This is a genomic window from Nocardioides sp., from assembly GCF_035547795.1.
Classification (GTDB): Bacteria; Actinomycetota; Actinomycetes; order Propionibacteriales; family Nocardioidaceae; genus Nocardioides.
The window spans coordinates 1-45,747 of the sequence record NZ_DASZUF010000121.1 but is presented as its reverse complement, the minus strand read 5'-3'; the positions used below and the strand labels follow the sequence as shown (position 1 = coordinate 45,747).

General features: G+C 70.0%; 42 protein-coding genes. 5 read left to right on the top strand and 37 right to left on the bottom strand.

Annotation, left to right across the window (positions count from 1 at the left end):
- From alaS to VHA72_RS08355, 4 genes are all read right to left on the bottom strand, one after another.
- Positions 1–2,684 (bottom strand): alanine--tRNA ligase (alaS, locus tag VHA72_RS08370; RefSeq protein ID WP_325574149.1); only part of this gene is annotated, 2,684 nt, incomplete at its 3' end.
- Entirely contained in the window at positions 2,681–2,986 is a 306-nt protein-coding gene (locus VHA72_RS08365; protein ID WP_325574147.1) for a DUF6167 family protein, read from the bottom strand. The genes VHA72_RS08365 and alaS, both read right to left, overlap by 4 nt.
- A gap of 43 nt (positions 2,987–3,029) precedes the next feature.
- Positions 3,030–3,542 carry a hypothetical protein gene (locus VHA72_RS08360; protein ID WP_325574145.1) on the bottom strand — a complete coding sequence of 171 codons (513 nt, stop codon included), beginning with the start codon at positions 3,540–3,542 and terminating at the stop codon, positions 3,030–3,032.
- Positions 3,543–3,553: 11 nt separating this feature from the next.
- On the bottom strand, positions 3,554–4,960 hold the full coding sequence (locus VHA72_RS08355; RefSeq protein WP_414689775.1) for a replication-associated recombination protein A: 1,407 nt from the start codon (positions 4,958–4,960) through the stop codon (positions 3,554–3,556).
- 171 nt (positions 4,961–5,131) lie between these two features.
- On the opposite strand from VHA72_RS08355, the gene VHA72_RS08350 reads away from it, so the two are divergent.
- Positions 5,132–6,370, top strand: a complete 1,239-nt coding sequence (locus VHA72_RS08350; protein ID WP_325574143.1) for an MFS transporter — start codon at positions 5,132–5,134, stop codon at positions 6,368–6,370.
- On the opposite strand, the gene VHA72_RS08345 is transcribed toward VHA72_RS08350, so the two are convergent.
- From VHA72_RS08345 to VHA72_RS08305, 9 genes are all read right to left on the bottom strand, one after another.
- Positions 6,324–7,208: an alpha/beta fold hydrolase gene (locus VHA72_RS08345; RefSeq protein WP_325574141.1), complete on the bottom strand. Its 885-nt coding sequence runs from the start codon at positions 7,206–7,208 to the stop codon at positions 6,324–6,326. The two genes, VHA72_RS08350 and VHA72_RS08345, sit on opposite strands and share 47 nt — an antisense overlap.
- The gene (locus VHA72_RS08340; RefSeq protein WP_325574156.1) at positions 7,205–8,380 is read right to left on the bottom strand and encodes an ABC transporter ATP-binding protein; all 1,176 of its coding nucleotides are present in this window, start codon (positions 8,378–8,380) and stop codon (positions 7,205–7,207) included. Before VHA72_RS08340 ends, VHA72_RS08345 begins: the two co-directional genes overlap by 4 nt.
- A 14-nt stretch (positions 8,381–8,394) precedes the next feature.
- Positions 8,395–9,486, bottom strand: coding sequence for an ABC transporter ATP-binding protein (locus tag VHA72_RS08335; RefSeq protein ID WP_325574139.1), 1,092 nt, complete (start codon positions 9,484–9,486; stop codon positions 8,395–8,397).
- A 14-nt stretch (positions 9,487–9,500) separates the two neighbouring features.
- Positions 9,501–10,517: an ABC transporter permease gene (locus VHA72_RS08330; protein WP_325574137.1), complete on the bottom strand. Its 1,017-nt coding sequence runs from the start codon at positions 10,515–10,517 to the stop codon at positions 9,501–9,503.
- 141 nt (positions 10,518–10,658) lie between these two features.
- Positions 10,659–12,425 carry an ABC transporter substrate-binding protein gene (locus tag VHA72_RS08325; protein ID WP_325574135.1) on the bottom strand — a complete coding sequence of 589 codons (1,767 nt, stop codon included), beginning with the start codon at positions 12,423–12,425 and terminating at the stop codon, positions 10,659–10,661.
- A gap of 103 nt (positions 12,426–12,528) precedes the next feature.
- Positions 12,529–13,509, bottom strand: a complete 981-nt coding sequence (locus VHA72_RS08320; protein ID WP_325574133.1) for an ABC transporter permease — start codon at positions 13,507–13,509, stop codon at positions 12,529–12,531.
- A 203-nt stretch (positions 13,510–13,712) separates the two neighbouring features.
- Positions 13,713–15,515, bottom strand: a complete 1,803-nt coding sequence (aspS, locus tag VHA72_RS08315; protein WP_325574131.1) for an aspartate--tRNA ligase — start codon at positions 15,513–15,515, stop codon at positions 13,713–13,715.
- 66 nt (positions 15,516–15,581) lie between these two features.
- Positions 15,582–16,844 carry a histidine--tRNA ligase gene (hisS, locus tag VHA72_RS08310; RefSeq protein WP_325574129.1) on the bottom strand — a complete coding sequence of 421 codons (1,263 nt, stop codon included), beginning with the start codon at positions 16,842–16,844 and terminating at the stop codon, positions 15,582–15,584.
- A 7-nt stretch (positions 16,845–16,851) separates the two neighbouring features.
- A complete protein-coding gene (locus VHA72_RS08305; RefSeq protein ID WP_325574127.1) occupies positions 16,852–17,535 on the bottom strand; it encodes an MBL fold metallo-hydrolase in 684 nt (227 codons plus the stop codon).
- 93 nt (positions 17,536–17,628) lie between these two features.
- Here VHA72_RS08305 and VHA72_RS08300 point away from each other — a divergent pair, with 93 nt between their 5' ends.
- Complete coding sequence (locus VHA72_RS08300) at positions 17,629–18,855, top strand: DUF349 domain-containing protein (RefSeq protein ID WP_325574126.1); 1,227 nt, start codon at positions 17,629–17,631, stop codon at positions 18,853–18,855.
- Between the two features lie 182 nt (positions 18,856–19,037).
- Positions 19,038–19,958: an endonuclease domain-containing protein gene (locus tag VHA72_RS08295; RefSeq protein WP_325574124.1), complete on the top strand. Its 921-nt coding sequence runs from the start codon at positions 19,038–19,040 to the stop codon at positions 19,956–19,958.
- A 60-nt stretch (positions 19,959–20,018) separates the two neighbouring features.
- On the opposite strand, the gene VHA72_RS08290 is transcribed toward VHA72_RS08295, so the two are convergent.
- From VHA72_RS08290 to thrS, 21 genes are all read right to left on the bottom strand, one after another.
- Positions 20,019–22,349, bottom strand: a complete 2,331-nt coding sequence (locus VHA72_RS08290) for a RelA/SpoT family protein (RefSeq protein ID WP_414689774.1) — start codon at positions 22,347–22,349, stop codon at positions 20,019–20,021.
- Positions 22,350–22,362: 13 nt separating this feature from the next.
- Complete coding sequence (locus tag VHA72_RS08285) at positions 22,363–22,902, bottom strand: adenine phosphoribosyltransferase (protein WP_325574153.1); 540 nt, start codon at positions 22,900–22,902, stop codon at positions 22,363–22,365.
- Positions 22,903–22,904: 2 nt separating this feature from the next.
- A complete protein-coding gene (gene secF, locus VHA72_RS08280) occupies positions 22,905–24,128 on the bottom strand; it encodes a protein translocase subunit SecF (protein WP_325574122.1) in 1,224 nt (407 codons plus the stop codon).
- Positions 24,128–25,867, bottom strand: a complete 1,740-nt coding sequence (gene secD / locus VHA72_RS08275; RefSeq protein ID WP_325574120.1) for a protein translocase subunit SecD — start codon at positions 25,865–25,867, stop codon at positions 24,128–24,130. The genes secF and secD overlap by 1 nt, the downstream gene beginning before the upstream one ends.
- 2 nt (positions 25,868–25,869) lie before the next feature.
- Positions 25,870–26,190, bottom strand: a complete 321-nt coding sequence (gene yajC, locus VHA72_RS08270; RefSeq protein WP_325574118.1) for a preprotein translocase subunit YajC — start codon at positions 26,188–26,190, stop codon at positions 25,870–25,872.
- Between the two features lie 119 nt (positions 26,191–26,309).
- Positions 26,310–27,398, bottom strand: a complete 1,089-nt coding sequence (gene ruvB / locus VHA72_RS08265) for a Holliday junction branch migration DNA helicase RuvB (RefSeq protein ID WP_325574117.1) — start codon at positions 27,396–27,398, stop codon at positions 26,310–26,312.
- 2 nt (positions 27,399–27,400) lie between these two features.
- The gene (ruvA, locus tag VHA72_RS08260) at positions 27,401–28,012 is read right to left on the bottom strand and encodes a Holliday junction branch migration protein RuvA (RefSeq protein ID WP_325574116.1); all 612 of its coding nucleotides are present in this window, start codon (positions 28,010–28,012) and stop codon (positions 27,401–27,403) included.
- Positions 28,009–28,566, bottom strand: a complete 558-nt coding sequence (gene ruvC, locus VHA72_RS08255; protein WP_325574114.1) for a crossover junction endodeoxyribonuclease RuvC — start codon at positions 28,564–28,566, stop codon at positions 28,009–28,011. The genes ruvA and ruvC overlap by 4 nt, the downstream gene beginning before the upstream one ends.
- A 99-nt stretch (positions 28,567–28,665) precedes the next feature.
- Positions 28,666–29,436 (bottom strand): YebC/PmpR family DNA-binding transcriptional regulator, encoded by a 771-nt coding sequence (locus VHA72_RS08250; protein WP_325574112.1) that lies wholly within the window; start codon positions 29,434–29,436, stop codon positions 28,666–28,668.
- Between the two features lie 42 nt (positions 29,437–29,478).
- Entirely contained in the window at positions 29,479–30,072 is a 594-nt protein-coding gene (pdxT, locus tag VHA72_RS08245) for a pyridoxal 5'-phosphate synthase glutaminase subunit PdxT (RefSeq protein ID WP_325574110.1), read from the bottom strand.
- Complete coding sequence (pdxS, locus tag VHA72_RS08240) at positions 30,069–30,962, bottom strand: pyridoxal 5'-phosphate synthase lyase subunit PdxS (protein ID WP_325574108.1); 894 nt, start codon at positions 30,960–30,962, stop codon at positions 30,069–30,071. Before pdxS ends, pdxT begins: the two co-directional genes overlap by 4 nt.
- Before the next feature lie 15 nt (positions 30,963–30,977).
- The gene (pgsA, locus tag VHA72_RS08235) at positions 30,978–31,598 is read right to left on the bottom strand and encodes a phosphatidylinositol phosphate synthase (RefSeq protein ID WP_325574106.1); all 621 of its coding nucleotides are present in this window, start codon (positions 31,596–31,598) and stop codon (positions 30,978–30,980) included.
- A gap of 12 nt (positions 31,599–31,610) precedes the next feature.
- On the bottom strand, positions 31,611–32,825 hold the full coding sequence (locus tag VHA72_RS08230; RefSeq protein ID WP_325574104.1) for an ROK family protein: 1,215 nt from the start codon (positions 32,823–32,825) through the stop codon (positions 31,611–31,613).
- 7 nt (positions 32,826–32,832) lie between these two features.
- A complete protein-coding gene (locus VHA72_RS08225; protein WP_325574102.1) occupies positions 32,833–34,104 on the bottom strand; it encodes a sugar ABC transporter permease in 1,272 nt (423 codons plus the stop codon).
- The gene (locus VHA72_RS08220) at positions 34,101–34,898 is read right to left on the bottom strand and encodes an ATP-binding cassette domain-containing protein (RefSeq protein WP_325574100.1); all 798 of its coding nucleotides are present in this window, start codon (positions 34,896–34,898) and stop codon (positions 34,101–34,103) included. The genes VHA72_RS08225 and VHA72_RS08220 overlap by 4 nt, the downstream gene beginning before the upstream one ends.
- A gap of 92 nt (positions 34,899–34,990) precedes the next feature.
- The gene (locus VHA72_RS08215) at positions 34,991–36,127 is read right to left on the bottom strand and encodes a sugar ABC transporter substrate-binding protein (protein ID WP_325574098.1); all 1,137 of its coding nucleotides are present in this window, start codon (positions 36,125–36,127) and stop codon (positions 34,991–34,993) included.
- A 157-nt stretch (positions 36,128–36,284) separates the two neighbouring features.
- Positions 36,285–36,851 carry an HIT family protein gene (locus VHA72_RS08210; protein WP_325574096.1) on the bottom strand — a complete coding sequence of 189 codons (567 nt, stop codon included), beginning with the start codon at positions 36,849–36,851 and terminating at the stop codon, positions 36,285–36,287.
- Positions 36,848–37,561, bottom strand: a complete 714-nt coding sequence (locus tag VHA72_RS08205) for a TetR/AcrR family transcriptional regulator (RefSeq protein WP_325574094.1) — start codon at positions 37,559–37,561, stop codon at positions 36,848–36,850. Before VHA72_RS08205 ends, VHA72_RS08210 begins: the two co-directional genes overlap by 4 nt.
- A gap of 4 nt (positions 37,562–37,565) precedes the next feature.
- Positions 37,566–39,224: an FAD-dependent oxidoreductase gene (locus VHA72_RS08200; protein WP_325574092.1), complete on the bottom strand. Its 1,659-nt coding sequence runs from the start codon at positions 39,222–39,224 to the stop codon at positions 37,566–37,568.
- Between the two features lie 42 nt (positions 39,225–39,266).
- A complete protein-coding gene (locus VHA72_RS08195; protein ID WP_325574090.1) occupies positions 39,267–40,283 on the bottom strand; it encodes an AurF N-oxygenase family protein in 1,017 nt (338 codons plus the stop codon).
- A gap of 174 nt (positions 40,284–40,457) precedes the next feature.
- Positions 40,458–42,440: a threonine--tRNA ligase gene (gene thrS / locus VHA72_RS08190; protein WP_414689773.1), complete on the bottom strand. Its 1,983-nt coding sequence runs from the start codon at positions 42,438–42,440 to the stop codon at positions 40,458–40,460.
- 97 nt (positions 42,441–42,537) lie between these two features.
- On the opposite strand from thrS, the gene VHA72_RS08185 reads away from it, so the two are divergent.
- Together VHA72_RS08185 and VHA72_RS08180 are read left to right on the top strand one after the other, a co-directional pair.
- Positions 42,538–43,056, top strand: coding sequence for a hypothetical protein (locus tag VHA72_RS08185; protein ID WP_325574088.1), 519 nt, complete (start codon positions 42,538–42,540; stop codon positions 43,054–43,056).
- A gap of 26 nt (positions 43,057–43,082) precedes the next feature.
- Complete coding sequence (locus VHA72_RS08180) at positions 43,083–43,562, top strand: DUF421 domain-containing protein (RefSeq protein ID WP_325574086.1); 480 nt, start codon at positions 43,083–43,085, stop codon at positions 43,560–43,562.
- A 159-nt stretch (positions 43,563–43,721) separates the two neighbouring features.
- On the opposite strand, the gene VHA72_RS08175 is transcribed toward VHA72_RS08180, so the two are convergent.
- The 3 genes from VHA72_RS08175 to VHA72_RS08165 all read right to left on the bottom strand — a co-directional run.
- Positions 43,722–44,708, bottom strand: a complete 987-nt coding sequence (locus VHA72_RS08175) for a formylglycine-generating enzyme family protein (protein WP_325574084.1) — start codon at positions 44,706–44,708, stop codon at positions 43,722–43,724.
- A 26-nt stretch (positions 44,709–44,734) separates the two neighbouring features.
- Entirely contained in the window at positions 44,735–45,412 is a 678-nt protein-coding gene (locus VHA72_RS08170; RefSeq protein ID WP_325574082.1) for a GntR family transcriptional regulator, read from the bottom strand.
- A gap of 38 nt (positions 45,413–45,450) precedes the next feature.
- The coding region (locus VHA72_RS08165; protein WP_325574080.1) for a twin-arginine translocase subunit TatC at positions 45,451–45,747 on the bottom strand (297 nt) is incomplete at its 5' end.

Sequence of the window (45,747 nt, the reverse complement as noted above, 5' to 3'; positions counted from 1 at the left end):
CCCGGCACCAGCGCCAGGGCGTCGTCGATCTTGGCCACGTCGCTGCCGCCGCCCTGGGCCAGGTCGTCCTTGCCGCCGCCACGACCACCGAGCACCGGGGCGAGTGCCTGCACGAACGCACCGGCCTTGAGGCCGCGCGCCCGCCCGGCCTCGTTGACGGTCGCCACGATCGAGACCCTGCCGTCGGCGTCGCCGAGCAGCACGACCACCGTGGGGCGGTCCGCCGGGAACCGGCCGCGGACATCCATCGCCAGGGTGCGTACGTCGTTGCCGCCGGCGCCGGCGGCCCGCGCGGCCACCACCGCGACCCCGTCCACGTCGACGGCGTCCTCGGCGAACCTGCCCGCGCGGGCCAGCAGCCGCGCGACGCGGGCCTTCTCGATCTCCTTCTCCGCGGCACGGAGCCGCTCGACCAGGTCGCCAACCCGACCCACCAGGTCGTCGGGCTGGGTCTTGAGCAGCTCGGTGAGCTGGTCCACCACGTCGCGCTCGCGGGCGAGGTAGCGGAAGCCCTCCAGGCCGGTGAACGCCTCGATACGGCGGTTGCCCGACCCGACGCTGGACTCCCCGGTCACCACGATGGTGCCGATCTGCGAGGAGTGGTCCACGTGGGTGCCACCGCACAGCTCGCGCGACCAGGGGCCGCCGATCTCGACGACACGCACGTTGGTGTCGTCGTACGTCTCACCGAAGAGCGCCACGGCGCCCCAGTCCTTGGCCTGCTGCAGCGTCATGTACTGCCACGACACCGGCAGGTCGGCGCGCAGCGCGTTGTTGGAGACCTCCTCGATCTCCCGGACCTGGCCCGGGGTCAGGCCCTGGGTCCAGCCGAAGTCGAGACGCAGGTAGCCGGGTCGGTTGTAGGAGCCGGACTGCAGCGCCGTGGGGCCGAGCACCTCGCGCAGCGCCGCGTGCACCACGTGCGTGCCCGAGTGCGCCTGTCGGGCGCCGAGGCGCCACTCGGGGTCGACCCGGGCGTGGAAGTGCCGCGCGGCCGGCGTCAGCTCGCCGTCGACGACGCGCACCTGGTGCACGACCAGGCCCTTGACCGGGCGCTGGACGTCGACCACCTCGAGCCGGCCGCCGTCGAACTCGATGATGCCGGCGTCGGCGATCTGGCCGCCGGACTCGGCGTAGAACGGGGTGCGGTCGAGGACGAGCTCGCCGATCTCGCCGCTGCCCAGCACCTCGGTCGGCCTGCCGCCAGAGAGCAGCGCCACCCGACCGGACTCGGTCTCCAGGGTGGTGTACGCCTGCCAGTCGGTGGGCCCGTTGGCGTCGAGGATCTCGCGGTAGACCGACAGGTCCGCGTGCTGGCCCTTCTTCGCCCGGGCATCGGCCTTGGCGCGCTCGCGCTGCTCGGCCATCAGGCTCCGGAAGCCCTGCTCGTCGACGCTCAGACCGGCCTCGGCGGCCATCTCCAGGGTCAGGTCGATCGGGAAGCCGTAGGTGTCGTGCAGCTGGAACGCCTTCGCGCCCTGCAGCACCGTCTCGCCGGCCTCCTTCACCTCCGTGGCGGCCAGGTCGAAGATCTGGGTGCCGGACTGGAGGGTCTTGCGGAACGCCTCCTCCTCGGCGTTCGCGACCCGGATGATCCGGTCCCATTCGCTGTGCAGCTCGGTGTAGGTCTCCCCCATCTTGTCCCGGGAGACCGGCATCAGCTCGGGCAGCGCCGGGTCCTCGTAGCCGAGCAGGCGCACGTTGCGGATCGCGCGGCGCAGCAGCCGGCGCAGCACGTAGCCACGGCCCTCGTTGCCCGGCGTGACACCGTCGCTGATCAGCATCATCGAGGACCGGACGTGGTCGGCGACCACGCGGAAGCGGACGTCGTCCTCGTACGCCGCGCCGTACTTCTTGCCGGTGAGCTCCTCGGCCTTCTCGATCACCGGGAAGACCACGTCGGTCTCGTACATGTTGCTCTTGCCCTGCAGCAGGTAGGCGACCCGCTCCAGGCCCATCCCGGTGTCGATGTTCTTCTTGGGCAGCTGCCCGGCGATGTCGAAGTCGGACTTGGAGCGTACGGCGGAGAGCTCGTCCTGCATGAAGACGAGATTCCAGAACTCCAGGTAGCGGTCGCCGGCGTCCCAGTCTCGGTCGGCACCGAACGCGGGACCGCGGTCGATCAGGATCTCCGAGCACGGGCCGCCGGGGCCCGGGATGCCCATCGACCAGTAGTTCTCCTTGGGCGGCAGCCGCACGATCCGGTCGTCGGGCAGGCCGGTCACCTCGCGCCAGATCGCGACCGCCTCGTCGTCGCCGTCGAGCACGCTCGGGTACAGGACGCCCTCGTCGAAGCCGAAGCCGCCGTCGGCGATCGGCTTGGTGACCAGATCCCAGGCCAGCGAGATCGCACCCTGCTTGAAGTAGTCGCCGAAGGAGAAGTTGCCGCACATCTCGAAGAACGTGCCGTGCCGGGTGGTCTTGCCGACCTCCTCGATGTCGGGCGTGCGGATGCACTTCTGCACCGAGGTGGCGCGCGGGAACGGCGGCGTGGCCTGACCCAGGAAGTAGGGCTTGAACGGCACCATGCCGGCATTGACGAACAGCAGGTTCGGGTCGTCGAGGAGCAGCGACGCCGACTTCACCGCGGTGTGCGGCAGGGTCGGGTTGTCCGCGAAGTGGCTGACGAAGCGGCGACGGATCTCCGCCGTGCTGAGCCACGTGTCGGGGCGGTTGTCGGTCACTGCTGGCCTTCCTGGGTGTCGTTGGTCGAGTAGCCGTCGCGAGGAACGAGCGACGGCGTATCGAGACCGCCGGTGAGTTGTGGTGTGGAGTCGTAGCTCGGTGCGAAGCGCTCGCGCAATCGGGCCTCGGCCTCGGCCTTCCCGGTGGCGACCTCCTCGCGGAACATCCGGGCGCCGAGCGCGAGCGCCTGCAGCCGGTCCCGAGCGCCCGCGGCGGTGAAGGCCTCGGCAGCCCGGCGCCCGCGGATCATGGCATAGATGCCGGCGCCGGCGCCCGCCGCGAACCAGAATCCGCGCCTCATCGGCGTCCCCGTTCGCCGGGCCCGATTCCGGGAGTGGGACCACTCATGCCACGCCCTCGTCGGGCACCTGGGCGCGCCTGCGGGCACGGTACTCCCGCAGCGCCTCCTTGAGCTCGACCTTGCGGGCCTTGCGGGAGCGCTTGAGCTCGCGCTTCATCTCGAACCGGATCCGGTGCCGCACCTCGGGCGCGAGCGCGCGCCGCACGCCCTGCACCAGCGAGGCCGTCCGCACCACCGACTCCCGCACCACGGCGTCGGCGAATGCCGGGCCGCTCAGGCTCACCTTCACCGGCGTCGCACCGGGAGACCCGGCGGCGGGCTCCGGCTCGCCGAGGTGGGTGATCACGAACTCCTGCTCGGCCGCCCGGGCCGCCGGTGTCGCGGTCCGGGCCTCGAGCGCGTCCAGCCGCGCGCGCAGCGCCTCGGTCTCGCGATCGGCGGCCTCCTGGCGACGTACTGCCCGGGCGAGCGAGCGTCGCCAGGCCACCAGCAGCACCACCGCGAGCGCAGCCGCGACCACCGCCACCAGGGCGAGGGTGATCGTGAGCGCGGTCATGGCCCCCGACCCTATCGCGCACCACCACGGATGATCGCGCGGATCCTCTCCCACCGCTCCTTGACCGCGGCCTCGGCGCCGTGCGTGGTGGGCTGGTAGTAGGTGGCGTCGGCGACCACGTCGGGCGCGTACTGTTGCTCGGCGATCCCGAACGGCTCGTCGTGGGCGTACTTGTAGCCCTTGCCGTGGCCGAGCTTCTTGGCGCCGCCGTAGTGCGCGTCGCGCAGGTGAGACGGCACCTGCCCGATCCGGCCCGACCTCACGTCGGCGATGGCGGCCCCGATCGCGGTCGTCACGGCGTTGGACTTCGGTGCGACCGCCAGCGCGATGGTGGCGTGCGCCAGGGTGAGCTGCGCCTCGGGCAGTCCGATCAGCTGCACGGTCTGCGCCGCCGCGACGGCCGTGGGCAGCGCCGTCGGGTCGGCCAGGCCGATGTCCTCGCTGGCCAGGATCATCAGCCGGCGGGCGATGAAGCGCGGGTCCTCCCCCGCCTCCAGCATCCGGGCCAGGTAGTGCAGCGCCGCGTCGGCGTCCGAGCCGCGCACCGACTTGATGAACGCGCTGATCACGTCGTAGTGCTGGTCGCCCTGCCGGTCGTAGCGGACCGCCGCCTGGTCGACGGCCGTCTCGGCGGTCTCCAGGTCGATCTCGGTGGCGCCCCGGCTGCGCGCCGCACCGGCCGCCGCCTCCAGGTAGGTCAGCGACCGGCGCGCGTCTCCCCCGGCCAGCCGGACCAGGTGGTCGAGAGCCTCCTCGGTCGCGGTGACCTCGCCTCGCAGGCCGCGCTCGTCGGCCAGTGCCCGCTCGAGTACGCCGCGGATGTCCTCGTCGGTCAGCGACTCCAACCGCAGCAGCAGGCTGCGGGAGAGCAGCGGGCTGATCACCGAGAAGAACGGGTTCTCCGTGGTGGCCGCTACCAGGGTCACCCAACGGTTCTCCACCCCCGGCAGCAGCGCGTCCTGCTGGGCCTTGCTGAACCGGTGCACCTCGTCGACGAAGAGCACCGTCTCCCGGCCCGTGCGGACCAGGTCGGCGCGAGCGGCGTCGATCGCGGCCCGCACCTCCTTCACCCCGGCGCTGACCGCCGAGACCTCCACGAAGCGACGGTCGGTCTGCCGCGAGACGATCGCGGCGATGGTGGTCTTGCCGGTCCCGGGCGGGCCCCACAGCAGCAGCGAGAGCGACTGATCGCCCTCGATCAGCTGGCGCAGCGGCGAACCCGGAGCGCGCAGCTGCTCCTGGCCGACCAGCTCGTCCAGCGTGCGGGGCCGCATCCGGACCGCCAGCGGAGCGGCAGCATGGTCCGCATCGGACAGCGAGCCGCGTCGAGACGGCTCGTCGCTCGCCTCCTCGCGACGAGCGAGCTCCGGCGTACGCGCCGGGTCCTCGGCGATCTCGAAGAGTCCGTCGGCATCCACGCTCAGAGACTAGTTGGCGGCACCGACAGGCCCGCCCGCCGCGGCGTTCACGTAGGGTGTCCCCATGAGCACGCGGGACTAGGGAACACCTGCCGGCGCCCCGACGAGGTCGCCGGCGCCTTCGGTGTCCCTTCCGCGCGGCCTGCGGCCGCACCGTCCCGAAAGATCCTCATGCCCGGCACCTCCGTCGCCGGGAGCTACGCCGCCCTGATGCGGCGGCACGGCGTGGCGCGCACCTTCGGGCTCGCCCTCGCCGGCCGCCTCACCTACGGCCTGCTCCCGCTCACCCTCCTGTTCACCGTCCAACAGGCCACCGGCTCCTTCGCCACCGCCGCCACGGCCGGCGCGCTCAACGGCTTCGCCGCGCTCTCGATGCCGGTCAAGTCCCGCGCGATCGACCGGCACGGCCAGCGGGTGGTCCTCCCGCTGATCGCCGTGACCGCCGCGGTCGTCCTCGGCTCCGGGGTCGTGCTGGCCCGCTCCGGGGTCACCGCGGCACCCGCCTGGTGGGCGCTGGGGCTCGCCGTCGGCCTGGCGAGCCCGCCGCTGGGCCCCTGCATGCGCGCGCAGTGGCGGGCGCTGGTCCCCGACCACCGCGTGCCTGCGGCGTACGCGCTCGACGCGGTCGGCGAGGAGACGCTCTATCTCCTGGGGCCCGTCCTGGCCGCCGGCCTGCTGGCGGTCGCCCCGGCGTATGCCGGTCTTCCGGTCGCCGCCGTGTTGCTCGTCGTCGGCGCCGCCGGCCTGGCGGCCTCCCCGGTCGCCGCGGGCATCCACGTTCCCGTGCCGAGGCACGCCGGCGCGGGGCCGCTGCGGCACCGCCGGTTCCGGGGGCTGCTCGGTGTGATGGCCGCCGTGGGTGCGGTGAGCGCCACGATCTACGCCGGCATCGCGGCACGGGCCCTCGCCGCCGGGCATCCCTCCTACGCCGGGCTGTCGGAGGCCGGGGTGGCCTGCGGCTCCGTCATCGGCGGACTCGTCTGGGGACGCCTGCGCCCGTCCTGGACCTGGCGGCAGAGCCTGACGTGCCTGCTCGCGTTCCTGGGCGCGACCCTGCTGGCGGCGAGCCTGGTCGACCCCTACGGACCATTCACCGCCAGCCTCGCCTTCGCCGGCCTGGCCCTGTCGCCGACCTACGTCGTCGCCTACCGGGCCAGCGACCTGCTGGTGGACCGGGCCGAGGTCGTCGAGGCCGGCACCTGGGTCAACACCGCCACCAACCTCGGCATCTCGCTCGGTGGCGCGGCGTCCGGACTCCTGGTCGGTCGCGCCGGCGCCCACGCCCCCACCTGGGCCGGCGCCGTGATCGCGCTGGCGGGGGTGGCGATGATCGTCGGCCGCCGGGGACCGGCGGCCGACGCCGTCACAGGCGCGCGGCCGCCTCGTCGAGCATCCGACCGAAGTGGTTGATCTGCAGCGACAGGTGGCCCTCGCCGGGCTCGAGGTGCATCGTCGCGCCCGGGACCCGCTGGGCCTGCCAGGGCATGTGCGACTGCGGCACCATCAGGTCCTCCGAGCCCTGCCAGAACGACACCGGCACGCGGAGATCCTCCAGCTCGAAGCCCCAGTGCCGGGTGAAGGCCAGGTCGTCGTCGAGCCAGCCGTAGATCGACTCGACGCCGCCGGCCAGGTTGGCCAGCAGGTCCGCGCCCACCTCGCCGGTCAGCGCCGCCCGGTCCGGAGGCGGCAGCAGCGTGGCCATCGTCGCCACCACCGTGTCGGGGTCGGCGGTGAGCAGGCCCTCACGCTGCTCCAGGAGGTACGGCGTCAACGCGTCCTCGCCCTGCAGTGCCAGGCCGAACTCGTCCAGGTTGTCCTGACCCATGCCGTCCAGGAAGCCCGGCCCGTAGGGCCGCACGCCGCAGACCACGATCACCGCTGCCACCCGGTCGGGCAGCAGCGCGCCGGTGGCCAGCGCGTGCGGGCCGCCGCCGGACTGGCCGCCGGTGATGCACCGCCGTGCGCCGAGGTGGTCGAGCACCGCCGCCATGTCCGCGGCCACGTCCGCCACCGACCGGCCCGGGTTCCGGGTCGAGGACTTGGCACCGGCGCGGGCGTAGGTCACCAGCCGCAGGCCACGTTCCACCGCGGCGGCCCGGCGACCGGCGGCCTGGAAGTCGCAGCCCGGCGTGCCGTGATGCCACAGCAGCGGTACGCCGTCGGCCGGCCCGCTGATCGTCACCTCGAGGACGCGGCCGTCCGGCAGGTCGACCAACTCGGTGCTCGGCGTATCGATCGCGTCGCTCATGAGGCCGGGGTGTGGATGGTGCGGTTGTTCAGGTCGAACCAGGTGTTGCCGAACCCGGGGCCGGTCGGCAGCTCCACTGGTGAGGCGCCCGGGTCCGCGACGCCGTAGTCGTCGACGCCGAGCAGCCGCGAGGTCACCGGCGTGTCGGGTGCCTTACCGATCTCGCCCGGGAAGTGGCACGCCACCTTGTGGGTCGGACCGATCTGCAGCAGCGGCGGCTCGACCTTGGCGCAGATGTCCTGCGCCAGCCGGCAGCGGGTGCGGAAGGAGCAGCCCGAGGGCGGGTTGATCGGGCTCGGCACGTCGCCGGTGAGCCGGATCCGCTCGCGCCGACCGCCCACCTGTGCCTGCTTCACGTCCGGCACCGCCGAGAGCAGCGCCTGGGTGTAGGGGTGGTGCGGGCGACCGTAGAGCGTCTCGCGGTCGGCGATCTCGACGATCTTGCCCAGGTACATCACCGCGATCTCGGGGCAGAAGTGCCGCACGATCGCCAGGTCGTGGGCGATGAAGAGGAACGCGATGCCGAACTCACGCTGGAGGTCCTGCAGCAGGTTGATCACCTGCGCCTGGATCGACACGTCCAGCGCCGAGACCGGCTCGTCGGCGACCAGGAGCTTCGGTTGCAGGGTCAGGGCCCGGGCGATGCCGATGCGCTGCCGCTGACCGCCGGAGAACTCGTGCGGGTAGCGGTTGTAGTGCTCCGGGTTGAGGCCGACGATCTCGAGCAGCTCCTGGACCCGGCCGAGCACCTTGTCGCGAGGGACGATCTTGTGGATCATCAGCGGCGCGCCCACGATCGAGCCGACCGTGTGCCGCGGGTTCAGCGACGTGTACGGGTCCTGGAAGATCATCTGGATGTCGCGCCGCAGGGGGTGCAGCTCGCGCTCGCTCAGCGTGGCGATCTCGCGGCCGTCGAAATCGATGCTGCCGCTGGTCGGCCGGTAGAGCCGGGTGATCAGCCGGCCGGTAGTGGACTTGCCGCAGCCGGACTCGCCGACCAGGCCCAGCGACGTACCGGCGTTGACCTGGAAGGACACGCCGTCCACGGCGTGCACGTGTCCGACGGTACGGCGCAGCAGACCGCTGCCCTTGACCGGGAAGTGCATCTTGAGGTCCTCGACGCGCAGGATCGGCCTTGCGTCGGACGGCGCCTGGACGGAGCCGTGGGGCATGAGCTCGTCGGTGGTCACTGGGCGTCCTTCGATTCAGCGGTGGCCGGCTCCGCGGTGGCTGCGGACGCGTCGGCGAGGGCGGGGGCGATCTCGGGCAGCACCTCGGTGGCGAAGACCGCGTCGGGGTCGCTGAGGTGGCACCGCTTGAGGTGACCGCCGGAGCTGACCGGCAGCAGCTCGGGCTGCACGGTGAAGCACAGGTTGTCCGGCACCTTGTCCTTGTACGTGCACCGGGGGTGGAACGCGCACCCGCTCGGCGGGTTGAGCAGGCTGGGCGGGTTGCCCGGGATCGGGATGAGCTTGGCGTCGGTGTCGGCGCTGACGTCCGGCACGCTCGCGAGCAGGCCCCAGGTGTAGGGCATCTCCGGACGCACCAGGATCTCCTGGGTGGTGCCGTACTCCACCGCGCGGCCGGCGTACATCACCAGCACGTCGTCGGCCATCTCCGCCACCACGCCGAGGTCGTGGGTGATGATGATGATCGCCGAGTCGAACTCCCGCTGCAGGTCCTGCAGCAGGTCGAGGATCTGTGCCTGGACCGTCACGTCGAGCGCCGTGGTCGGCTCGTCGGCGATCAGCAGGCCGGGGTTGTTGATCAGCCCCATCGCGATCATGGCGCGCTGCCGCATACCGCCGGAGAACTGGTGCGGGTAGTCGTCCACGCGGCGCGAGGGCTGCGGAATGCCGACCCGGTCGAGCATCTCGATGGCGCGGGCCCGGGCGGCCTTCTTGGAGACCTTGTTGTGCACCCGGTAGGCCTCGATCAGCTGGTCGCCGACCGTGTAGTACGGGTGCATCGCCGAGAGCGGGTCCTGGAAGATCATCGCGACGTCCTTGCCCCGTCGGCGACGCATCTCCTCGTCGCTCAGCTTGAGCAGGTCGACGCCGTCGAGCAGGATCTCGCCGCTGATCTGCGCGCGGGTGCCGCGGTGCAGCCCCAGGATCGTGGAGCTGGAGACCGACTTGCCGGAGCCGGACTCGCCGACGATGCCGAGCGTCTTGCCCTTCTCCAGGTCGAAGGAGACGCCGTCGGTCGCCTTGACGATGCCGTCGACGGTCGGGAAGTGCACGACCAGGTCGCGCACGGACAGATAGCTGGTGGTCATCTGCGCAAGGACTCCTAGCCGATCCGCACGCGCGGGTCGATGAAGGCGTAGAGGATGTCGACGATGATGTTCGCGACGATCACGAACGTCGCGAGCAGGAGCACCAGGCCGACGACGGTCGGCAGGTCGAACGTCACCGTCGAGTCTACGGCGAGCTTGCCGAGACCGTTGAAGTTGAAGACCTGCTCGGCGATCACCGCGCCGCCGAGCACGCTGGCCAGGTCGAGACCGGCCATCGTCACGATCGGGGTCAGGGCGGCGCGCATGGTGTGCTTCACCAGCACCCGCAGCTTCGGCACGCCCTTCGCCTTCGCCGTACGCAGGTAGTCCTCGGTCATGGACTCGAGCACGAAGGCACGAGTGATGCGGACGTAGCTGGCCATGTAGAACAGTGCCAGCGTCAGGCCCGGCAGGAACAGGTTGCTCAGCCAGCCCCACACGCCGCCGTCGGCGATGGGGGTGTAGCTGGGCACGGGCAACCAACCCCATTTGATGGCGGGGAACTCGATCAGGAACAGCCCGACCCAGAACGTCGGGAAGGCGTAGAACACCAGACTGGTGCCGACCACGCCTCTGTCGATGAAGGATCCCTTCGTCAAGGCGGCGATGGTGCCCAAGGCGATGCCTCCGATGATCCACAGCAGGAACGCCACCATCGCGACCGACGCGGAGACGGGGATCTTGTCCTTGAGCTCGGTGGTCACGTTCTGCAGGTTGACCACGGAGTAGCCCAGGCACGGGGCCGCGCAGTGCGAGACCAGCTGGGGCGCGGAGTCGCGCAGCGACTTGTCCTCGGGGAAGTCGCGGCCCTTGACCACGCCGACCGCGAAGTCCTTCCACTGCACCGGCCACGCCTTGTTGAAGCCCAGCGCCTTGTCGGTCTGCTTGATCAGCTCGGGAGGACAGCTCTTCCCGCACGCGAACCGCCCCGGGTCGATCGGGGAGGCGAAGAACAGGAAGTACGTGACGAAGCTCATCACGATGAGCATGATCACGCCGACGATCACGCGCCGGACGATGTAGGCGAGCATTCTCGAACCACCTCACCGGCCGGGATCACCGACCGTGCACGGGCTGGGCTGTTGGGCAGGCATGCCGGGGTGAGGGAGCGTGCTCCCCCACCCCGGCGACTCATGTCCTGGATCAGGTCAGAGCCTGGGTGACGTCAAGCGTCACTTGACACTGCTGTCGACGTCGATCGGACCGAGGTCCGGGTAGCCGTTCGATGCAGCGGTGGTGGTGTAGTTCAGCACCTTCGAGCCATGGATCATGTAGAAGATCGGGATGTCCATGGGGATGTAGGCGACGTCCTTGGCGAGGACCTGGTCCGCCTGCTGGAGGTACTTGGTCTGGTCATCGAGGCTCGAGGAGTTCTGAGCCTGGTCGACCAGCTTGTTGAACTCGTCGCTCTTGTAGGCGCCGTAGTCCTGACCGTTGGACTTCGAGGTCAGGTTCGGGCGGCTGTCGAACAGCGGCGCAGTGACGGTGATGGCCGACGGCCAGTCAGCACCCCAGCCGGCCCAGATGACGTCGGCCTTCTGGTCGGGCTGCTGGATGTTGCTGTAGTAGGTGTCGGAGTTGGCGATGCCGTCCAGGGTCACCTTGAAGCCGGCCTTCTCCCAGCCCGCCGCGATGACGCGCGCCTGGGCGTCGGCGGTCGGCGTGCTCGGGTAGGTGTAGGTGATCGGGTACGGCATCGGGACGCCGGCCGACTGCAGCAGCTGCTTGGCCTTCGCCGGGTCGCCGGAGCCGCCCGGGAACAGGTTGGCCTGGTAGCCCTTCACGGCCGGGTTCACGATGTCGGTCGCCGGGACGTAGGACTTGGAGCCACCACCCGCGGCCACCCAGCCGGTGTCGTCGGTCGCCGTCGCGAGCGCCTGGCGGACCTTGAGGTTCGTCAGCCGCTTGAAGTTGAGCACCAGGTAGTCGACGTACGGCGACTTGACGCTGACCGTGCGGTTCGCGGCGCTCTGGACCTCGCTGAACTTCGAGGAGGGGATCGCCTGCTGGGTCACGCCGCCCTGGTTCGGGCCGCTGTCGGCGACCAGCTGGTCGGTGATCGTCTCGCTCTGCTCGCCGACCTTGAAGACGATCTTGTTCGGAAGCGCCTTACGGATGTCGGTCGAGTCCGTCGACGGGTCGTAGTTCGGGTTACGGACGAACGTGCCGCCGGTCTCCTTGTTCCACATGCCGCCCTGGAGCTCGTAGGGGCCGTTGGAGAAGATCTGGTAGTTCGACTTGTCGCCCTGGTCCTTGTCCTGACGGTACGGGTCCATCATGTGCAGCGACGCGATGGCCAGCGGGAAGTCGGGCCACGGCTTGTTGAAGTGGTACGTGATGGTGTTGCCGTTGCAGGTGATCGCCTTGTCGAAGGCCGCCTGGCCGGCATCGGTGTGCTTGTACGGGCCGGTGTAGATCGGCAGGCCGGTCTTCTTGTCCGTGGGGATGTCGAGGTAGCTCAGCAGGTAGTTCGGACCACCGGTGATGACGTCGGTCGCGAACACCCGCGAGGCGCCGTACTTGAAGTCCTCACAGGTGATCGGCTTGCCGTCCTGCCACTTGATGCCGTCCTTGAGCGTGAAGGACCAGGTCCTGGCGTTGTCGGTCGCCGTACCGGTGTTCGTGGCCAGGTCGGGGACCGGCGTGGTCGACGTGGTCGGGTCCGACGAGATCGGGAACGCGACCAGGCTGCGGTACACCGTGCGGCTGAAGTTGGTCATCTCCACGCCGAGGTAGCTGCGCTGCGGGTCGGTGTGCTCGTACGCCGAACGGATGTAGTAGGTCAGGGTGCCGCCACCCTTGGCGCTGCTACTGCTGCCCCCGTTGCCGCCGTTGCCCGACGAGTTGTTGCTGCCGGAGCCGCCGCATGCGGCGAGTGCGACCGACAGCGACGCGGCAACTGCGACGGCTGCGAGCGCCTTCTTTCGATTGCTGGCCATTACCTCTCCTTGTTGTCGTGCGCCGAGACGGCGGCACCAGCGACAGCTCTCGTGCTGCCGAAGACTGTGGGTCCCGAGATGTGTGGTGCGCAGGGCCCGAGCCTCATCGATCGGCCTTCGGGTCGAGGGCGTCGCGCAGTCCGTCACCGAGCAGGTTGAACGTGACGACGATGGTCGCCAGCAGGATCGCCGGGTAGAGGAAGTAGGCGAAGTCCGAGCCGGAGAAGTTCACCGAGTCCTGGAGGATGTTGCCCAGCGTCGGCGTCGGCGGGTGGATGCCGACGCCGAGGTAGCCCAGCGCCGCCTCCGCCGAGACGTAGGCCGGCATGATCAGGGTGAACTGCACGAGCACCGGGGCCCAGAGGTTCGGCAGGATCTCCTTGAAGTAGATCCGCCGGCGCGAGGCGCCCAGCAGACGTGCGGCGTCGACGAACTCGCGCTCGCGGATCGAGAGCACCTGGCCGCGGATCAGACGCGCCACCGACGGCCAGCCGAACAGGCCGAGCACGAGGATCTCGTAGACGGCGTTCGGGAGCGGATCCGACTCGTTGCCCGGCAGGAGCTTGGCGAACAGCGCGGCGCCGGTCGCGGAGAGCGCCAGCAGCATCAGTGTCTGCGGGAACGACAGCGTCAGGTCGATGAGCCGCCCGATCGCCGAGTCGACCCAGCCGCCGGTGAAGCCGGAGATGATGCCGAGCACCACGCCGATCACCACCGCGACGATGGTCGCGGTGAGCGCGATCGTCAGGGAGAACGTCATGCCGTACCACAGCCGCGACAGGAAGTCGGTGCCGATGCGGGGCTCGACGCCCAGCAGGTGGTGCCAGCTCGTGCCGCCCCAATGCCCCTTCGGTACGCCGCCCAGCTCGATGTTGAGCAGCGACTGGTCCTGCCCGTAGGGCTTGAGCACGTGCAGCTTGACCAGGAGCGGGGCCACGATCGCGGCGACCACGTAGATCGCGACGATGATGAACGCCGCCATGGACAGCTTGTCGCGTCGGAACCGGCCGAGGGCCAGCTGGGTGGGCGACTGCCCCGCAACCGCGACCCCCTCGGAGACGATCTCCACTGGGGGCGGTTCCATCCGCTCAAGCTGGGACTCGGAGAGCGACATCTGCACCTCGTCGACGGTTTGGTCGGACATTCGTTTTCAGGCGCAGCCACGAGGTCGTCGCGACCTGCACCGCGTGCGACTCTATGCGACCTGAAGGGCGGATATGAACATCCCCCGATAACGATATGAACACGACCGGGCCACCAAGGGAGCGCCGGGAGTCCTCCGGACGTTCATCCCCGGGACGAAAGATCCTCCGTCGGCACCGCGTCCACACCGGCTTCCTTGCGCTGCGCGGCCGTGATCGGCGCGGGCGCGGCGGTGAGCGGGTCGAACCCGCCGCCCGACTTCGGGAACGCGATCACCTCGCGGATCGAGTCGGTCTTGGTCAGGTGCTGGAGCACGCGGTCCAGGCCCAGGGCGATGCCGCCGTGCGGCGGGGCGCCGTACTTGAAGGCCTCGAGAAGGAAGCCGAACTTCTCCTCCGCCTGCTCCGGGCTGATGCCCATCACCTCGAAGACGCGCTTCTGGACGTCCTCGCGGTGGATACGGATGGAGCCGCCACCGAGCTCGCTGCCGTTGCACACGATGTCGTAGGCGTAGGCCAGCGCCGCACCCGGGTCCGTGTCGAAGGTGTCCTCGAACTCCGGCTTCGGGCCGGTGAACGCGTGGTGCACAGCGGTCCAGCTGCCCGCCCCGACCGCGACGTCGCCCGAGGCGACCGCCTCCGCGGCCGGCTCGAACATCGGTGCATCGACCACCCAGGTGAAGGCGAAGGTGTCCGGGTCGAGCAGGTCGAGGCGGCGACCGATCTCCACCCGAGCGGCGCCGAGCAGAGCCCGGCTGGGCTTGGTGGCGCCGGCGGCGAAGAACGCGCAGTCCCCCGGCTTCGCGCCCAGGTAGGCGGCCAGGCCGGCCTGCTCGGACTCGGAGAGGTTCTTGGCGACCGGGCCGCCGAGGGTGCCGTCCTCGTTGAAGAGCACATAGGCCAGGCCGCGCGCGCCGCGCTGCTTGGCCCAGTCCTGCCACGCGTCGAGGACCTTGCGCGGCTGGCTCGCGCCACCGGGCATGACCACGGCCCCGACGTACTCCGCGTTGTCGGGCTGGAAGACCCGGAACGGCGTGTCCTTGAAGTAGTCGGTGCACTCGACCAGCTCGAGGCCGAAGCGCAGGTCCGGCTTGTCGGAGCCGTACTTGGCCATCGCGTCGGCGTACGTCATCCGCGGGAGCGGCGTGGCCACCTCGACCCCGATGGTGGCCCACATCGCCTTGATGACGTCCTCCATCATCTCGATGACGTCGTCTTGGTCCACGAAGCTCATCTCGATGTCGAGCTGGGTGAACTCCGGCTGCCGGTCGGCGCGGAAGTCCTCGTCGCGGTAGCAGCGGGCGATCTGGTAGTAGCGCTCCAGCCCGCCGACCATGAGCAGTTGCTTGAACAGCTGCGGGCTCTGCGGGAGGGCGTACCAGCTGCCCGGGTGCAGGCGGGCCGGCACCAGGAAGTCGCGGGCGCCCTCCGGCGTGGAGCGGGTCAGGGTGGGCGTCTCCACCTCGACGAAGTCACGGCGGCCGAGCACCTCGCGGATGGCCTGGTAGACCTTCGAGCGCAGCCGAATGGCCGCGGCCGGGCCGGAGCGGCGCAGGTCGAGGTAGCGGTACTTGAGCCGGACATCCTCGCCGACGTCGCCCGCGCCGTGTGACGCAGCGTCGTCGATCTGGAACGGCAGCGGGGCGCTGGGGTTGAGCACCTCCAGCTCGCTGACCGCCACCTCGATCTCGCCGGTGGGCAGGTTGGGGTTGACGTTGCCCTCGGAGCGGGCCACGACCTCGCCGGTCACCTTGAGGCAGTACTCGCTGCGCAGGCTGTGCGCCAGTTCCTCGTCGCGGATCACCAGCTGCACCACGCCGCTCGCCTCGCGCAGGTCGATGAAGGCCACGCCACCGTGATCGCGACGGCGCGCCACCCACCCGGCGAGGGTGACGGTCTGACCGACGTGCTCGACGCGGAGGGTCCCGGCGTCATGGGTGCGGATCACTGCAGTTCCTTACGTTGAGTAGTCAGTTTCGGCGGGTCGAGTAGTCAGTTTCGGCGGGTCGAGAGGTCAGTTCTGGCAGATCGACACCAGGTGGTCCACGACCGCATCCAGGTCTACGGCCCGCTGGTCACCGGTGTCCATCGATTTGACCTGGGCGACACCCTGCTCGAGGTCGCGCTCGCCGATGACCACGACGTACGGCGCACCGGACTTGTCGGCGGACTTCATCGCACCCTTCAGGCCGCGCTCGCCGAATGCCTGGTCGGTGCGCAGCCCAGCGGCGCGCAGCTCGGCGACGAGCAGCGCCGCCCGCTCCCGAGCGGCACCCAGCGGCACCACGAACACGTCGAGCGCCCCCTGACCACCCGGCCGGACGCCCTCGACCTGGCAGGCCAGCAGGGCCCGGTCCAGGCCGAGGCCGAAGCCGATGCCGGACAGCTCCTGGCCGCCGAGCTCGGACATCAGGCCGTCGTAGCGGCCGCCGCCGCCGAGGCCGGACTGGGCGCCGAGGCCGTCGTGGACGAACTCGAAGCAGGTCCGGGTGTAGTAGTCCAGGCCGCGCACCATCCGCGGATTGATCACGTACGGCGTGCCGTGGCCCTCCAACAGCCCTCGCACGGCGGCGAAATGCGCGGCGCAGGAGTCGCAGAGGTGGTCCAGCATCAGCGGCGCGTCCGCGAGCTGGGCCTGCACCTGTGGCCGCTTGTCGTCCAGCACCCGCAGCGGGTTGATCCGGGCGCGCTCGCGGGTGGCCTCGTCCAGGTCGAGTCCGGCCAGGAACTCGACCAGCAGCGCACGGTAGGCCGGTCGGCACTCGCGACAGCCCAAGCTGGTCAGCTCCAGGCGGTAGCCGGCCAGGCCGAGGTCGCGGTAGCCGCGGTCGGCCATCGTGATGACCTCGGCGTCCAGCGCGGGGTCGTCGGAGCCGATCGCCTCCACGCCGAACTGCTGCAGCTGCCGGTAGCGGCCCAGCTGCGGACGCTCGGCCCGGAAGAAGGGGCCGGCGTACCAGAGCTTGACGGGCAGCTGGCCGCGGTCCAGGTGATGCTCGATGACCGAACGCATCACGCCCGCGGTGCCCTCGGGGCGCAGCGTCAGGGAGCGGCCGCCGCGGTCGGTGAACGTGTACATCTCCTTCGAGACCACGTCGGTGGACTCCCCCACGCCGCGGATGTAAAGCGCGGTCTCCTCGAAGACCGGCAGCTCGATGTAGCCGTAGCCGGCCAGGGTCGCCTGCCGGGCGAGGGTGTCGCGGATGGCGAGCCAGGTCGCCGAGTCCGGCGGCAGGTACTCGGGGACGCCCTTGGGCGCCTGGATGGTGGAGCTCATGAGGTGATCAGGTCCTGGGGGCTAGTTCCATCAGGAAGGGGTTGGTGGCACGCTCGCGGCCGATGGAGGTCTGGTCGCCGTGCCCGGGCAGCACCACGATGTCGTCGGCCAGCGGCAACACCTTGGTGGCGAGGCTGCGCAGCATCGCGGCATGGTCGCCGCCGGGCAGGTCGGTGCGGCCGATGCTGCCCGCGAAGAGCAGGTCGCCGGAGAACATCAGCTCGCTGACCTCGTCGTGGTCCGGGTACGGCGTGCGGAACGTGACCGACCCCTGGGTGTGACCCGGCGTGTGGTCGACCAGGAACCGCAGGCCCGCCAGTTCGAGGCCCTGCCCGTCGGCGAGCTCCTTGACGTCGTCCGGCTCCGCCCAGTGGTGGTCGCCGCCCAGCATCGCGATCGTGTCGGGCGACATGCCGGCCATCGGGTCGGCCAGCAGGTACCGGTCGCGGGGGTGGATCCACGCGGTGGCGTCGTACGTGCCGGCGACGGGCGCCACACACCACATGTGGTCGACGTGGCCGTGCGTGACCAGGACGGCGACGGGCTTGAGCCGGTGCTCACGGACCACCTCGGCGACGCCGACGGCGGCGTCCTTGCCCGGGTCGATCACGACGCATTCGCTGCCCGGGCCGGTGGCGGCCACGTAGCAGTTGGTGCCCCACGGACCCGCGGGAAAGCCGGCGATCAACACCCGGTCACCCTATCGAGCGCTTGGGGTGCCCGCCGCATCGACGGCTCTGACTACGATGGGCACTCGCGGATCGGCCGACGAGAAGGATGACCAGTGACGAGCGAGCAGTGGGGCCGTGTCGACGACGACGGCACGGTCTATGTGCGCACCGCCGAAGGTGAGCGTGCCGTCGGACAATATCCGGAGGGCACGCCCGAGGAGGCGCTGCGGTTCTTCACCGAGCGCTACGAGGCGCTCTCCTTCGAGGTCGAGCTGCTGGAGCGCCGGGTGCGCGCCGCGAAGCTGACCCCGGAGGAGGCCACCGAGTCGGTCAAGAGCGTGCGTGCGCAGGTGGCCGAGGCCAACGCCGTCGGCGACCTGGCCGCGCTCGGCGCCCGCCTGGACGCGCTCACCCCGCTCATCGCCGCGCACCGAGAGGCCCGCAAGGCCGAGCGTGCCGCCAGGGCCGCCGAGGCGAAGACCGAGAAGGAGGCGCTGGTCAGCGAGGCCGAGCGGCTCGCGACCGGCAACGACTGGCGCAACGGCGCGAACCGGCTGCGCGAGCTTCTCGAGCAGTGGAAGGCGCTCCCCCGCATCGACCGCGCCTCCGACGACGCGCTGTGGCGCCGGTTCTCGACCGCGCGCACGGCGTACACCCGGCGCCGCAAGGCGCACTTCGCCGAGCTGAACGAGAAGCGCGAGGGCGCGCGGGCGATCAAGGAGCGGCTCGCCGCCGAGGCCGAGTCGCTGGCCTCCTCCACCGACTGGGGCGCCACCGCCGGGCGCTACCGCGAGCTGATGCGGCAGTGGAAGGCCGCCGGCCCGGCACCCAAGGAGATCGACGATGCGCTGTGGAAGCGGTTCCGCGGCGCCCAGGACGTCTTCTTCGCCGCGCGCGACGCGGAGAACGCCGCACTGGACGCGGAGTTCGCCGCCAACGCCGAGGTCAAGGAGCAGCTGTTGGTCGAGGCCGAGGCGCTGCTTCCGGTCACCGATCTGGCCGCCGCCAAGGCGGCGTTCCGTGACATCGCCGAGCGCTGGGACGCCGCCGGCAAGGTGCCGCGCGACCGGATCCGCGACCTCGAGGGCCGGATGCGCAAGGTGGAGCAGGCGATCAAGTCCGTCGAGGACGAGCAGTGGCGCCGCTCCGATCCGGAGAAGTCGGCCCGGGCCAACGACATGGTGGTCAAGCTCGAGGAGGCCATCGCCAAGCTCGAGGACGACATCGCCGCCGCCCAGGCCAAGGGCGACGCGAAGAGGGTCGCCTCGCTGCAGGAGAACCTCGAGGGCCGCAAGCAGTTCCTGGAGATGGCGCGCCGGGCGTCGGCCGACTTCAGCTGACCCTCCCCCACGTCGAGAGGTCACTTTCGGCGCGTTGAGAGGTCACTTTCGGCGCGTTGAGTGTCCACGGGTGGTGCCGATCGGGCCACTTTCCGTCCACAACGGCGGCTCCGGGCGGCGTTCTCCCAAGCCGTTGAGCGTGCCCCTCGCACGGGCGGCCGGCGGCGGCCAGCCTGGCAGACATGTCGACCCTCACGCTGCCCCTGGAACCGTTCACCGCTGCTGCGTTGCCCGATCTCGGCCTGACGCCGCGCGAGCTGAGGCGCGCGCTCGAACAGCGCCGGGTCAGACGGCTCGTCCGCGGCGTGTACGTCGATGCCGGAGTGACCGACTCGATCCAGCTGCGTGCGGCCGCCCTGCTCCTCGTCGTCAATGACACGCAGGTGATCGTCGACCGCACCGCGGCCTGGCTGCACGGCATCGACGCCTATTCCTCCGCCGAGCTCGAGGCCGGTCCGCCGGTGGAGACCTGCGCGCTCCGAGGCCATACGCGCACCCGGCTCGACGGCGTCAGGGGCCGCACGCGCGACCTGGCACCCGACGACGTCATGGTCGTGTGCGGTCTGCGCGTCACCACACCGCTGCGCACGGCACTCGACCTGGGTTGTCACCTGCGTCGACGCGAGGCGTTCGCGGTGCTGTGCGGCTTTGCGCGGGAGCACGGAACCACCACGTCGGACCTCGCCGCCACAACCGACCGCTTCCACCGCCGACGCGGCGTTCGCCAGCTGCGAGAGCTGCTTGCGGTCATTGACCCGCGCGTCGAGTCACCACGCGAGGCCTGGACCCTGCTCGCCATCCACGACGCCGGGCTGCCGTTGCCGGAGCCGCAAGTGTGGATCGAGATCGACGGCGTCCCGACGTTCCGGCTCGACTTCGCCTACCCGCAGCGCAGGATCTGCGTCGAGTACGACGGCGTCGACGCGCACGAGCGCACCGACCAGCAGCGCCGGTACGACGAGGAGCGGCGGCGATGGCTGCGCGACCACGGCTGGACGGTGATCGTGATACGACGCGGCGACTTCACCGGCGACGAGCTCGAGCGGTGGCTGGGCGAGCTGAGGGCCGCGCTCGCCTCGACGTACTCGACCCGGCGCTGGTGAAGCGGTCACTCAACCGGCCGAAAGTGACCTCTCAACCGGCCGAAAGTGACCTCTCGACGGCTATTGAGTCACCCGGTAGGCGTCGAAGACGCCGGGGACCTGGCGGACCTGCTTGAGCACCGTGTCGAGGTGCTTGGCGTCGGCCATCTCGAACGAGAACCGGCTCTTCGCGACCCGGTCGCGCGAGGTGGTCAGCTGGGCGGACAGGATGTTCACGTGGGCATCGGAGATCGCCATCGTGATGTCCGAGAGCAGCCGGGACCGGTCGAGCGCCTCCACCTGGATGTTCACCAGGAACGTCGATGACGACGTCGGGGCCCACTCCACCTCGACCAGCCGCTCCGGCTGCGCCTCCAGCGAGGCCGCGTTGGTGCAGTCGCGCCGGTGCACGGACACGCCGCCGCCCTTGGTGACGAAGCCGAGGATCGGGTCCGGCGGCACCGGGGTGCAGCACTTGGCCAGCTTGATCCACACGTCCGTGCCGCCCTTGACGATCACCCCGGCGTCGCCGCCGGCCGCGATCTTCGACCGCCGCGGGCGGGTGATCGTGACCGCCTCGGCCAGGTCCTCGGCGGCGCCCTGATCGCCGCCGTGTTCCTCGATCACGCGGCGTACGACGGCCTGCGCGGACAGATTGCCCTCGCCGACGGCGGCGTACAGGGCGGTGACGTCGGCGATGTTGAAGTGCCGTGCCGCCAGCGTCAGCGACTCGTGGGACATCAGCCGCTTGAGCGGCAGCCCCTCCTTGCGCATCAGCTTGGCGATCGCGTCCTGGCCCTTCTCGATCGCCTCCTCGCGCCGCTCCTTGGTGAACCAGGCACGGATCTTGGACCGGGCCCGGTTGGACTTGACGAACGAGAGCCAGTCCTGCGAGGGGCCGGCGGTCGGCGACTTGGAGGTGAAGACCTCCACCACGTCGCCGTTCTCCAGCGTCGACTCCAGCGGCACCAGCCGGCCGTTGACCCGCGCGCCGATCGTCCGGTGGCCGACCTCGGTGTGGACGGCGTACGCGAAGTCGACAGGCGTCGCCCCGGAGGGCAGCGCGATGACGTCGCCGCGCGGGGTGAAGACGTAGACCTCGGTGCGGTTCATCTCGAACCGCAGCGACTCCAGGAACTCGCCCGGGTCCTCGACCTCGGACTGCCAGTCGAGCAGCTGCTTGACCCAACCCATGTCGTCGGCGTCCTCGATCCGCCGATCGGTGTCGACGCCGTTGCGGCCGTCCTCCTTGTACTTCCAGTGCGCGGCGACGCCGTACTCCGCGCGACGGTGCATCGCGAACGTGCGGATCTGCATCTCCACCGGCTTGCCCTGGGGCCCGATCACGGTGGTGTGCAGCGACTGGTACATGTTGAACTTCGGCATCGCGACGTAGTCCTTGAACCGCCCGAGCACGGGGTTCCACCGCGAGTGCAGTACGCCGAGGACGCTATAGCAGTCGCGGTCCTCGGCCACCAGGATGCGGATGCCGACCAGGTCGTAGATGTCGGAGAAGTCCTTACCCCCGACGATCATCTTCTGGTAGATCGAGTAGTAGTGCTTCGGCCGACCGGTGACGGTCGCCTTGATCTTCGACTCCTTCAGGTCGTTCTCGACCTGCGTGATGACCTGCGCCAGGAACTGATCGCGGGAGGGGGCGCGCTCGGCGACCAGCCGCACGATCTCGTCGTAGATCTTCGGGTGGAGGGTGGCGAAGGCGAGATCCTCCAGCTCCCACTTGATCGTGTTCATGCCCAGCCGGTGGGCCAGCGGAGCGTAGATGTCGAGCGTCTCGCGGGCGCTGCGCTCCTGCGACTTGGCCGGCACATAGCGCAGCGTGCGCATGTTGTGCAGCCGGTCGGCGAGCTTGATGACCAGCACCCGGATGTCCTTCGACATCGCCACGATCATCTTGCGGATCGTCTCGGCCTGGGCGGAGTCGCCGTACTGGACCTTGTCCAGCTTGGTGACGCCGTCGACCATCACGGCGACCTCGTCACCGAAGTCGCGGCGCAGCTCCTCCAGCGTGTACGGCGTGTCCTCCACGGTGTCGTGCAACAGCGCCGCGACCAGGGTCGGCTCCGTCATGCCGAGCTCGGCCAGGATCGTCGTGACCGCGAGCGGGTGGGTGATGTAGGGGTCGCCGCTCTTGCGCATCTGACCCTCGTGCAGCCGCTCCGCGAGGAGGTAGGCACGCTCCAGCAGCGCCAGGTCCGCCTTCGGATGGTTCGCGCGCACCGCGCGGAACAGCGGCTCCAGCATCGGGTTGCCGGGGTTGTTCCGGGTGCCCATCCGCGCCAGCCGGGCGCGCATGCTCCGACCCGACGGCGGGGTCGGCTGCGCCTTCGGGACAGGTTCCCGCACCTGGGCCGCCCGCTGGCGCGGGGACGCGACGGTGCGTTCCTCAGTCATAGAGCGAGTCTAGTCAGACCTTCATCAGCGCGGTCAGCGGAACCTCGCCCAGGGCATCGCGTCCGGGCAGGAAGCTCAGCTCCATGAGTACGGCGACGCCTACCACCTCGGCGCCGCAGCGCCGCGCCAGCTCGATGGTCGCGCCGACGGTGCCGCCGGTGGCCAGCACGTCATCGACGATCAGCACCCGCTCGCCCGGCGCCACGGCGTCGTCGTGCAGCTCCAGGGTGGCCTCGCCGTACTCCAGGGCGTAGGAGACGGCGTGGGTGCCGCGGGGCAGCTTGCCGGCCTTGCGCACCGGCACGAAGCCGGCGCCGAGCGCTAGCGCGACCGGCGCGGCCAGGATGAAGCCGCGCGCCTCCATGCCGAGCACCTTGTCGACAACCGGCGTGCCGGACGCGTCCCGGCCGGCGGCGGCCAGCGCCGTGACGACCTCGGTGAAGCCGTCGTGGTCGGCCAGCAGCGGCGTGATGTCCTTGAAGACCACCCCCGGCTGGGGGAAGTCCTCGACGTCGACGACCAGGCGGGCCAGGGTCTCCTCGAGCACCGCGATCCCTACTTGCCGCGCTTGGAACGCGGCTGGCGGGTCGGCTGCCGGCGGCCCGACGAGCCGCTCTCGCGGACGGGTCCGCGCGCGGGCGGCGCCGTTCGGCCACGGCCCATCGCGTCGGTGTTCGGCCGGGTGCGGAAGCCGTGCGGTGCGGTCGTCTCCTCCCCCTCGCGCAGCTCGGCCGGGATGCCGTCGTCCTCGACCTCCATGCCCTCCACGAAGGCGGGCACGTTGGCGTACGGATCGGCCTGGCGAGCGCGCCTGGCGCGCCGCTCCGCGTCGAGGACCTCCTTCTCCCCCGACTTCAGCTGCACGAACAGCGGTGTGGCGATGAAGATCGAGGAGTAGGTGCCGGCGGCCATGCCGACGAACAACGCCAGCGCCAGGTCCTTGAGCGTGCTCGTGCCCAGCTGGACCGCCGAGACCCACAGGATCGCCGCCACCGGGATGAGCGCGACGATCGAGGTGTTGATCGAGCGGACCAGGGTCTGGTTGACGGCGAGGTTGGCCGCGTCGGCGTAGGAGCGCTTGGTGGCCCGCAGGTTCTTGGTGTTCTCCTTGATCTTGTCGAACACCACGACCGTGTCGTAGAGCGAGAAGCCGAGGATGGTCAGGAAGCCGGTGACGGTCGCCGGGGTGACCTCGAAGCCGGAGAGGGCGTAGACGCCGACGGTGATGACCACGTCGTGGGCCAGCGCGACCAGCGCGGCCACCGACATCTTCCACTGCCGGGTGTACATCGCGATGAACAGCATCACCGCGACCAGGAAGACCACCAGGCCCTGGATCGCCTTGGTGGCGACCTCCTTGCCCCAGCTGGCGCCGACATGGTCCTGGCTGACGTTCTTGGCCGAGACGTGGGTGGTGTCGGTGATCGCCTTGAGCACCGTGGTGTTCTCGGCCTGGCTCACCGACTTGATCTGGATGATCAGGTTGTGCGCGCCCGAGGTGGTCACGGTCGGGTCGGAGGCCGCCTTGACCCCGGACCCGCCGACCGCGGTGCGGACGCTGTCGGCGACCTTCTGGCTGGCGGTGCCCGACACCGTCACGGTGTACTGCGTGCCGCCGGTGAACTCCAGGCCCATGTTGAGGCCCTTGAGCGACAGCCCGAGGATCGCGGCGATGATGATGACGGCCGAGATGGCGTACCAGGTCCACTTGCGGCCGACGAAGTCGATCGACTTCTCGCCGGTGTAGAGGGAGTTGCCCAGACGGGTGAACTTGCTCATCAGGCACGGCCTCCGACCGTGATGCGGTCGACGCCCAGGGCCTCGGCGTCAAGGCCGGAGAGCCTGTGTCCGCGATTGAAGAACTTGTAGTGGGACAGCCACTGGATCGTCGGATGGGTGAAGAAGAAGAAGATCACCAGGTCGATCGCGGTGGACAGGCCGAGTGCGAACGCGAAGCCGCGCACGTCGCCGGCGCCGAAGATGTAGAGGATCAGCGCGGCGAGCAGCGAGACGCCGTCCGCGGCCAGGCAGGTGTTCCGGGCGCGGCGCCAGCCGGCCTCGACGGCGACTCGCATCGACTTCCCGTCGCGCATCTCGTCACGGATGCGCTCGAAGTAGACGATGAACGAGTCGGCCGTGATGCCGACCGCGACGATCAGGCCGGCGATGCCTGGCAGGTCGAGGGTGAAGTCGGCCGTCTTGCTCAACAGCAGCACCATGCCGTACACCGTCACGCCCGCCACCACCAGGGAGCCGATCACGACCAGGCCCAGACCCCGGTAGTAGAGCAGGCAGTACAGCATCACCAGCAGCAGGCCGATGCCGCCCGCCCACAGGCCGGCCGAGAGCTGGTTGCCGGCCAGCGAGGGACCGATGGTCGAGTGCGAGATGCCGTTCAACTTGTCGAAGGAGACCGGCAGCGCGCCGAACTTCAGGTTGTTCGCCAGCGCGGCCGCACTCGCCTGGGTGAAGTTCCCGCTGATCTGTGCGCTGCCATTGATCCGGCTGTCGGCCGTCGCAGCGGAGATGACATCGCCGTCGAGCACGATCGCGAACAGCTGGTTGGTGCCGGCGATGGCGCCGGTGGCGTCGGCGAACGCCTTACGACCGGCGCTGTGGAAGTCGAGCGTGACGACATAGCCGACGCCGTTCTGCGGGATCCCGGAGTTGGCGTCGCTGACCTGGGTGCCCTCGATGATCGCCGGAGAGAGCAGGTACTTCACGCCGCTGCTGTCACAGGTGACCAGCGGCTGGCTCGGGTTGTCCTCGACGTTGGCGCTGCCCTTGGCCGGGCAGGTGTAGGCGTCGAGCTTGGCGCTCCAGTCGGCCGGCGGGTTGTTCATGAACTGGACCGCCTGATCGACGCTGACGTCGCCCTTCTGGTCCGGCGAGGTGCTCGTCGACGGCGTCGCGCTCGGCGAGGCGGCCGTGGACGGAGCGGCGCTGGCCGTGGCCGACGGGCTCGCGGAGCTGCTCGGCGTACCGGCCTTGTGCTTCTTGTGCTTCTTCTTGCCCTTGGCCTGCTTGAGGTCGTAGGCCAGACCAGCGCGCGGGGCACCGCTGGCCGGGGCGCTGGCCGCACCGCTCGCCGGGGCGCTGGCGCCGCTGCTGGGCGCGGTCGACGGGAGCACCGAGCTGGTGGAGCTGGACGTGCTGCAGCTCTGCTGGCAGGCGACCAGGCGGAAGCGCAGCTGGGCGGTCTGGGAGACCTCGTTGACCAGGTCGTCGCGGCTCTGCCCGGGGATGTCGACGATGATCTCGTTGCTGCCCTGGGTGGTCACCTTGGCGGCGGTCACACCGGAGCCGTTGACGCGCTCGTCGATGATGCTCCGAGCCTGCTTCATCGCCTCGGAGGTCGGGTGGCCGTTGGCGATCATCATGATCCGGGTGCCGCCCTGGAGGTCCAGGCCGAGCTCCGGCTTCCACTTGCCGCCGAGGGCGACCAGGCCGTAGACGACCGCCAGCACCAGGAAGAACACCGCGAGGGTGCGCCCGGGCCGAGCGTTCTTGCGTGCCATGACTACTCGTTCTCCTCCGACTCGGCGCGCTCCACCGAGGTCTCCTCCGCCGGCGTCTGGGCGGCGTCAGTCGCGTCCTCGAGGTCGGTCGGGATGACCCGACCGATCGCGGCGCGGATGACCTTGATCTCGACCGAGTCGGCCACGGACACGCCGACGTGGTCGTCGGTGATCTCGGTGACGGTCCCGAAGATGCCCGACGTCAGCATCACCTTGGTGCCGACGGTCAGCGCCGACTGCATCTGCTGCGACTCGCGCTGACGCCTCATCTGGGGCCTGATCAGGAAGAACCAGAAGACCACGATGATCAGAAGGAAGGGCACAAGGCTCAGCACGACGTCTCTCAACTCCAGAGATCAGGGGAATCGACCGACCCTCGGCCAGCCGCCGCGCAAGTGTAGCCGCGGGGACTGGCAGAGGTGTCACCAACGGCACATCGGCGTCACTCGTCGAAGAGTGTTTCCCAACCGTTCGCCCCGCCCTCGGGCACGGCGAGGCCCAGGTGCGCCCATGCGGCGGGCGTCGCGACCCGGCCCCGCGGCGTCCGAGCCAGGAAGCCGTTGCGGACCAGGAACGGCTCGGCGACCTCCTCGACGGTCTCGCGCTCCTCGCCCACCGCGACGGCGAGGGTGGAGATGCCGACCGGTCCCCCGCCGAAGCGGCGGCAGAGCGCGTCGAGCACGGCCCGGTCGAGCCGGTCGAGGCCGAGCGGGTCGACCTCGTAGAGCTCCAACGCGCGGCGGGCGACATCGAGCGTGACCACGCCGTCGGCGCGCACCTGGGCGTAGTCGCGCACCCGACGCAGCAGTCGGTTGGCGATGCGCGGCGTACCGCGCGAGCGGGAGGCGATCTCGGCCGAGCCCTCGCCGGTCAGCTCGACGCCCAGCAGGCCGGCGGAGCGGCGCACGATGTGGTCCAGCTCGTCGGGCTCGTAGAACTCCAGGTGGCCGGTGAACCCGAACCTGTCCCGCAGCGGCCCCGGCAGCAGCCCCGCCCGGGTGGTCGCCCCGACCAGGGTGAACGGCGGCAGCTCCAGCGGGATGGCCGTCGCGCCGGGGCCCTTGCCGATCACGACGTCGACACGGAAGTCCTCCATCGCCAGGTAGAGCATCTCCTCGGCCGGGCGCGACATCCGATGCACCTCGTCGACGAACAGTACGTCGCCCTCGTTGAGACCGCTCAGGATCGAGGCGAGGTCGCCGGCGTGGGTGATCGCGGGGCCGCTGGTGAGCCGCAACGGCGTCCCCATCTCGGCCGCGATGATCATCGCCAGGGTCGTCTTGCCCAGCCCCGGTGGACCGCTGAGCAGCACGTGGTCGGGCGTCCTGCCCCGCTGCTTGGCCGCCTCCAGCACCAGTCCCAGCTGGGCGCGGACCCGGGCCTGACCGACCACCTCGTCGAGGCTGCGCGGGCGCAATGCCGCCTCGATGGCACGCTCGTCCTCCCCCGCTCCCGACAGAGCCTCGGCCGCCGTCAACCGGCCCAGGTGGGCGGACTCGACGGCGTCCAACTCGTCCTCGTGGAAGGGCATGCTCAGGCCTTCGACAGGGTGCGGAGGGCCGCGCGCAGCAGGGCGCCGACGTCGGGCTGGTCCCCCTCGACCTGGGCCGCTACCGCCTCGACGGCCTTCTCGGCCTCCTTGGCCGGATAGCCCAGGCCCATCAGGCCCTGGGTGACCTGGTCGCGCCACGGCGCCGCCACGGCGACCGCCGTCGGCACGGCCCCACCGCGGGTGGGCGCGCCGATCCGGTCCTTGAGCTCCAAGATCACCCGCTGGGCTCCCTTTTGCCCGATGCCCGGCACCCGGGTCAGGGTCTTCACGTCATCGCCGGCGATGGCGGTGCGCAGCCCGTCGGGAGACAGTACGGCGAGCATCGCCTGGGCCAGCTTGGGCCCGACGCCGGACGCGGTCTGCAGCAGCTCGAACATCTGCTTCTCGTCCTCGTCGGCGAAGCCGAACAGGGTCAGGCTGTCCTCCCGGACCACCATGCTGGTGGGTAGCGTGGCCTCGGCACCGGTGCGCAGCGTGGCCAGGGTGGCCGGGGTGCACATGAGCTCCAGGCCGATCCCACCCGAGCCGCCGACCTCGACCACGGCGCTGGCCAGCGTCACCGCCGCCACCCTGCCCCTGACGAACGCGATCATCGTGTCCTCCCCGCCAGCGCCGTCCGGGCGCGGGCCTGCTGGATCCGGGCCTGCTGGATCTGCGCGTTGATCCGCGCCTGGGCGCCACCGCGCCAGATGTGCGTGATGGCCAGTGCCAGCGCGTCCGCGGCATCGGCCGGCTTCGGCGGGGCGGGCAACCTCAGGATCCGAGTCACCATCGCCGTCACCTGAGCCTTGTCGGCGCGGCCGTTGCCGCTGACCGCCGCCTTCACCTCACTCGGGGTGTGCAGCGCCACCGGGATGCCGCGACGGGCGGCGCAGACCATCGCCAGGCCGCTGGCCTGCGCCGTACCCATGATCGTGGAGACGTCCGAGCGGGCGAAGATCCGCTCGATGCTCACCGCGTCCGGGCGGTGCTCGTCGATCCAGGCGTCGATGCCCTTCTCGATGGTGACCAGCCGCTCCCAGACCGGCAGCGTCGAGGTGGTGCGCACCACGCCCACGTCGACCATGCCCAACTGACGGCCGACGTCGCCCTCGACCACGCCCAGACCGCAGCGGGTCAGGCCGGGGTCGATCCCGAGGACCCTCATGACCGCCTCATCGAACACACGTTCGCAAGACTAGCCGGAGGGCGCGGGGCTTCGGCGCAGACACGCGGGCCCCGGGAAAACGCCGCGAACTACCGCGAACTACTCCGCGTCGAGCTCCTCGAGCACCTCGTCGGGGATGTCGGCGTTGGAGAAGACGTTCTGTACGTCGTCCAGGTCGTCGATCGCGTCGACCAGCCGCATCACCTTGCCGGCGGTGGCGGCGTCGGCGACCGGGATCTCCAGGCTCGCCACGAACTCCACGTCGGCGGACTCGTAGTCGATGCCGGCGTCCTGCAGCGCGGAGCGGACCGTGACCACGTCGCTCGCCTCGGCGATGACCTGCCAGGCCTCACCCAGGTCGTTGACCTCCTCGGCACCGGCGTCGAGGGTCGCCTCCAGGACGGTGTCCTCGTCGACGTCCTTGCCGTCCTGGGCCTTGTTCAGCACCACCACGCCCTTGCGGTTGAACAGCCGCGAGACCGAGCCGGGGTCGGCCATGGTGCCGCCGTTGCGGGTGACGGCCGTGCGGACCTCCATCGCGGCCCGGTTCTTGTTGTCGGTGAGGCACTCGACCAGCAGCGCGACGCCGCTGGGGCCGTAGACCTCGTACATGATCGTGGTGTAGTCCACGCCGGCGCCGTCGAGGCCGCCGCCGCGCTTGACTGCCCGGTCGATGTTGTCGTTGGGGACCGACTGCTTCTTGGCCTTCTGGATGGCGTCGTAGAGCGTGGGGTTGCCGGCAGGGTCGGGGCCACCCATCTTCGCCGCGATCTCGATGTTCTTGATGAGCTTGGCGAAGAGCTTGCCGCGCTTGGCGTCGATCGCGGCCTTCTTGTGCTTCGTGGTTGCCCATTTGGAGTGGCCAGACATACGTCCCTACCTACACGTTCTGTTGGGGTTCGGCAGATGATCCTACCGAGCGGCGACGAGGTCGACGAAGGCGCCGTGCACCCGGGCGTCGCCGCCGACCTCGGGGTGGAAGCTCGTGGCCAGCAGGTGTTCCTGCCGTACGGCGACGGGATGCCCGGCGGCCGTCGCGAGCACCTCGACCCGCTCCCCCACCCGCTCCACCCACGGCGCCCGGATGAAGACCGCATGGACCGGGTCCGCCAGGCCGGCGAAGGGCAGGTCCTCCTCGAAGGAGTCGACCTGTCGGCCGAACGCGTTGCGCCGCACCGTGATGTCGAGGCCGCCGATCGTCTCCTGACCCTCGGCGCCGTCGACGATCCGGTCGGCCAGCAGGATCATCCCCGCGCACGTGCCGAACGCCGGCATTCCCGCGGCGACCCGGGCCCGCAGCGGCTCGAGCAGCTCGAAATTGCGGGCGAGCTTGATCATCGTGGTCGACTCCCCCCCGGGGATCACCAGCCCGTCACACCGCTCCAGCTCCTCGGCGCGCCGCACCCCGAAGGCGTCGACACCCAGCGCGTCCAGACTCGCGATGTGCTCCCGCACGTCGCCCTGAAGGGCGAGGACTCCGATCCGCAGCGAAGGACGCCCGGTCACCAGCCGCGCTCGGCGAGGCGGTGCGGCTGCGGGATGTCCTCCACGTTGATGCCGACCATCGCCTCGCCCAGACCGCGCGAGACCTTCGCCACCACGTCCGGGTCGTCGAAGAAGGTGGTGGCCTTCACGATCGCCTCGGCCCGCTGGGCCGGGTTCCCGGACTTGAAGATGCCCGAGCCCACGAAGACGCCCTCCGCGCCCAGCTGCATCATCATCGCCGCATCAGCCGGCGTGGCGATGCCGCCGGCGGTGAACAGCACGACCGGCAGCTTGCCGGTGGCGGCGATCTCCTTGACCAGGTCGTAGGGCGCCTGCAGCTCCTTGGCCGCCACGTACAGCTCGTCGGGGCTCAACGAGCCGAGCCGGCGGATCTCCTTGCGGATGGTGCGCATGTGGGTGACCGCGTTGGACACGTCCCCGGTGCCGGCCTCGCCCTTGGAGCGGATCATCGCCGCGCCCTCGGTGATCCGGCGCAGCGCCTCGCCCAGGTTGGTGGCACCACACACGAAGGGGACGGTGAACTCCCACTTGTCGATGTGGTTCTCGTAGTCGGCCGGAGTCAGCACCTCGGACTCGTCGATGTAGTCCACACCCAGGGACTGCAGCACCTGCGCCTCGGCGAAGTGCCCGATCCTGGCCTTGGCCATCACCGGGATCGAGACGGCCTCGATGATGCCGTCGATCATGTCCGGGTCGCTCATCCGGGAGACACCGCCCTGTGCGCGGATGTCGGCGGGCACGCGCTCCAGCGCCATCACGGCGACGGCGCCCGCGTCTTCCGCGATCTTCGCCTGCTCGGGGGTGACGACGTCCATGATGACGCCGCCCTTGAGCATCTCGGCCATGCCGCGCTTGACGGGAGTCGTACCGGTGACGGGAGTTTCAGCCATGCCCCGAATTCTAGGTCAGGGCTGTGGGTTTCCTTCAGCCAGCGCCTGCTGGCGGACGACCCAGATCCGCTGACCGACCGTGATGGTCGAGGCCGCCGCCAGCGCCCAGAGCGTGATGTAGGTCAGCACGGGCAGTCCGAGCAGTCCGTTGAAGCCCGTCATGACCAGGATCGAGACCAACCGGTCGGAGCGCTCGGCGATGCCGACCTTGGCCTGGTAGCCCAGGCTCTCGGCGCGGCTGCGGGCGTAGGAGGTCACCGAGCCCATCACCAGGCAGATCAGCGAGAGCCACAGGTAGATCCGGCTGTCGCCGGGCCCGGCGTAGTAGAGCGCCAGGCCGCCGAAGATCGCGCCGTCACCCACCCGGTCCAGCGTGGAGTCCAGGAACGCCCCGAACTTGCTCGACGTACCGGTGAGGCGGGACATGTGCCCGTCGATCAGGTCGCTGAAGACGAAGCAGGTGATGAAGATGACGCCACCGAGCAGGTGGCCCCGCGGGAAGAACGCCAGCGCGCCCACGCACACGCCGATGGTGCCGACGAGCGTGACGGCGTCGGCACTGACGTGCAGTCGGATGAGCAGACGGGCGACGGGCGAGAGGACCTTCGTCCAGAAGGCGCGGAAACGTTCGAGCATGGCGGGAGCAGGCTACCGGCCGTCGACCGCCACCAGCTCATTCACGGCCTGCGGGTCCTCCAGGACTGCGGCGAAGGCCAGCTCGGCCGCCCCCACCAGGGAGGAGTCCTGGCCCAGCTTCGCCGGGCGTACGACGACGTCCTCCCGGGGTGCCAGCAGCGCGGTGCGCACCAGCGCGCGCTCCATCCGGTCGGCGGCGCTCTCCCACAGCTGCGCCATGCTGCCACCCAGCACGATCACCTCGGGATTGAAGATGTTGATGATGGCGCGCAGGCCGACACCGGCCCACTCCGCGACCTCCTCCACGGCGGCACGTGCCCGGGCCTCGCCGTCGCGCGCGGAGGCGATCACCTCGGCCACCGCCTCGGGTCCGCCGCCTGGCAGCCGCCCGGCCAGGGTGAGCAGCCGGTTCTCGCCGACCTTGAGCTCCCAGCAGCCGCTGCCACCGCAGGTGCACGCGGGGCCGTCGGCGTCGACCTGCAGGTGACCGATCTCGCCGGCGTACCCGGTGGAGCCCTCCAGCAGCACGCCGCCGACCAGGAAGCCGCCACCGATGCCGACGCTCGCCGACAGGTACGCCGCATGCTCGTGCCCGACCGCGGCACCGCGCAGGTGCTCGGCGATGACGCCCAGGTTGGCGTCGTTCCCCGCCGTGACCGGTCGGCCCAGACGCTTGCTCAGCAGCGCCGTGAACGGCTCGCCGTGCCAGCCCAGGTTGGGCGCGAACTGCACCATGCCATCGCGGGCCCGCACGGCCCCCGGAAGCGAGACCCCGATGCCGAGGCAGCGCTTGGAGGTGCAGCCGGCCAGGGTCTGCTCGACCATCTGGGCGACGGTCTCCACCACGTGGTTGACGTCGTGCTCGCCGCGCTGGTGGTGCCGGACGCGACGGTCCAGAACCGGTCCGCCCAGCCCCACCAGCGCGACCTGGACGCGGTCGACCCCGAGGTCGACGGCGATCACTGCGTTCTCCGGTCGCGGCTCCACGAGGTTCGAGGGCCGGCCGGTGCGGGAGCCCCGCGCGTCCACTCGGGTCGCGACCCGCTCGGCCACCAGGCCGAGCTCCATCAGCTCCGAGGTCAGTCCGCCGATCGTGCTGCGGTTGAGCCCCAGAAGCCTGGTGAGCTCGGCCCGGGTGGTCGGGCCACGGGTGTGGACGGCGCGTAGCAGCGCCCGCAGGTTGGCCCGCCGCAGCTCCTCGGTGCCCGAGACGGTAGCCGCGACCATGGCCGGATCAGGCCTGCCCGGTGGAGCTCGCCCGGCGACGGCTCAGTGCGTCGACGCTCGCGGCGATCAGCAGGACGATGCCGGTGACCATCCAGACGGTGCCCTGGTCCTTGTTCAGCAGGCCCATGCCGTTGTCGATGACCGCGACCACGGTGCCACCGATCAGGGCGTCGATGATCCGACCCTTGCCGCCGAACAGGCTGGTGCCACCGATGACGGCGGCACCGACCGCGTAGAGCAGCGTGGTGTTGCCACCGGTCGTCGGGCCGACCGAGTTGGTTCGGCTGGCCAGCAGGATGCCGGCGATGGCGGCAATGGTGGAGGCCACGACGAAGCAGGACAGCTTGACCCGGGCGACGTTGATGCCGGCGCGGCGGGCCGCCTCGGCGTTGCCGCCCACGGCGTACACGTGCCGGCCCCAGGTGGTGCGGCTGAGCGCGAAGCTGAGCAGCAGCAGCAGGCCGATCATGATGACCAGCGAGATCGGCAGCCCCTTGATCGACTTCAGCTGCGGGTGCGGGCCACGCTCCTTGGACAGGTAGACCAGGACCGCCAGCACGATCACCGTCAGCGTCCCGGCGCGCAATGCCCACTGCAGCAGCGACTTCGACGTCAGGCCGTGCGCCCGGCGGCGCTGGTTGGCCACGAACGACCCGCCCGCGTAGACCACGATGATCAGCACGCCCAGCACCCAGCCCAGCCAGACCGGCAGGTTGCCGTTGTTGAGCTTGATGATGAAGTCGCTCTGCAGCGGGATGGTGCCACCGCGGCCGGTCATCTTCAGCAGCACGCCCTGCAGGCCGAGGAACGTCGCCAGGGTCACCACGAAGGACGGGATGCCCAGCCGCGCGACCAGCAGGCCGATGCCGTAGCCGATCACCGCACCGGTGAGCAGGCCGACGATCAGCCCCGGGATCAGCGGCCAGCCGTGCCGGGTCATGACCAGGGCGAGGACGCCTGCCGACGTACCGCCGGTGAAGCCCGCGCCCAGGTCGATCTCACCCAGCAGCAGCACGAAGACCAGGCCCATCGCCAGCACCGTGACACCGGCCGACTGGCCGATCAGGTTGCCGATGTTGAAGGCGTTGGGGAACGTGTCGGGACGCAGCCCGGTGAAGACCACGACCAGCGCGATCAGGCCGAGGATCGCCGGCAGCGAGCCGATGTCACCGCCGCGCAGACGGGTCAGGTACGCCGAGGCGATGCCACCGAGTGTGCTGGGCGCCTCCTCCGCGGGATGCCAGTTCTCGGTGGGCTGCGGAGTGGTGGTCGTGCTCATGCGACTCCCCCGTTCGTCGGGAGCTGCCCGGTCGTGATGGCCTGGACGATCTGCTCGCGGTTGTAGTTCTTGATCTCCACCTGCCCGACCATCTGGCCGAGGTAGAGCACGGCGACGTCGTCGGCGACCTCGAAGACGTCGTTCAGGTTGTGGCTGATCAGCACCACGCCCAAGCCGCGGTCGGCGAGCCGCCGGACCAGCTTGAGGACCTGCTCGGTCTGGGCGACGCCCAGTGCGGCGGTCGGCTCGTCGAGGATGACGATCCTGGAGTTCCACAGCACCGCGCGGGCGATCGCGACGGTCTGGCGCTGACCGCCGGAGAGCGCGGCGACGTGGGTGCGCACCGACTTCAGGGTGCGCACCGACAGGCCGTCGAGCGTCTCGCGGGCGCGGCGCTCCATGGTGTCCTCGTCGATGAGGCCGCGCTTGGTCAGCTCGCGGCCGAGGAACATGTTGTGGACGACGTCCAGGTTGTCGCACAGCGCCAGGTCCTGGTAGACGACCTCGATGCCGAGGCCGTTGGAGTCCTTCGGTCCCTTGACGCTGACGGGCTTGCCCTCGAAGAGGTACTCCCCCTCGTCGAAGGGGTGGATGCCGGCGATGCCCTTGATCAGGGTCGACTTGCCCGCACCGTTGTCGCCGACCAGCGCCGTCACACGGCCCGGCCGGACGTCGAGGTCGACGCCACGCAGGACGTGTACGGCGCCGAAGCTCTTCTGGATGCCGCGCAACGACAGCAGCGGCTCGGTGGTCGGCCCGGTGGGGCCGGTTCGCTCGGGCGTTTCGACGCTCACGAGATCTCCTTGCTTGAAATGCGCTGAGGCCCGGGCACGCCCGGGCTCCGGGCCGGCGCACGATCGGCGCGCCGGCCCGGAGAGGTGGGGTGTTACTGGACGCCGTACTTCTTGCAGAGCTTGGCGACGTCGCCGGTGCAGATCTGCGAGGCGTCGGCCTGGCCGTCGGAGACGACCTGCTTCACGGTGTCGGCGGTGATCCAGACCGGGGTGGCGAGCACGGAGGGGACAGCCTTGTTGAGCTTGGTGTCCTGGACCGTGCCGGTGGCGAGCGCGGCGGCCGCGCTCTTGTCACCCTTGATCAGGTCGATCGCCAGCTTGGAGGCGGCGTCGGCCTCCAGGGTGGTGTTCTTGTACACCGTGCCGGCCTGGTAGCCGCGCAGGATGTTCTGCAGACCCTCGACGCTGGCGTCCTGACCGGTGGTCGGGATCTTGCCGGCCACGCCGTCGGCCTTCAGACGAGCGATCACGCCGCCGGACATGGTGTCGTTGGCGACGATCGCGCCGTCGATGTTGCCCTTGTTCTGGGTGTACATCTGGTCGAAGACCTGGCCCGCCTTGGTGGCGTCCCAGTTACCGGACTGGTCGCCGACGATCTTGTACTGCGGGTTCGCCTTGAGGACCGAGTCGTAGCCCTGCTTGAACAGCGCGGCGTTGTTGTCGGTCGAGGCACCGTCGACCTCGACGACGTTGCCCGAGTTCTTGCCCTCCTTCTTGAGGGCGTCCACGAGGCCCTGACCCATCAGCTGGCCGACCTTGACGTTGTCGAACGACACGTAGTACGACGCGCCGCCACCGAGGGTGAGGCGGTCGTAGTCGATCGTCTGCACGCCGGCGTCGGCGGCCTTCTTGAGGCAGGCCGCGCCGGAGTCAGAGTCGAGGTTGGTGATCATCAAGACGGCGACGCCCTCGTTGATCATGCTGTCGCAGAGCTGGCCGAACTTGGCGGTGTCGCCCTGGGCGTTCTGGATGTCCGACTTCAGGCCGGCGGCGTCGAACGCCTTCTGCAGGTTCGGGCGGTCCTGGCTCTCCCAGCGCGGAGAGGTGGTGGCGTCGGGCAGGATCACGCCCACGTCCGCCTTGCTGGAACCGCCGCCACCGTTGCTGCTGCCGGTGCTGCCGCTGCTCGCGCTGTTGTTGCCACTGCTACCGCACGCGGCCAGCGCACCGAACGCCAGCACACCCGCGGCGCAGAGCGACGCGACACGAGCTCCCTTTCGCGTGTTCATTCCCCTCGACCTCCGTTGCTCGGGAAGGCTGTGACCCCTGTCACAGCGATTGTTGCCGACCACAACATAGTGAGGAACATCGCCGCAGCGCAAGGCACAACACGCGGGTATTTGTCGGTCTCGGCGCAGAATCAACCGTCCGCGCGGAATCCCGCGATCAGATCCACGCCTCGGCGAGCAGGCGACGCGTGTCCGCGAGCAGCTGGGGAAGGGTCTTGGTGCGGCCGATCACCGGCATGAAGTTCTGGTCACCGACCCAGCGCGGCACGATGTGCTGGTGCAGATGGGCGGCGATGCCCGCTCCCCCGGCCTCACCCTGGTTCATGCCGATGTTGAAGCCCGCCGGCCTCGACACCACCCGCAGTGCCTCCACCGCCCGCTTGGTCAGCGCCGCGATCTCGGCGGCCTCCGCCTCGGTGGTCTCGGTGTACTCGGCGATGTGCCGATAGGGACAGACCATCACGTGACCGGGCGCGTACGGGTAGAGGTTGAGCACCACGAAGGCCAGCTCGCCACGGGCGACGACCAGGCCCTCGTCGTCGGGCAGCGTCGGGATCCGGCAGAACGGGCACTGCGCGGCGGAGGCGTCGGCGGGCTTGTTCTCCCCGCGGATGTAGGCCATCCGGTACGGCGTCCACAGCCGCTCCAGCATGTCCGACTCTCCGACGCCGTCTTGCAGGTAGGCCTGCTCAGAAGTCTGTTCCGGGGTCTGCTCTGCGCTCACGGAGCGACTGTAGCGAGCGCCTCCGCGACCATGTCCTCCATGGGCCGCTCCGGGTCGATCACGACGCCACGCACCCGGGCGTGCCCGTCCAGCAGGAACCAGACCGACTGGCTGAGGGTGTCCTTGAGCGCCTCGGGCGAGAGCACGCGGTGGGACCGGTTGAGCCAGCGCCGTACCGAGCCGAAGACCGACCCGATCAGGCCGTGCACCAGCGGGTCGAGCAGCTCCAGGTCGTCCTCGCGCAGGTCGCCGCCGAGGGTGACGAGCACGATGTTGATCAGGTTGCCCACCTCTCCGGCGATCTGCTCGATGGCCTGCTCCAGCGGACCGCCCGGGTCGCCGTTGTCATGGTCGGCCATGTGGTGCAACGCGGGATGGGCGAAGGCCCAGTCGACGTAGATGCCGACCAGCCGCTCGATGATCTGCGGGACCGTCCCCTCCAGCGTCACCGCCGGCATCAGCTGCTCCCAGAGCAGCTCGATGATGCGGGTCTGTACGGCGCGGTCCAGGTCCGCCCGATCCTCGAAGTAGCGGTAGACCACGGTGCGGTTGACGCCCGCCCGGGTGGCGATTTGCTGCACATGCAGCTCGCCGCCGGGCCCGGCCTCCTCGATCACCTCGATCGCGGCGTCGATGATCTGCCGCCGACGCTCCTGGTTGTGTCTCTCCCAGCGCGCCTGCCGCCCGTCTCGACGTCCGCTCTCGGTCACGGTCTCAGACTCTCACCCAGCGCCGGAGGGCGGCGTATCGAGGCGGGCGCGCGGTCGAGGCGATCCGGCGCATCTCGTCGACGTCGACGATCTTGACCCGGGGGCGGCCGGACGCCTCGCCGCGACGGCGCTCCTCGGCATCGATCGCCTGCCACCCGGCCAGGTCGACCATGCCGGGCTGGCGGTTGCGGATGACTCCGCGCAGGCCCTGGGTGGTACCGACCGGCTCGGGGATGATGCCCGCGTCGAGGTCGTCGAGGATCTGGTCCACGGTCTCCTCGGCGTCGGTCTTGTTGGTGCCGATGAAGCCGGTCGGGCCGCGCTTGACCCAGCCCGCGACGTACACGCCCGGGATCACCCGACCGCGCTCGTTGGGCACCGTGCCGCTCTTCGCGTCGTAGGGCAGGTCGGCGACCGGAAGGCCGTGGTAGCCCACCGCGCGCAGCAGCAGACCCGCCGCCAGGGTCTCGGTCTCCCCGGTCGGTACGGCGCGGGGCACGCCGTCCTCGTCCGCGACGAGGCGGTTGCGCCCCACCTCGATGCCGGTGACCCGCTCCTGGCCGTGGACCGCGACCGGCGAGGCGTAGAACCGCAGCACGATGGTGCGCTTGGCCGGATCGACCGGCCGCTGGGCCAACTCGCGCAGGAGCCGGGTCTTGACGTCCTCGCCGACCAGGTCGTGATCACCGGTGTCGACCACCACGTTGATCCCGTCATGACCGGCGAGTCCGACCAGCTCGGGCATGGTGAACGCGGCCTGCCCCGGCCCACGTCGACCGAGGACGACGATCTCGCGGACCCTGCTGCGCCGCAGCACCTCCAGCGGCAGCGTGGCGATGTCGGTGCCCTCTAGCAGCGTCGGGTCCTCGGCGAGGATCCGAGCGCAGTCGAGGGCGACGTTGCCGTTGCCGACGATGACCACCCGCTCCTGGTCCAGGCTGACCGCCAGATCCTGCTTGTCCGGATGGCCGTTGTACCAGCCGACGAAGTCGGTCGCCGACAGCGATCCGGCCATGTCGTCGCCGGGGATGCCGAGCGCCTTGTCGCTGGCGGCACCGACCGTGTAGACGACCGCGTGGTAGCGGGCGGTCAGCTCGGCGTGGGAGAGGTCCTTGCCGATCTCGACGCCGAGGAAGTAGCGGAAGCCCGGCTGGCTCTCGATCTGGCGGAAGAGCTTCTCGACCTGCTTGGTGTGCTCGTGATCGGGCGCGACGCCGGCACGGACCAGCCCGTAGGGGGTGGGCAGCCGGTCGAAGACGTCGACGGTGATCTCGGGGTGCTTGAGCAACTCGTCGGCAGTGTAGAGACCGGCCGGCCCGGCGCCCACCACGGCGACCCGGAACGGCCCCTCCCGGGTGAGCCGGCGCTGCTCGTGGACCAGCGCGAGCGGCGTGCGGTCCTGGTGCGGGAACACCTGGTAGTACTCGGCATTGAGCCCGAGGAAGAGCGACTGCTCGGGCTTGAGCTTGGTGTGCGGCACGATCGCGTCGGCCGGGCAGGCGGTGACGCAGGCGCCGCAGTCCACGCAGGACCCGGCGTCGATGTAGAGCATGTCCGCCTCGGCGAAGCCGGGCTCACCGGGCGCGGGGTGGATGCAGTTGACCGGGCAGGCGATGACACACGAGCCGTCGGAGCAGCAGGACTGGGTGATGACGTGAGGCACTGACGATCGGTTTCTTGCTCAGGGGCTCGAGGGTGCCCGGGCTCAGTAGTGGCTAGCGGCCGACGGCTCGCTGCGGAAGCGCGAGGGGCGGCCGTTGATCCGCAGCGCCTTCCACAGCAGCTTGGCGGGACCCTTGCGGATACCCAGGTTGTCGGCGAGCATCCGGACGTCGCCGAAGAGCTCCTGCAGCAGGTTGCTGGACTCCTCCGAGCTCCACCAGATCTCCTTGGCCACCTCGTCGGGGATGCCCATGTCGCGGCGGGCCTGCTTGCTCGGCACCATGATCACGTCGCACAGCGTGCGCATGATGACGGGGAACAGGTAGGTCAGCAGCTGCCGCTTGACCGGGTTCATCATCGGCCAGTGGTGCTCGAGGTACTGGTGGGCGAAGCCGATGTGGCGGGCCTCCTCGGCGATGTGGATCTGCATCACCCGGTCGATCAGCGGGTGGCTGCCGCCGGCCCGCATGATGCTCTTCTGCAGGTGGTCGATCGGCTCCTCGCCACCGAGGATGCCGACGAAGAACGCTTCGGGGAACCACGTCCCCGCCGAGGTGACCAGCGGAGCCAGCCAGGTGAACCAGCCGGGCGCGCCGGCGACGCCGTCGATGCCCGACTTCGCCACGAAGCGGTTCACCGACTCCTGGAACATCTGGATGTGGTGGGTCTCCTCGGTGACCTCGTGCATCGCGTAGCGGAACTCGGGGTTGAGGTCCTTCTCCAGGATGAGGTGGTGCATCACCCCGGCGATCAGGACCTGTTCGAACTGCCGGCCGACCTTGGCGATCTGCGCGTAGCGGTAGACGCCGATCTCGATCTGGCGCTCCTTGGGCAGCGACTTGTACCAGGGGTGGCGGCCGATCTCGTCGGCGTCGGTGAGGATGAAGCGCTCGTCGTTCGGCTCGATGGCGAATTCCGGCGAGTCCCAGGCGATGTCCTTGAACGCCTGGAAGTGCTGGTCGACCGACGCCTCGGACAGCGTGCGGAGCCGCTCGTAGTAGCTCTGCGGACCCTGCGGGACATGCGCACCGGTGGACTTCTCGGGCTTGACTGCGGTCATGTCGAGCACCTTCTTCATCGTTGAAACCAGGACGACTCGACCGACGATACTGCGACGTACGTCACGGATACAAGAGTAAGCGCAACGCTGTGTCGCATAAATTCTTCGGCCCCGCGAGACGCCGCGGGGCCGACCCTTCCCGGATCGGCCCCGCGGGCGCACTGAGGAGTATTTTCAGACCTGTTCGTGCGACGCCACGGCGGCCACCACGCGGGCGATCGCCTCCTCGATCGGTACGCCGTTCTCCTGGTGCCCGTCGCGATAGCGGAAGGAGACCGCGCCCAACTCGACGTCCTCTCCCCCGGCGATCAGCATGAACGGCACCTTCTGGAGCTGCGCGTTGCGGATCTTCTTCTGCATCCGGTCGTCGGAGTCGTCGACCTCGACCCGGATGCCCTTGGCCCGCAGCCGGTGCGCCACGTCGTACAGGTAGTCGGTGAACGCGTCCGCGACCGGGATGCACTGCACCTGGACCGGCGCGAGCCACGGCGGGAACGCGCCGGCGTAGTGCTCGACCAGGACGCCGAGGAACCGCTCGATCGAGCCGAACTTCGCCGAGTGGATCATCACCGGCTGCTGCCGGGTGCCGTCGGCGGCCTGGTACTCCAGCTCGAAGCGGGCCGGCTGGTTGAAGTCGTACTGGACCGTGCCCATCTGCCAGGTGCGGCCGATGGCGTCCTTGGCCTGGACCGAGATCTTCGGGCCGTAGAACGCGGCGCCGCCCGGGTCGGGGACGAGCTCGAGGCCGGTCTCGCGGCCGACCTGCTCCAGCACCGCCGTTGCCGCGGCCCAGTCCTCGTCGGAGCCGACGAACTTGTCCTTGTGGACGTCGTCGCGGGTCGACAGCTCCAGGTAGAAGTCGTCGAGGCCGAAGTCGCGCAGCACGCTGAGCATGAAGTTCAGCAGGTGCTTGACCTCGTCGGGGGCCTGCTCCTTGGTGACGTAGGAGTGGCTGTCGTCCTGGGCGAATCCGCGCACCCGGGTCAGGCCGTGGATGACGCCCGACTTCTCGTAGCGGTAGACGTGGCCGAACTCGAACAGGCGCACCGGCAGCTCGCGGTAGGAGCGCCCCTTCGACTTGTAGATCAGGTTGTGCATCGGGCAGTTCATCGCCTTCAGCTGGTAGTTCGCGCCCTCGAACTCCATCGGCGGGAACATCGTGTCGGCGTAGTACGGCAGGTGGCCCGAGGTGTGGAACAGCCCGTCCTTGGAGATGTGCGGGGTGCTGACGTAGGAGAAGCCCTCCTCGATGTGCCGCTGGCGGACGTAGTCCTCCATGACGCGCTTGATCACGCCGCCCTTGGGGTGGAAGACCGCCAGGCCGCTGCCCAGCTCGTCCGGGAAGGAGAAGAGGTCGAGCTCGCGGCCGAGCTTGCGGTGGTCGCGCCGCTCGGCCTCCTCGATCCGGTGCAGGTGCTCTTCGAGCGCCTCCTTGGACTCCCAGGCGGTGCCGTAGATCCGCTGGAGCTGCTTGTTCTTCTCGTCGCCGCGCCAGTACGCCGCGGCGGTGCGCATCAGCTTGAACGCCGGGATCCGCCTGGTGGTGGGCAGGTGCGGCCCGCGGCACAGGTCCTTCCAGGCCACCTCGCCGTTGCGGTCGATGTTGTCGTAGATGGTCAGCTCGCCGCCGCCCACCTCGGCGGCGGCGCCCTCGGCCGCCTCGGCGGCGTTGCCCTTGAGGCCGATCAGCTCCAGCTTGTAGGGCTCGTCGGCGAGCTCGACACGGGCGTCCTCGTCGGTGGTGACCCGGCGGGAGAACCGCTGGTTCTCCTTGATGATCTTGCGCATCCGCGACTCGATCTTCTCCAGGTCGGCGGGCACGAACGGCGTCTCCACGTCGAAGTCGTAGTAGAAGCCGTCGGTCACCGGCGGGCCGATGCCCAGCCTTGCGTCGGGGAAGATCTCCTGCACCGCCTGCGCCATCACGTGAGCGGTGGAGTGCCGCAGGATGTCGCGGCCGTCCTTGGAGGCGATCTCGACGCCCTCGACCTCGTCGCCCTCCGCGAGCTCGTAGGCGAGGTCCTTGAGCTGGCCGTTCACGCGGGCGGCGATGACGGTCGCGTCCTCGCGGAACAGCTCCCAGGCCTTCGTGCCCGTCGTGACCGCCCGCTCCTGCCGCTCCCCTGCGGTCAGTACGACGATCTTCAGCTCGGACACACTCACTCCTCGGTCGGTGGATGCCGCGCGGTCGCGGCCCGACGATGGTATCGGTGGGCGCGGCAGCCGCGCGCATCAGTTTGGGTACCTGCGCCGCGTGGACGCACCGCATTCGACGCTCACCGGCATCACCGCCGACGCCAAGGACCGCATCGCCGCCTGGGGCCGGCGCGGGTTCCTGGTGCTCGTGCTGCTCTTCGTGATCGCGGGCCTGTGCGGACTCCTTGGCGTACGGACCGCGACCGGGTCCGCCGACAGGGGCGGCTACCACCTGTCGCTGGAGTATCCGCGGATCGCACGGGCGGGCCTCGACGTACCGTGGCAGGTCACCATCACCCACCCGGGGGGCTTCGGCGGCCCGGTGGTGCTGGAGGCGACCGGCTCGTACTTCGACATCTTCGAGTCGCAGGGCATCACACCGGAGCCGGACAAGGAGACCCAGGACGGCTCCTGGTGGCGGATGACCTTCGACAAGCCGCCCGGCGACACCCTGGTGGTCTCACTCGACGTCTACGTCCAGCCGGCCAGCCAGGTCGGCCGCAGCGGCACCGTCCGGGTGCTCGACCACGGCACCCCCGCCGCCAGCGTCGACTTCCGCACGTCGCTGCTGCCCTGACCCGCTGAGCTGAGAGGAGGTCCTCGATGGAGATCGTGATCCGGGCGCTGGTCATCTTCTGCTTCCTGTGGCTGATCACCCGCGCGGTCGGCCGTTCGACGCTGGGCGAGCTGAGCACGTTCCAGCTGCTGCTCTACGTCACGATGGGCGACCTGGTACAGCAGGCGGTCACCCAGCAGGACTACTCGGTGACCGCGGGGCTGCTCGCGATCAGCACGTTCGCGCTGCTCACCGTGGCGATCTCGTGGCTGCAGTGGCGGTTCCCGCGCAGCCGCCCGATCACCGCCGGCCGGCCGGTGCTGGTGTGGCGCGACGGCGGGCCGATCGAGGAGACGATGCGCGACGAGCGGCTCGCCGTCGCCGACGTCCTCGTCGCCGCACGGGAGCAGGGCATCCGCAGCACCGGCGAGATCGAGTACGCCGTGCTCGAGGCCGACGGTCGGCTGTCGTTCTTCACCCGCGAGTCGTCGGAGGACGGGGCGCCGGAGACGGCACCGGAGACGTGAGCGCCGGACACCCAGCAGGACCCACAGCGGTCTCTCCTACGGCTCTGCGGTGGTTCTCAGCATCCGTGCCTAACGTCGGGCAGGACGCGCCCCCGCCGGGTCCGGAGATCAGTCGCCGAGAGCCGGCGGGAGGCAGCGTCACAAGCAGCCGCGGTCGGGTCAGCTCGCGGCGACGGTGCGGAAGCCGAGGTTGCCGCTGGAGGACTCGGGAGTGTTCGAGGTCCGGGCGCTGTTGCGGTAGCGGTTGCAGTAGGAGTCGTGGCACAGGTAGGACCCGCCGCGCATGACCCGGGCCAGCCCGATGCGTGGGCCGGCCGGGTCGGTCTCCACGTCGCGGCGGGCGGCCAGCTCGTAGGTGCGCGGGTTGAACCAGTCCGAGCACCACTCCCAGACGTTGCCCACCGTCTGCCACAACCCGAAGCCGTTGGGCTGGTAGGAGCGCACTGGCGCGGTCGTCAGGAAGCCGTCCTCGGTCGTGTTCGAGGTGGGGAACTCGCCCTGCCAGATGTTGCAGCGCCAGCCGCCGTCCTCGTCGAGCAGCACATCGCCCCACGGATAGCGGGCGCCGTCGAGCCCGCCGCGGGAGGCGAACTCCCACTCCGCCTCGGTGGGGAGCCGGCGCCCGGCCCAGGAGCAGTAGGCGAGGGCGTCGTTCCAGCTCACGTGCACCACCGGATGGTCGGCCAGACCGTCCAGGTTCGACTTCGGCCCCGCCGGCCGGCGCCAGTCCGCGCCGCGCACGCCGAGCCACCACGGCGTCCCGTTGGCGGTGCTCATCACGTCGGCGGGATCGCAGCGCGCCGCGAGGTGGAACACCGCCGAGAAGCCGTAGCGCTCGGCGTCTGTCACGTAGCCGGTGTCGTCGACGAACGCGGCGAAGTCGGCATTGGTCACGCTGGTCGCGTCGATCGAGTACGCCGACAGGCACACCTGGTGGATCGGGGTCTCGCCGTCGCCGGCGTTCTCGTCGCCGGACGCGTCACCCATCCGGAAGGTCCCGCCCGCCAACTCGGCCTGGGCGATTCGGTGCCGCACGGTGGGCGCGCCATCCTGGATCACCGGCAGCAGCGGGCGCCGCGGACCAGGCTCCGCGCCGACCGCACGCGCCGGGGCGCAACAGGACTCGTGTGAGTGATCAGCGCTCATCGGATCCGTCCTACCTCGTCACGGACTCAGGACTGCGATGCATCCGCAAGACCGGCGGTCACGACGCGACGCACCCGCTCGAGGTGCTCGCGCATCGCCTCCTCGGCACGGTCGGCGTCCCCCTTGGCGATTGCCGCCACGATGGCCGCATGCGCCTTGCAGGTGCGGTTCACCTCGCCCTCGACCCGGGCCCGGGTGCGGGCCTGGACCGCCTCGATCTGACGCACGGTCTTCTCGACGAGCTCGGAGATGACCGAGTTGCCGGCCAGCGCGGTGATCTCACGGTGGAAGTCGGCGTCGAGCATGCGCTCCTGACCGGTCGCTTTCTGCTCGTCGATGACGTCGCGGGCGGCCTTCAGCGCCGACGCGGACGGCTTCTGCTCGGCGGCACGGCGTACGGCGTGGCACTCGAGCAGCATCCGGAGCTCGTAGAGCTGCTCGACCTCGGGCGAGGTCACCGAGGTCACCTCGGCGCCCCGTCGCGGATATACCTTCACCAGCCCCTCGTGCTCGAGGCGGCGCAGCGCCTCGCGCACCGGCGTGGTGGAGCACGCGAAGTGCTCGGCGAGCGGGATCTCGCGCAGCCGGAAGCCCGCCGGCAGGGAGCCGTTCGCGATGGCCTCGCGCAGCGAGCGCTGGATGCCTTCGACCAGACTCAGAGCGCCGTTCGCGTTCGGCGGTCCCAGGACGGAGAGATCGGCCATGGGCGCATTATGCATCAGATGAAGGCGGTCCTCGGACCTCACAGCAGCGACGACCGGTCCGGATCCAGCCCCGCGAACGGGTTCTTCGCCCGCTTGCGCCGGTCGTGCACGCGGGCGATGACCTCCGAGAGGAGGAACAGCAGGACCATGGGGACGGCCATCAGGGTCATGGTGAAGGGGTCGGTGGAGGGGGTGGCGGCGGCGGCGAAGACGAAGGTGCCGACGATGATCCACGGCCGCAACGAGCCCAGCGTCCGGCCCTTGAGGATGCCCACCATGTTCAGCAGCACCACGAAGACGGGGATCTCGAAGGCGATGCCGAACACCAGCAGGGT

Coding starts and splice junctions, on each gene's coding strand:
- VHA72_RS08295 (WP_325574124.1), top strand. CDS start 19,038: ATGTCGACCCTCACGCTGCCCCTGGAACCGTTCACCGCTGCTGCGTTG.
- VHA72_RS08365 (WP_325574147.1), bottom strand. CDS start 2,986: ATGAGGCGCGGATTCTGGTTCGCGGCGGGCGCCGGCGCCGGCATCTAT.
- VHA72_RS08230 (WP_325574104.1), bottom strand. CDS start 32,825: ATGGTCGCGGCTACCGTCTCGGGCACCGAGGAGCTGCGGCGGGCCAAC.
- pgsA (WP_325574106.1), bottom strand. CDS start 31,598: ATGCTCGAACGTTTCCGCGCCTTCTGGACGAAGGTCCTCTCGCCCGTC.
- VHA72_RS08340 (WP_325574156.1), bottom strand. CDS start 8,380: ATGCCCCACGGCTCCGTCCAGGCGCCGTCCGACGCAAGGCCGATCCTG.
- VHA72_RS08350 (WP_325574143.1), top strand. CDS start 5,132: ATGCCCGGCACCTCCGTCGCCGGGAGCTACGCCGCCCTGATGCGGCGG.
- secD (WP_325574120.1), bottom strand. CDS start 25,867: ATGGCACGCAAGAACGCTCGGCCCGGGCGCACCCTCGCGGTGTTCTTC.
- pdxS (WP_325574108.1), bottom strand. CDS start 30,962: ATGGCTGAAACTCCCGTCACCGGTACGACTCCCGTCAAGCGCGGCATG.
- VHA72_RS08335 (WP_325574139.1), bottom strand. CDS start 9,486: ATGACCACCAGCTATCTGTCCGTGCGCGACCTGGTCGTGCACTTCCCG.
- ruvB (WP_325574117.1), bottom strand. CDS start 27,398: ATGCCCTTCCACGAGGACGAGTTGGACGCCGTCGAGTCCGCCCACCTG.
- VHA72_RS08250 (WP_325574112.1), bottom strand. CDS start 29,436: ATGTCTGGCCACTCCAAATGGGCAACCACGAAGCACAAGAAGGCCGCG.
- VHA72_RS08325 (WP_325574135.1), bottom strand. CDS start 12,425: ATGGCCAGCAATCGAAAGAAGGCGCTCGCAGCCGTCGCAGTTGCCGCG.
- VHA72_RS08180 (WP_325574086.1), top strand. CDS start 43,083: ATGGAGATCGTGATCCGGGCGCTGGTCATCTTCTGCTTCCTGTGGCTG.
- VHA72_RS08170 (WP_325574082.1), bottom strand. CDS start 45,412: ATGGCCGATCTCTCCGTCCTGGGACCGCCGAACGCGAACGGCGCTCTG.
- ruvC (WP_325574114.1), bottom strand. CDS start 28,566: ATGAGGGTCCTCGGGATCGACCCCGGCCTGACCCGCTGCGGTCTGGGC.
- VHA72_RS08175 (WP_325574084.1), bottom strand. CDS start 44,708: ATGAGCGCTGATCACTCACACGAGTCCTGTTGCGCCCCGGCGCGTGCG.
- VHA72_RS08195 (WP_325574090.1), bottom strand. CDS start 40,283: ATGACCGCAGTCAAGCCCGAGAAGTCCACCGGTGCGCATGTCCCGCAG.
- VHA72_RS08360 (WP_325574145.1), bottom strand. CDS start 3,542: ATGACCGCGCTCACGATCACCCTCGCCCTGGTGGCGGTGGTCGCGGCT.
- VHA72_RS08225 (WP_325574102.1), bottom strand. CDS start 34,104: ATGAGCACGACCACCACTCCGCAGCCCACCGAGAACTGGCATCCCGCG.
- VHA72_RS08290 (WP_414689774.1), bottom strand. CDS start 22,349: ATGACTGAGGAACGCACCGTCGCGTCCCCGCGCCAGCGGGCGGCCCAG.
- VHA72_RS08330 (WP_325574137.1), bottom strand. CDS start 10,517: ATGCTCGCCTACATCGTCCGGCGCGTGATCGTCGGCGTGATCATGCTC.
- ruvA (WP_325574116.1), bottom strand. CDS start 28,012: ATGATCGCGTTCGTCAGGGGCAGGGTGGCGGCGGTGACGCTGGCCAGC.
- VHA72_RS08320 (WP_325574133.1), bottom strand. CDS start 13,509: ATGGAACCGCCCCCAGTGGAGATCGTCTCCGAGGGGGTCGCGGTTGCG.
- secF (WP_325574122.1), bottom strand. CDS start 24,128: ATGAGCAAGTTCACCCGTCTGGGCAACTCCCTCTACACCGGCGAGAAG.
- VHA72_RS08345 (WP_325574141.1), bottom strand. CDS start 7,208: ATGAGCGACGCGATCGATACGCCGAGCACCGAGTTGGTCGACCTGCCG.
- VHA72_RS08215 (WP_325574098.1), bottom strand. CDS start 36,127: ATGAACACGCGAAAGGGAGCTCGTGTCGCGTCGCTCTGCGCCGCGGGT.
- hisS (WP_325574129.1), bottom strand. CDS start 16,844: ATGAGCTCCACCATCCAGGCGCCCAAGGGCGTCCCCGAGTACCTGCCG.